Origin of the sequence: Nitrospira sp., assembly GCA_030653545.1 — a bacterium.
Classification (GTDB): domain Bacteria; phylum Nitrospirota; class Nitrospiria; order Nitrospirales; family Nitrospiraceae; genus Nitrospira_D.
The window spans coordinates 1-57,671 of sequence record JAURZE010000028.1 but is presented as its reverse complement, the minus strand read 5'-3'; the positions used below and the strand labels follow the sequence as shown (position 1 = coordinate 57,671).

Annotated in this window: 51 protein-coding genes (1 of these 51 running past the window's edge); 38 read left to right on the top strand and 13 right to left on the bottom strand. The window is 59.4% G+C overall.

Going from position 1 to position 57,671, the window contains the following annotated elements; genetic code table 11:
- Positions 1–741, bottom strand: partial view of a cytochrome c peroxidase gene (locus Q7U39_15140; protein ID MDO9119295.1) — the 5' portion only. Its footprint begins 333 nt before the window's first position; the window shows 741 of its 1,074 coding nt (coding positions 1–741); the start codon lies at positions 739–741; its stop codon lies beyond the left edge, outside the window.
- 117 nt (positions 742–858) lie between these two features.
- Between Q7U39_15140 and Q7U39_15135 the strand changes: the two genes are divergently transcribed.
- From Q7U39_15135 to xth, 3 genes are all read left to right on the top strand, one after another.
- A complete protein-coding gene (locus Q7U39_15135) occupies positions 859–1,776 on the top strand; it encodes a LysR substrate-binding domain-containing protein (GenBank protein MDO9119294.1) in 918 nt (305 codons plus the stop codon).
- A gap of 127 nt (positions 1,777–1,903) precedes the next feature.
- Complete coding sequence (locus Q7U39_15130) at positions 1,904–2,317, top strand: hypothetical protein (protein MDO9119293.1); 414 nt, start codon at positions 1,904–1,906, stop codon at positions 2,315–2,317.
- Positions 2,318–2,509: 192 nt separating this feature from the next.
- Positions 2,510–3,283: an exodeoxyribonuclease III gene (gene xth, locus Q7U39_15125; protein ID MDO9119292.1), complete on the top strand. Its 774-nt coding sequence runs from the start codon at positions 2,510–2,512 to the stop codon at positions 3,281–3,283.
- 88 nt (positions 3,284–3,371) lie between these two features.
- Here the strand turns inward: xth and Q7U39_15120 are convergent, their stop codons facing one another.
- Entirely contained in the window at positions 3,372–3,542 is a 171-nt protein-coding gene (locus Q7U39_15120; GenBank protein MDO9119291.1) for a hypothetical protein, read from the bottom strand.
- A gap of 951 nt (positions 3,543–4,493) precedes the next feature.
- Here Q7U39_15120 and Q7U39_15115 point away from each other — a divergent pair.
- The 7 genes from Q7U39_15115 (at position 4,494) to Q7U39_15085 (ending at position 8,909) form a co-directional block, all read left to right on the top strand.
- Positions 4,494–4,829, top strand: a complete 336-nt coding sequence (locus Q7U39_15115) for a YtxH domain-containing protein (protein ID MDO9119290.1) — start codon at positions 4,494–4,496, stop codon at positions 4,827–4,829.
- Between the two features lie 56 nt (positions 4,830–4,885).
- Positions 4,886–5,209 (top strand): BON domain-containing protein, encoded by a 324-nt coding sequence (locus tag Q7U39_15110; protein MDO9119289.1) that lies wholly within the window; start codon positions 4,886–4,888, stop codon positions 5,207–5,209.
- 275 nt (positions 5,210–5,484) lie between these two features.
- The gene (locus tag Q7U39_15105) at positions 5,485–5,907 is read left to right on the top strand and encodes a phage holin family protein (protein MDO9119288.1); all 423 of its coding nucleotides are present in this window, start codon (positions 5,485–5,487) and stop codon (positions 5,905–5,907) included.
- A 388-nt stretch (positions 5,908–6,295) separates the two neighbouring features.
- Positions 6,296–7,123 (top strand): AI-2E family transporter, encoded by an 828-nt coding sequence (locus Q7U39_15100; protein ID MDO9119287.1) that lies wholly within the window; start codon positions 6,296–6,298, stop codon positions 7,121–7,123.
- Between the two features lie 136 nt (positions 7,124–7,259).
- Positions 7,260–7,814, top strand: a complete 555-nt coding sequence (locus Q7U39_15095) for a hemerythrin domain-containing protein (GenBank protein MDO9119286.1) — start codon at positions 7,260–7,262, stop codon at positions 7,812–7,814.
- A 39-nt stretch (positions 7,815–7,853) separates the two neighbouring features.
- Positions 7,854–8,198, top strand: a complete 345-nt coding sequence (locus tag Q7U39_15090; GenBank protein MDO9119285.1) for a hypothetical protein — start codon at positions 7,854–7,856, stop codon at positions 8,196–8,198.
- A gap of 81 nt (positions 8,199–8,279) precedes the next feature.
- Entirely contained in the window at positions 8,280–8,909 is a 630-nt protein-coding gene (locus Q7U39_15085; GenBank protein MDO9119284.1) for a hypothetical protein, read from the top strand.
- A 72-nt stretch (positions 8,910–8,981) separates the two neighbouring features.
- On the opposite strand, the gene Q7U39_15080 is transcribed toward Q7U39_15085, so the two are convergent.
- A complete protein-coding gene (locus Q7U39_15080; protein ID MDO9119283.1) occupies positions 8,982–9,710 on the bottom strand; it encodes a Crp/Fnr family transcriptional regulator in 729 nt (242 codons plus the stop codon).
- An 80-nt stretch (positions 9,711–9,790) separates the two neighbouring features.
- Complete coding sequence (locus tag Q7U39_15075) at positions 9,791–10,021, bottom strand: hypothetical protein (protein ID MDO9119282.1); 231 nt, start codon at positions 10,019–10,021, stop codon at positions 9,791–9,793.
- 1,123 nt (positions 10,022–11,144) lie between these two features.
- Between Q7U39_15075 and Q7U39_15070 the strand changes: the two genes are divergently transcribed.
- Both Q7U39_15070 and Q7U39_15065 read left to right on the top strand, forming a co-directional pair.
- Entirely contained in the window at positions 11,145–11,483 is a 339-nt protein-coding gene (locus Q7U39_15070) for a hypothetical protein (protein MDO9119281.1), read from the top strand.
- Between the two features lie 7 nt (positions 11,484–11,490).
- Positions 11,491–12,159, top strand: a complete 669-nt coding sequence (locus Q7U39_15065; GenBank protein MDO9119280.1) for a DUF2238 domain-containing protein — start codon at positions 11,491–11,493, stop codon at positions 12,157–12,159.
- Between the two features lie 5 nt (positions 12,160–12,164).
- Here Q7U39_15065 and Q7U39_15060 read toward each other — a convergent pair whose 3' ends face one another.
- Positions 12,165–13,268, bottom strand: coding sequence for a glycosyltransferase (locus Q7U39_15060; GenBank protein ID MDO9119279.1), 1,104 nt, complete (start codon positions 13,266–13,268; stop codon positions 12,165–12,167).
- 300 nt (positions 13,269–13,568) lie between these two features.
- Here Q7U39_15060 and Q7U39_15055 point away from each other — a divergent pair, with 300 nt between their 5' ends.
- From Q7U39_15055 to Q7U39_15020, 8 genes are all read left to right on the top strand, one after another.
- Complete coding sequence (locus Q7U39_15055; GenBank protein MDO9119278.1) at positions 13,569–18,773, top strand: CheR family methyltransferase; 5,205 nt, start codon at positions 13,569–13,571, stop codon at positions 18,771–18,773.
- Positions 18,774–18,967: 194 nt separating this feature from the next.
- A complete protein-coding gene (gene kaiC, locus Q7U39_15050) occupies positions 18,968–20,716 on the top strand; it encodes a circadian clock protein KaiC (GenBank protein MDO9119277.1) in 1,749 nt (582 codons plus the stop codon).
- Positions 20,713–21,009, top strand: a complete 297-nt coding sequence (locus Q7U39_15045) for a circadian clock KaiB family protein (GenBank protein ID MDO9119276.1) — start codon at positions 20,713–20,715, stop codon at positions 21,007–21,009. The genes kaiC and Q7U39_15045 overlap by 4 nt, the downstream gene beginning before the upstream one ends.
- A 4-nt stretch (positions 21,010–21,013) precedes the next feature.
- Positions 21,014–21,379, top strand: coding sequence for a circadian clock KaiB family protein (locus Q7U39_15040; protein ID MDO9119275.1), 366 nt, complete (start codon positions 21,014–21,016; stop codon positions 21,377–21,379).
- Between the two features lie 14 nt (positions 21,380–21,393).
- Complete coding sequence (locus Q7U39_15035) at positions 21,394–23,976, top strand: PAS domain-containing protein (GenBank protein ID MDO9119274.1); 2,583 nt, start codon at positions 21,394–21,396, stop codon at positions 23,974–23,976.
- A 299-nt stretch (positions 23,977–24,275) separates the two neighbouring features.
- Complete coding sequence (locus Q7U39_15030) at positions 24,276–26,891, top strand: PAS domain S-box protein (GenBank protein MDO9119273.1); 2,616 nt, start codon at positions 24,276–24,278, stop codon at positions 26,889–26,891.
- Complete coding sequence (locus Q7U39_15025) at positions 26,888–27,358, top strand: response regulator (protein ID MDO9119272.1); 471 nt, start codon at positions 26,888–26,890, stop codon at positions 27,356–27,358. Before Q7U39_15030 ends, Q7U39_15025 begins: the two co-directional genes overlap by 4 nt.
- A complete protein-coding gene (locus tag Q7U39_15020) occupies positions 27,355–29,109 on the top strand; it encodes a response regulator (GenBank protein MDO9119271.1) in 1,755 nt (584 codons plus the stop codon). The genes Q7U39_15025 and Q7U39_15020 overlap by 4 nt, the downstream gene beginning before the upstream one ends.
- A gap of 193 nt (positions 29,110–29,302) precedes the next feature.
- Here the strand turns inward: Q7U39_15020 and Q7U39_15015 are convergent, their stop codons facing one another.
- The 7 genes from Q7U39_15015 to Q7U39_14985 all read right to left on the bottom strand — a co-directional run bounded on the left by Q7U39_15015 (position 29,303) and on the right by Q7U39_14985 (position 37,711).
- Positions 29,303–29,890 carry a porin family protein gene (locus tag Q7U39_15015; GenBank protein ID MDO9119270.1) on the bottom strand — a complete coding sequence of 196 codons (588 nt, stop codon included), beginning with the start codon at positions 29,888–29,890 and terminating at the stop codon, positions 29,303–29,305.
- Between the two features lie 253 nt (positions 29,891–30,143).
- Entirely contained in the window at positions 30,144–30,398 is a 255-nt protein-coding gene (locus tag Q7U39_15010) for a CsbD family protein (GenBank protein ID MDO9119269.1), read from the bottom strand.
- Positions 30,399–31,473: 1,075 nt separating this feature from the next.
- Entirely contained in the window at positions 31,474–33,633 is a 2,160-nt protein-coding gene (locus tag Q7U39_15005) for a catalase (GenBank protein MDO9119268.1), read from the bottom strand.
- Between the two features lie 318 nt (positions 33,634–33,951).
- The gene (locus Q7U39_15000) at positions 33,952–34,851 is read right to left on the bottom strand and encodes a YihY/virulence factor BrkB family protein (GenBank protein MDO9119267.1); all 900 of its coding nucleotides are present in this window, start codon (positions 34,849–34,851) and stop codon (positions 33,952–33,954) included.
- 94 nt (positions 34,852–34,945) lie between these two features.
- Positions 34,946–35,455: a hemerythrin domain-containing protein gene (locus Q7U39_14995; protein ID MDO9119266.1), complete on the bottom strand. Its 510-nt coding sequence runs from the start codon at positions 35,453–35,455 to the stop codon at positions 34,946–34,948.
- A gap of 298 nt (positions 35,456–35,753) precedes the next feature.
- Complete coding sequence (locus tag Q7U39_14990; GenBank protein ID MDO9119265.1) at positions 35,754–36,785, bottom strand: zinc-dependent alcohol dehydrogenase; 1,032 nt, start codon at positions 36,783–36,785, stop codon at positions 35,754–35,756.
- Between the two features lie 398 nt (positions 36,786–37,183).
- Entirely contained in the window at positions 37,184–37,711 is a 528-nt protein-coding gene (locus tag Q7U39_14985; GenBank protein MDO9119264.1) for a hypothetical protein, read from the bottom strand.
- 373 nt (positions 37,712–38,084) lie between these two features.
- Here Q7U39_14985 and Q7U39_14980 point away from each other — a divergent pair, with 373 nt between their 5' ends.
- Positions 38,085–38,726: a response regulator transcription factor gene (locus Q7U39_14980; GenBank protein ID MDO9119263.1), complete on the top strand. Its 642-nt coding sequence runs from the start codon at positions 38,085–38,087 to the stop codon at positions 38,724–38,726.
- Between the two features lie 50 nt (positions 38,727–38,776).
- On the opposite strand, the gene Q7U39_14975 is transcribed toward Q7U39_14980, so the two are convergent.
- Positions 38,777–39,469: a response regulator transcription factor gene (locus Q7U39_14975; GenBank protein ID MDO9119262.1), complete on the bottom strand. Its 693-nt coding sequence runs from the start codon at positions 39,467–39,469 to the stop codon at positions 38,777–38,779.
- Positions 39,470–40,026: 557 nt separating this feature from the next.
- Here Q7U39_14975 and Q7U39_14970 point away from each other — a divergent pair.
- The 17 genes from Q7U39_14970 to Q7U39_14890 all read left to right on the top strand — a co-directional run.
- Positions 40,027–41,478 carry a tetratricopeptide repeat-containing serine protease family protein gene (locus tag Q7U39_14970; protein MDO9119261.1) on the top strand — a complete coding sequence of 484 codons (1,452 nt, stop codon included), beginning with the start codon at positions 40,027–40,029 and terminating at the stop codon, positions 41,476–41,478.
- Between the two features lie 187 nt (positions 41,479–41,665).
- Positions 41,666–42,127, top strand: a complete 462-nt coding sequence (locus Q7U39_14965; protein MDO9119260.1) for a hypothetical protein — start codon at positions 41,666–41,668, stop codon at positions 42,125–42,127.
- A gap of 131 nt (positions 42,128–42,258) precedes the next feature.
- The gene (locus Q7U39_14960) at positions 42,259–44,004 is read left to right on the top strand and encodes a DUF748 domain-containing protein (protein MDO9119259.1); all 1,746 of its coding nucleotides are present in this window, start codon (positions 42,259–42,261) and stop codon (positions 44,002–44,004) included.
- Between the two features lie 56 nt (positions 44,005–44,060).
- Entirely contained in the window at positions 44,061–44,345 is a 285-nt protein-coding gene (locus Q7U39_14955; GenBank protein ID MDO9119258.1) for a PepSY domain-containing protein, read from the top strand.
- Positions 44,346–44,529: 184 nt separating this feature from the next.
- On the top strand, positions 44,530–44,952 hold the full coding sequence (locus Q7U39_14950) for a BON domain-containing protein (protein ID MDO9119257.1): 423 nt from the start codon (positions 44,530–44,532) through the stop codon (positions 44,950–44,952).
- 39 nt (positions 44,953–44,991) lie between these two features.
- A complete protein-coding gene (locus Q7U39_14945; GenBank protein ID MDO9119256.1) occupies positions 44,992–45,525 on the top strand; it encodes a hypothetical protein in 534 nt (177 codons plus the stop codon).
- 964 nt (positions 45,526–46,489) lie between these two features.
- A complete protein-coding gene (locus Q7U39_14940; protein ID MDO9119255.1) occupies positions 46,490–48,139 on the top strand; it encodes a hypothetical protein in 1,650 nt (549 codons plus the stop codon).
- Positions 48,140–48,338: 199 nt separating this feature from the next.
- Complete coding sequence (locus Q7U39_14935; GenBank protein MDO9119254.1) at positions 48,339–49,022, top strand: S16 family serine protease; 684 nt, start codon at positions 48,339–48,341, stop codon at positions 49,020–49,022.
- 239 nt (positions 49,023–49,261) lie between these two features.
- Entirely contained in the window at positions 49,262–49,516 is a 255-nt protein-coding gene (locus Q7U39_14930; GenBank protein ID MDO9119253.1) for a GlsB/YeaQ/YmgE family stress response membrane protein, read from the top strand.
- A gap of 49 nt (positions 49,517–49,565) precedes the next feature.
- A complete protein-coding gene (locus Q7U39_14925; protein MDO9119252.1) occupies positions 49,566–50,039 on the top strand; it encodes a PRC-barrel domain-containing protein in 474 nt (157 codons plus the stop codon).
- Positions 50,040–50,204: 165 nt separating this feature from the next.
- Positions 50,205–50,660, top strand: a complete 456-nt coding sequence (locus Q7U39_14920) for a (2Fe-2S)-binding protein (protein ID MDO9119251.1) — start codon at positions 50,205–50,207, stop codon at positions 50,658–50,660.
- Positions 50,661–50,683: 23 nt separating this feature from the next.
- Positions 50,684–52,870 carry a xanthine dehydrogenase family protein molybdopterin-binding subunit gene (locus Q7U39_14915; protein MDO9119250.1) on the top strand — a complete coding sequence of 729 codons (2,187 nt, stop codon included), beginning with the start codon at positions 50,684–50,686 and terminating at the stop codon, positions 52,868–52,870.
- A gap of 26 nt (positions 52,871–52,896) precedes the next feature.
- Positions 52,897–54,261, top strand: a complete 1,365-nt coding sequence (locus Q7U39_14910; protein MDO9119249.1) for a cytochrome c — start codon at positions 52,897–52,899, stop codon at positions 54,259–54,261.
- A gap of 81 nt (positions 54,262–54,342) precedes the next feature.
- Positions 54,343–55,536, top strand: a complete 1,194-nt coding sequence (locus tag Q7U39_14905) for an XdhC family protein (GenBank protein MDO9119248.1) — start codon at positions 54,343–54,345, stop codon at positions 55,534–55,536.
- A complete protein-coding gene (locus Q7U39_14900) occupies positions 55,526–56,224 on the top strand; it encodes a nucleotidyltransferase family protein (protein MDO9119247.1) in 699 nt (232 codons plus the stop codon). The genes Q7U39_14905 and Q7U39_14900 overlap by 11 nt, the downstream gene beginning before the upstream one ends.
- Positions 56,225–56,257: 33 nt before the next feature.
- Positions 56,258–56,803 carry a thioredoxin domain-containing protein gene (locus Q7U39_14895; protein MDO9119246.1) on the top strand — a complete coding sequence of 182 codons (546 nt, stop codon included), beginning with the start codon at positions 56,258–56,260 and terminating at the stop codon, positions 56,801–56,803.
- A 242-nt stretch (positions 56,804–57,045) separates the two neighbouring features.
- Positions 57,046–57,671: PRC-barrel domain-containing protein (locus Q7U39_14890; GenBank protein ID MDO9119245.1), on the top strand; the 626-nt coding region annotated here is incomplete at its 3' end.

Below are 57,671 nucleotides of genomic sequence, written 5' to 3'. Positions count from 1 at the left end.
TTTCTCGTCCGTGAAGTTGAAGCCAGAATGGCAGCGAGTGCAACGGGCTTTGCCGCGGAACAGTTCTAATCCGCGCTTCGCCGATTCCGACAAGGCCTTCTCGTCTCCGCCGACATCGAACTTATCCAGGGCGCTGTTGCCGGACAGTTTGGTCCGTTGGAAACTCGCGATGGCCTTACCCACATCCTCGATCACGATCTCGCGGCCGAATACTTCTTGAAAGAGTTTTCGGTATCCCGGGATCTTCTTCATCTTTACGATCATTTCGTCATGGTTGTTGAACCCATGCTCGACCGGGCTGACGAACGGCCCGATGGATTGCTCCTCAAGTGTTTCGGCACGGCCATCCCAGAATTGTGCCTTGCTAAATACCCGGTTGAAGGAAGAGGGTGCGCTACGCCCGCCTTTCAATCCGTTGATGCCGGTCGAAACGGCTTTGCCGTCGGTGAAGCCGTTGCCTGGCAGGTGGCAGCTGGCGCAGGCGATCGTGTCGTTTTTCGAAAGGCGCTTGTCGAAAAACAGTAGGCGGCCCAATTCGACTTTCTTAGCGGTCAGAGGGTTGTCCGCCGGTACAAAGGTGTTGGGATCCTCCAAGCCTTGGATCTGAGGGAGTTTGTAATCCGTGCCAGAACCGGGTCCGGCTTCAGCGTGGGCGAACTGCGACACCCCCGACCCTCCGACCCCGCTGAGTGCCAGGAACGAAACAACGAACAAAGAGAAATACGATGTGTGTTTGTTCATGAGGAGACTCCTTTCGTGAATGAGCGACTACTTGAATCCTAGGTCATGGCTATAAATTAGTCCAATTGATTATATTGAGGGTATCGATTTATAATTCTTATCGATCGAAGGAAGGCTATGACGTTCACGGAACTTCGCTATCTTGTCGCGCTGGCTCAGGATCGGCATTTTGGCCGCGCTTCCGAACGATGCTGCGTGAGCCAACCTGCTCTGAGCTTGGCGATCCAGAAGCTGGAGGACGAGCTCGGGACGATGATCTTTGAGCGGCGCAAGCATCACATCACGTTGACTGTCTTGGGTGAGCGAATTGTTCAGCAAGCCCAGCGCGTGTTGGAAGAAGCCGATCAGATTCGAGTGATTGCCGCTCAGGGGAAAGATCAGCTGGTCGGCCCGCTCCGTTTCGGTGCCATTGCGACGGTCGGACCCTACGTCCTGCCGGATCTTGTCCCTCTGCTGAACAAGCGTGCCCCACTGATGCCGCTGGAGATCGAAGAAAATTTGACACTTCATCTGGTGGCCATGCTGAAGAGCGGGAAGCTCGATGTGATTATGATCGCGCTGCCGTTGGAGGAGTCCGGAATCGTCACGCGGGCCTTGTATGATGAACCGTTTAAAGCCCTCGTCCCTGTCGGCCATCCGTGGCAGAAAAAGAAGTCAATCGATTCGCGCCAACTGGGGGCGGAGAAAGTCATCTTGCCGCATGCCGGGCATTGCTTCCGGCAGCAAGTGCTGGATGCTTGTCCCGAGCTGAGCCGATCCGATGCTGAGGGATGGCAAGGGAACTCTCTGGAGACGATTCGCCAAATGGTTGCCTCAGGACTGGGGATTACCGTGTTGCCGTGCAGCGCGTTGACAACGAAACACGAGAACAAGCGGCTGGTTGCGATCGATTTGGCGAAGCCGGTCCCAGGCCGGCGGATCGGATTGGCCTGGCGGAGAGGATTTACTCGTCCTCAAGTGGTTGATGCGGTTTCAGATGCCGTGCGGGCACTGAAGATACCAGGCCTGAAGCATGTGGCGTCGGAGGGACGATGATCAAGCGGTCTGAGAAGCGTTCGTGCTGGACGTATTTGACGCCAGTCTCGTTTCGGGGCAGGATGCGAGAAACCGCGCCTAGGGAATTTCTGTTTGTCCACTTATTCGTATATAGAGGAGAAGCATTATGCAAAAGATAGTATTGGCTGCAATCGCGGCAGTGTATCTGGTCGGTGCCGGTTCATTGGCGCTGGCTGACGATGCGATGATGAGTGAAATGGGAGCGATGAAGGGCCAGATAAAGGCCGATGTGAAAGCGGCTCCCGAGAAGATGAAGGCCGACAAGGATCAGATGAAAGCTGATATGAAGGCCAAAAAAGAGGAAATGAAGAACAAGATGAAGGCCCATCGCGAAGAGGCCAAGGCCAAGCGGGCCGCTATGAAAGATAAGATGAAGGCGAAGAAGGAAGAAGTCAAAGGACAAGGCGATGCGGTGCAAACCCAAGCGCAAGATATGAAAGCGGCTGGTCAGCAGATGGGCAGCGATGCCAAAGCCGCCGGGCAGGAGATGAAGGATGCTGTCGGCGCGATGGGGAAATAACTCCTTCCTTGGAGCCTAGTTGGAACGGCCTCTGGCAGATTGCCAGAGGCCGTTGTGTTTATGCGACACGGCACGGTATGGCCTGCCGGAGAGCAAGTCTCCTTCATCTTCTGATAAACAAGTTTCGATCTGTCCAGCTTGTTCCCTCTTCGTGCTTCTGCTAGCATCCTCGCCGGTCAATTGACCCCTACTATGAAAATCGCAACGTTCAACGTCAACTCGCTCCGCAAACGGCTTCCGATCGTGTTGGATTGGCTTGCCCAGCAGAAGCCTGATGTCTTGTGCCTCCAAGAAACCAAAGTGCAGGACAGCGAGTTCCCGTTGTTGGGTCTGGCCCCCTCTGGTTATCACATCACGTTTCGTGGGATGAAATCGTACAACGGCGTGGCCATCTTGAGCCGGAAGCAGCCGGAGGCGGTGTTCCATGGATTCGACGATGGCGGTGAATCGGAGGATGCCCGGCTGCTCAGAGTCGTGATCGACGGAATTCCGATCGTCAATACGTACGTGCCTCAGGGCTTTGAAATCGATTCGCCCAAGTATCAATACAAGCTGGGGTGGTATGACCGGCTGAGAAAGTACTTCGAGAAACATCTGTCTCCCGGCGAGCCGGCCATCTGGTGCGGCGACATGAACGTGGCGCCTCGTCCCATGGATGTGCACAGTCCGGAGAAGCACCTCAAGCATGTCTGTTATCACGAGGATGCGCGGAAGGCCTACGAGCGAACACTGGCGTGGGGATTTCAGGACGTGTTTGTGAAGCTGTATCCGGACCGGCAGCAATATACGTTTTGGGATTATCGGGCGCCGAGTTCGTTAGAGGCGAATAAAGGCTGGCGCATCGATCATATCCTGGCGACGGCACCGCTGGTGGAGAAGTGCACGAGGGTTGACGTGGACGTCGAGCCGCGGCGAGCGAAAGACCCATCAGATCATACGTTTCTCTGGGCAGAGTTTTCGGTCTAACCACATGCGCGACGTCCACACCCGCCCGATCCGGTAGCAGGGCAAGTCCTCCCTACCTCCGGATGGGAGCAGATCAACAGCTTGAGTCTCACGCAGCCCGCATGAACGAGTCTTTTCTCGGTCGGCTGCTGAGGCGATTCTGCTGAATCAATGGATCCAAGACCAATCCGCAATTGATGCATCGATGTACGACCGATTTAGGTGCGAGTTCCGGTCGCTGTTCCTCGATCATCAACCCTTTGCACTTTTGACAATTCATCAATCTATCCTCCTCTTGATACCGACGAGTACGAGAGTGCGATCAATGCTCGGGAGGAAACTTAACATCCGCAGATTAATCCCATGTTAACCGGTAGTTAAAAGTGTCTAATCTTTGGTTGAATGTTCGTGATGATGAGGGACTGTGTCGGCGTATGGTCGCAGTAGAAATGTCTGAGATTCAGGAATAACGTTTGAAGCTTGGCAATAAGAGACGTGAATAACTCTATTCTGACCATCTGCGAGTCAAGGAAGTGGGAGAATGAATATGAAATAAGAAAGTCAGTTGAAACGCACGTAGTGCTCCCCTGAAATCAAGCCTCCTGGAGTGATTGCTAAGCCGGTATTGGGCCAGCCTCTTGTAGCCGAGGGCACTGTGAGTCTTCCTCGCGCTGTACCCATTGGATCCAGAGTCGCGATTGTCCGTCGCGCCTCCTCAAACGTCTGAAACCTATGTTGCCAGACACACTCTTCTTTGAGGCTTCGAAAGAACCGTTCGATCATCCCATTCTGCTCCGGCGTATACGGTGTGATGCATTCCTGCTGTAGCCGGTGTTCTCGACGGGCCTGCCGAAACAGCCGACTCTGGAAGATCAGACCATCGTTACTGCGGAGGCCCGGCGCACCTACCGGGCGCAGCCTTACGAACCGCTGGAGACAGGTCGTTTCGACGGCGCGTTCCCCCTCCTTCGCCCGCCTCCGCTATGAGGCCAAGGGTTCAATTGTTCAGGGGCTGGGGTGCTTCCTAGTCAAGATCCATGCAAGCGGCAGGTATAACCACAATACAAGAATGAGCGCTCGGGCGATCGCGGGTATTCGGAGACTAGCGTCGGTTTGAATGGCGCGACACCATCAAGGCTTCGGGCACGCAGGGGCAGTAGAAGGGGTTCAGTCATCGGCAACGGTCGGGGAGACACCCGCACAACCGGTATGTATGAAAGGGGTAGGAACCATGGGATCATCAGACGCGCAGGAATCAGGAACCTTATCGGTATTTATCGCCGGGACTCTACTGGGAGCAGGAATTGCGCTGCTTCTAGCACCCCGGTCAGGTGCAGAGATGCGAGGGCTTCTGCGCGATTATGCGTCGCGCGCCAAGGATCAGCTGGACGAGGCCATCGATCAAGGAACGGAAGCGTATGACGGCGCGATGGAGCGCGGTCACCAGGTCGTGGAGAAGGGAAAAGAATCGCTGCGTGAAGCCGGCCGCCAGGTGAAGAGCTATACCGAGGCTGGGACGAAGGCAGTCAGAGATACGCAGGACGAACTCGCGTCACAGCATAGGTAGCTGCGTGAGCGACTGTGTCATAGAACCTTGGCGCTTTCAACAGGAGGAGGTGTGTCATGTATCACGCTGTAATAGGGACGATTGTCGGTCTCAGTCTCATGGTTCTCACGGGCTGCGAGTCCATGACCGGGAAAACGGCCGGCCAGAATATTGACGATGCTGGGATTACTGCGGCTGTGCAGGGAAAGTTAACCGGCGATAAATTATCTAATTTTTCGCGTATCAATGTGGACACTGAGCGGAGCGTGGTCACGTTGACCGGGACCGTCCGTTCCGTCGAGGAGAAGTCGCGCGTGGATGACCTCGCGCGCCAAGTCAACGGAGTCAGGAATGTAAACAATAATTTGTCAATTCAGTCTTTGTCTATGAGCAATCCTTAATAGGAGGATCGTGAGCGGGCGCCGGCGATAGTATCGCCGGCGCCTGACCCGCAGGACATCACGCCGGATAAGTATTCCCTACCCGATGAGTAATCTGAGGCGGAAAGGCGGAACCAATCCGATGACTGCAAAGGGACGCGGGAGAAAGGTCCTGACTCATACCAAAGATTGAAGCGTTTCCCCCAGATGCACATGAGACGGCGGCCGATACCTGCTCGCGCATCTTTGCCGGGGTTTATGGGGAGTGGTTCCTGTCGAAACAAGGCGAAATAACGATGGCACAAGCACAGGACAGAGGTCGATCGTGGGTTGAAACAGCGGTGGTGGGACTCTTCGGAGATCTTCGTACTCTCGTGCGGCAGGAAATGGTCTTGGCGCAACACGAGGTGCAGTACGAGATCGGAAAAATCCTCAAGGCGGTTGTGTGGTTCGGGATGGCCGCAGGACTCGCTCTGACCGGATCGGTCGTGGTGGCCGCGGCCGCGGTGCTGATGCTTGTGGAGTTTACGGGCCTGCCTGCATGGGCCTGTGCCGGAATTGTGAGCGTCGTGGCCTTAGGAGGGGCGTGGGGACTGATGGCCGCGGGGCTGCGTGTCGCCAAGTCCGTTCGCCTCGTTCCCTTCCGGGCCGTGCGAACAGTCGTGGACGATCTGAAGGGGATGGCAGAGCGGGTGTGTATGCGCTGGACCTCAATTTAGAACCTGGGACCCGTTACCGTAGTCTGACGAAGTGAGTCCGCTTCCTCGATTGGCTTACCGGTTTTGAGCCCCATGTCTAAACGACAGCTGTTCACAGGGACTTTTCTGCTGCTGTTTCTCCTGCTCCTGTGGGAGCTGGGATTCATTCTGCGTCCGTTCTTCTCACCGATTTTCTGGGCTCTGATCCTGGCAACTACGACCTATCCCGTATACGTCCGGCTATTGGGACGCACCGGCCGGCGCGAAAATATTGCCGCGGGAATCATGACCGCGGGGGTCTTCCTTATGGCGGTCCTGCCAGCCGTGTACGGGATGATCCTCGCCGGCCAGCAAGGCAGAGGCGTATCAGCTGGCTTCAGAATGGCTGAAAGAAGGGCATCTCAAAGACGTGGGGGCTGTGTTGGCCAGAATCCCCGGGGTGGGCGGGGTGAGCCAGGAGCTGGTGGGCCATCTCGTCGTGACCGGCAGCGGCCAGATCGAGTCGTCCCTCCTGGAGGGCGGGAAGGCAGTCAGCGCGTTTCTGCTTTCCCAAGGGGTGGATTTTGCCAAAAATGCGCTGCTCCTGGGCACGGACTTTCTCGTCATGCTCTTCACGCTTTTCTTCGTATTTCGCGACGGCCCTCAATTGTCCGACACGATTGTCCGTGCGCTTCCCATGGAACGTGAGCACAAAGTGAAGATCTTCGAGCGGCTCAATACGACGATCAAGGCCGTCGTAAGAGGGACTCTGTTGACCGCCGTTGCCCAGGGTGTGACGGCTGGGGCGGCCTACGCTCTATTGGACGTGCCTTTCGCCGTATTTTTGGGCGCCTTGTCCGGCCTCCTCTCGTTGTTGCCTGTCGGGGGGACGGCCCTGGTCTGGGGGCCGGTCTCACTGTATCTCTTACTCAGCGGCGCCGTGACCAAAGGCCTCATCCTGATCGGCGTCGGAGTCGGCCTGGTCGGCCTCATGGACAACCTGCTGCAGCCGCTCCTGGTGGGTGGACACGCTCGCCTTCCGGTGCTCCCCCTGTTCTTAGCATCGTTCGGGGGGCTCGCCTATTTTGGATTCCTTGGTCTGTTTCTCGGCCCTCTGATTCTCGCCCTTGTGCTCGAAACGTTTACGATCTATCGGGACGACTATCAGCTGCAAGAGGACATTGTGATCATCGACGGCGTGACGAATCCCCGCGACGATCCTCGAGTGCTTCATGAATTGACCGGAAAAACTTTGTGAACGCGGTTCGATCGTTTCGCGCGGATTCCTGGGACTCGGGGAATTCCTAGTAGCCGATGGCGCGGAGTCATGCGAGGCTCCGCGGTAAGTAGTCTTGCACCGATTGTCGATTCCGTAACCGGACAGGAGGAGGCCTATGGCTAATCATACTGATGCGGATGCCAAGGTGACCATTATCACGTTGATGCTCCGCGAAGATCACCAGAAAATCGCGCAGCTGTTCCATCAGTTCAATGAAACACCGAGTGCCAATGAGAAGCGCACCATCGTGACGGAAGCGATCGCAGCACTAGAGGTCCATGCAACCCTCGAAGAGGAGCTGATTTACCCTGCGTGGCAGCAATATATAGACACTCGCGATCTTATGAACGAAGCCTTCGAGGAACATCATCTCCTTGGTGTATTGATCAAAGAGATCAAGTATATGGACCCGGAGAACGAGCGGTACAATGCCAAGTTTCGGGTCCTCAGCGAGCATGTCACACGACATATCAATGAGGAAGAGGCGAAAATATTTCCCCGAGCAGAACGGGCTCAACTGGACTGGGACCATCTGGCGCAGCATGTGTTACGGCGGCGTCAAATGTTAGAGCAAAAGGACCCTTGGATCTTGGGAGTGCCCGTGTCTTTCAGCTCCCGCGCAACACGCGGTGCAGCCCGTGCGGCCTTGCCCGGTAGATCGGGGGGCTGAAGAGTGCATTCGTAACCGGTCGAGAATAAGGAGGCTCATATGGTGCGGGGAAAAGAATACGAAACAAAACCAGGCGGAGGGTTGATCGGGCAGGCAGTGGCGGGGGCAACGGAACAGGCTGAGGAAGTATCCGAGTCTATCGATCAGACGATGGACTCGGCGGCGCAAGCCGTACAAGACACGATCCGCCGTACCAAGAAAACCGCCGCCGCGGCGGTGCAGTCGGTTGCGGACGGGGTCGAGACCTCCACGGAGTATCTCAGCGAGCGTGGAGTGGCCGGGGTGGTCGAAGATTTGGAGACACTGATCCGTCGCTATCCCTTGCAGGCCCTCTTGATCGGGCTCTCGCTGGGATACCTGTTCACTCGATCGCGCCACCGGTAGGGCGCGCAGGCGGGTCGGAAGGTGTCGGACTTGAGCGCTCCTCAACCAATGCCCTGACCTCAGGGGAAAGAGAGCAACATCATGGACACAAGTGCGGATCGCATTGCCCGAGATATCAAAGCTATCGCTCAGACCAGAGCAGCGATTGCAGAAAAATTCGGTGACATCGAGCAACACGTCGGACAGACGATGCAACATGCGAGGGTGACAATGACTCGGTTGGCGGATCAGACGGTCTCGACAATGCGTCACACAATGCAAGCGACCAAAGATGCCCTCGATCCCAGCGTGCATGCCGCACGCCACCCATGGACGTTTCTGGGCGGGGCGCTGCTCCTCGGCTGTGCGGCCGGCGTCGCCTCCCGCCGTGGATGGCGGCTTACCGCTGGAGTGGTTCCTTATTATCCGCCTGCAGCGGAGGGTGCGGCAGTGATGCCGGCGAGTGCGTCGGTTTTCTCCGGACACGAGCAGTCCGGGGTGTATCCCTTTTATCCCTCCAAACCAGCCCGGTTCGACCTCCCAACCCTGCGGGCCGAATTGGAGCAAGCTATTCAAGACGAACTCGGCCGGGTACACCATAGTGTCATCCGATTCGGACGCGGCCTTGTTCGTAAGATGGCTCATCAGGTTGTTGCAGTCTTCGTGCATCTGGTCGGCGGCAGCAACTCAGACCGGCGTGGGGGTTCCGCTCACGCCTCAAGGCGCGATTAGCTCTTAGCTCTCCAGCCGGTGTCTTGTCGATTCGCCAAATCAATGAGCGTCTGGAGAGACCTGCAGGTTGGATTAAGAAGCAAGGACGACATTGAGAAGCGCCCCATGCACATGCAGGCCGGCATTGTGCCGGTATTCAATGAAGCCGAGCTTCTTGAATCGATTGAGGAAAAAACTGACTCGGGATCGTGTTGTGCCGATCATTTCGGCAAGCGTTTCCTGGCTGATAGGGGGAATCACGGGCTTCTGCTTCTTGTCGCTCCCAAAGTGAGCGAGCAACAGGAGCCGCCGCGCCAGCCGCCTCTCGGCTGTATTAAAGTGATGATCGATCAAGTCTTCCTGGAGGCGAAGATTGCGGGTCACGAGATGAGCCATGAACATTTCGGAGAATGCCGGCTCGTTGCGGAGGGCCCGGCTCATGGCGGTCCGGTCGATACGCACAATAGTCGAGGCGCCCAGGGAAGTGGCGGTCGACGGGTATGTCCTCTGCCCGGTGAGGCAGGTTTCGCCAAAGAAGTCTCCGCCTTCCAATATGGTGACGACCGCCTCTTTGCCTTGCGTGGACAGGACCGTGAGCTTGACTAGCCCATCCTGAATGTAGAACACCTCATTGGCCATATCTCCTTCCGCAAACAGAACCTGCTGCTTGTGACACCGTAGAATGGTTCTTCCCTCCCCGCCTTGCGTCAGAAAGACGTGGGGATTGAAGGGCATGGAACCGGACTGCGCCAGAGGGCTCTTTCTGTAGGGTCGCTCCTTCGCCTGGTCGCTGGTTTGTGCTTGTGCAAATCCGTTGGTCATCGCGGAAACTCCTTTGATGAGAAGATAGCCTAAGTTATCCCGACTGTTCGATGGACATGTCCGAACGCGGACTCTTCGGGTCACTCCGTGACGGCATAAACGGACGCAGGATTCGAGCGATGCCGCAGGATCACCTCGTCAATCACGTCGCCGCATTGGATGCAACGGAACGCCCATAAGGCGCTCGAGGGAATGTCGCTCGGACGATCGGTCCATACGTCATGCACCATGTGTCCGTGACATCGCGCGCAGCTCGTATGAACCGACTTGCCGGTAATCGCCTCTGTGGTTTCATACATCATCGTGTTCATCTGGATCTCCTCTCGATGTGTAGTGCAGGTGGATTGAATGACTGAGCCCGTTTGAATATGCGTACTCTACTGGCGCCGGCGCTCTGAGAGTCCTCGCAACTTCCCTAGTTCAAGCACTCGATTGCCCTGGTCGTGGGGGAAATATAAAAGGACGATCACCCCCCTCCCTGCCTCATCAAGGCATTGGCAATGTTGATGAGAACTAGCAATTCAGAACGCCGGGAAGGCTGAATGACAGGGCTTTAGATTACGTGGAGCAGACCTGGCAGTCTCAGATACGAGACCGTGCGTGAGATGGCGTGAATCAGGGATGAGCGGAAGAGTCGTGTAGAGGAATATCGAGCACCAGAGCGGTTTTTGTCCGGTCGAAGATTCCACCAGCCCACCGATGCCCAATAGCGTGCCGCAACTCTGCATGCCGGCGAGCGGCGGCGAGCAGTCGAGTGTAATGGTTCTTCAGCTGAGGATGAGCAGGGGTAAAGCCTTTTTGAGAAGCCTGGGTGCCGTTCAGGTGTCCTCCCGACGATCCGCGCATTGATAGTGGTGGGCGACAGAAATTTTGGAGCCTAGGAGGAGGGAACCATCCTCGCCTCATAGGGTCACACGTATCAGAGGCCGGACAGAACTAGGGGCCTTACCAGTGAGAGGAGGAACGCCGATCGCGATAGAATCATCCGGAGAACGCGGTCGCAGCGCGAGAGATCAGATCGGCGAGAGATTGAGGCTGGGTAGTTTACAGCGCGAGAGGGAAGTATGAACAGGATGAACCAGGCAGCATGGATTACGATGTGTTGCGTCTGCCTACAGGTCAGGAACGATCGAGAGGAGAGCGATGTGCCCACTCGCGCGGTTCGCGAGCAGTGGATGTCATTGAGATCCCTATTGCGTATCCACCGCATTGACGGAAATGAATGCCGGTTGACTCATACCTACTGCCCGCGATGTTTTGATCACTTTATGGCGCAATTAGCGCTCAAACGCCAGAGACAAGATAGTGAATCGTCGCTTTCCCGAGAGGTCTTGAGCGCTGAGCCCATCACGACCCTCACGCATTACGGCTAGTCTGAGCCGATTGTTTTTCAGTCAGCTGAACCCGTACGCGAATTCAACAAGTGAGCCAGCCATGGGAAATATACCCTTCAGTGGATCTTTCGCAGTTCTGTGCCTGGTCGCTGCCATGTCGATGGTGGTTGTACCGGTGCAGGGGGCTGATCTTTCCAATGGGGAACAAGGAGAGGTTGTCACAGGTGTTCTGACAGAATATGACAAGACCGAAATGCACGCTTCAGTTCAAACAGACGTGGAGCGCGTGGAGCGCGTGGTGCGCGTCAAGGTGATCAACCAGGAGCTCTTTCAACGGTTGTCCATCGGCACAAGAATCAGCGTTCGCATCAATGACCGTGGGGAAGCGCTCAAGGTGATAGAAGTGCCGCTTCCGGAACTGCAAACACCTGTTCACTGATCAGGCCATGACGGAGAATCAGAATGGGCCGGCGGACAGGCAGAACGGCCGAATACTGGTGGCGAACTCCTCGATCCTCGCAGGCATGCTCTCCGTGTATGCCGGCTTATGGATCGCAATGGCGATCGATCCGATCGATCGCGCAGACTGGCTCGTGGAAAATATTCTCAGTCTCGCCCTGATCGCCCTGCTGACGGCGACCTACCGGCGTTTCGAACTATCTCTTTGGTCGTACCTACTCATCACGGCATTTCTCGCGCTGCATACGGTGGGCGCGCACTACACCTATGCGAAGGTGCCGGCGGGATTCTGGGTGCAAGATCTCTTGCATCTGAGCCGCAACCCCTTCGACCGGATGGTGCATGGTGCCTACGGACTGTTGTTGGTCTATCCGATCCGTGAGGTGCTCGTGCGCCTCACGGGACTCAAGGGGTTTTGGGCCGACTACCTTCCAGTCAGCATGGTGCTGGCACAGAGCGGACTGTTCGAAGTCATCGAAGCCCTGGTGGCAAGCAGGGTCAGCCCGGAGTTGGGCGCGGCCTACTTGGGTACGCAAGGCGATGAATGGGATGCGCAAAAAGATATGGTCGCAGCCCTCCTCGGCGCCATCGCGACGACAAGCGTTACGCGAATGGTCCGTACTTTCTGTCCGCCCTCGGTCACTCGCGCCCGCTAAAGGCGTCAGTCCGCAACCGCCACAGGCCTCCGATCAGCCTGGGCCATCCGGCCGGCTGCCCCGTCCTCCCGGTGCGACGGGGCGGCGCCGGTCAGGCGCGCATACAGATCGAGGTATTGATCCGTCATCCGCTCCGCGCTCAACCGTTTCTCAAAGGCGCCCCGGCATTCTCTCCGATCGATATCCCCGATCAATGGTACCATCTCGATCATCTCCTCGAGACTCTCACAAGCGAATCCTGTGACATGGTCGTAAATCATCTCCGCTGCGGGGCTCCCGTGAAAGGCCAGGACCGGAGTGCCGCAGGCCAGCGCTTCCGCGACGCAGAGTCCGGAGGCGTGCGGTCCGTCCTGGGCGCAGACCAGGGCCAGGGCGTTTCCCAGAAAATCGTGAGTCTCTTCTTCGGTGAGCGCGCCGACCCATTCCACTCCGTTGCCGGCGCTCAACAACTCCATCGGTATCGAAAGCGGAAAGGCATCGGTGTGGTCTTGCCGGGAGGCGACGCGAAGCAGGAGGTGGGCGCGCCGCGCGATCTCGATCGCGAGGCCCAGTCCCCCGTCCATGGAAAGACTGCCGATAAAGGCCAAATACTGTCCGGGCCACGGGTGAAACCGGTACAGCTCGGCCGGCACGCCGGGATAAATGGTCTGTTCCCAGGGCGCCCACGCCAGGGGCCGCCGCTGGGCATGAGAGGTCGACACCAGCGGCAGGTCCTGAAACGGGGTGAATGCCGCACTGTACTCCGGTGCATCGAGCCGCTCCACAACCGTTGCCAGCGTCGGGGTGGCACAGGGCTGCGCCAGCGGGAAGCCGTCGACTCCAAAGTGCGAGTGGATGATGTCGAACTCGTGGGCGCGAGGTCCGAACACCTGTTCGAGGACCAGGACCGCCGCGCTTGCCCGGCCCCAGTTTGCCGGCCCCTGGGAGAACGGCGCCGCGCCGAAGGGTTCAAGCTTCGCGCTGGTGCGGGCATCGGCGCTCGCAAACAGCGTGACCGCGTGGCCCCGGCGAACGAGTTCGTCGATAAGATACGACACTGTCCGTTCAGCGTCCGAAAGGCCGTCGGAAGGCAAGCGGTTCCACAGAGGCGCGATCTGAGCGATTTTCATATGAGACCGTCCTTTCTTGTCGAATGATTTTGCCGCTGGATCCCTTGCGCGGCCGCCCTTGCAAGGACCTGTTCACCTGTATCGCACCCGGTGCGCGAGGAGCACTCTGAGATTCCCTAGTCCATCGGTCAGCGCAGGATCCCGCTCGGGAGGGCAAAGGCGGATCGAAAAACTAGGGATTTCCCTAGGGGACGCGATCTGCTGGTGTTGTATGGTGAAGAGCCGCGGAGACAACGTGGGGAGGCATTGCCTTCCCTTGGCGGCGGAGATAAAATCGCCCTTTTTCCAAGGTCTTCGAGTATGGCACCGCGCCGCACAACAACCGCTGCTCGCGCGACACAGCGCCGCCAGTCCGCTGCGGTTCGTTCATCTTCCCCTGCCGTCGAGCGCGGGAAGGAGGACGGGACGGACAATGGCCGCCGCATGCTCATTGTCGGCATCGGTGCATCCGCCGGCGGACTGGAAGCCTTTACGCAGTTGCTCACGCATTTGCCGCTGGATACCGGTATGGCGTTTGTGTTGGTGCAGCATCTCGATCCCGACCATGAGAGCGCGCTCACGCAACTCCTCTCACGTGCCACGCGGATGCCGGTGAGCGAAATCACTCACAATCAGGCGCTCCAGGCCAATCAGGTCTATATCATTCCGCGCGACACTCACCTGAGAATCGTGGATGGCCTGTTGAAGCTCGGGCCGCGCGCGCGGACGCGCACGCCGCATCGGCCGATCGATGCATTTTTTGAATCGCTGGCGCAAGACCAGCGAGACCGGGCCGTCGGCGTCGTGCTGTCCGGCACGGCCAGCGACGGCACGCTCGGGTTGGAGGCCATCAAGGCCGAAGGCGGCATCACCTTCGCGCAGGACGATTCGGCCAAGTACGATTCGATGCCCCGCAGCGCCGTGGCCGCGGGCTGCGTCGATCTGGTGCTGTCGCCGTCGGGCATCGCCGAAGAGCTGGCGCGGATCGCCAGGCATCCGTCTGTCGCCGCGGATCTGCGCGATTTGCCGACGCGCGCCGAACAGGATCGCGAGGAAGCGATTGCGCATCAGGATGACGACCAGCCGCTGCCGTCGGGCGGGCGCGCAACCGCGCCGACGGGCGGAAGGCAGGCGCGCGGCGAGGCCGAGCAGGAGGAGAAGCCTCCGGGGAAAGGCGCGGGAGACGGCTACCATACAATTCTGCTGCTCCTGCGCAATCATTGCGGCGTCGACTTCTCGCTCTATAAGTCCAACACTATCCAGCGGCGCATCGCCCGGCGTATAGTCCTTACCAGGCAGCAAGGGTTGGAGGGCTACTCCGCGTTTCTCCGGGGCAACGCCGAGGAACTCGACGCGCTCTTCTCCGATGTGCTCATCAGCGTCACGAGCTTCTTCCGCAACCCCGAGGCGTTCGAGGCGCTCCAGCGCGACATCCTGCCCCAGCTCATGGCGGCGCAGCGCGGCGACGAGCCGGTCCGCTTCTGGGTGCTCGGCTGCTCCACCGGCCAGGAGGCGTATTCCCTGGCCATGGCCTTCGTGGAAGTCGCGCGGAAGGCCACCCGCGCGCACCCACTCCAGATCTTCGCCACCGACCTCAACGAAAAGCTCCTGGAGAAAGCTCGGCAGGGCCTGTATGCGAAGACGCTCGCCCAGGACATCTCGCCCGAACGCCTGCGCGAGTTTTTCAGAGAGGAGGACGGCGGCTACCGCATCAACAAAGCGTTGCGCGAAATGGTGGTCTTCGCGCGGCAGAACCTCATCGCCGACCCGCCCTTCTCGCGCATGGACCTCATCAGCTGCCGGAATCTGCTGATTTATCTCGAGCCGAGCTTGCAACAAAAAGCGCTGCCGACGTTCCATTATGCGCTCAAACCCCATGGATACTTATTGCTGGGCGCCTCGGAATCCGTCGGCGAATTCACCGACCTCTTCGAGCCGGTGGACCGGAAACACAAAATCTTTTCCAAGAAGGCCGCGCCGACTCGGGGGTTTCCCCTTTTGGCGGGGAAAAAGCAGGCCGAACTGGATGCGCGCGGCCCGCGGCCGCGTCCGATCCAGAAGAGGGGCCTGCCGGTGGGAGTGGATCCGCCGGAGGATTTCCGCGGCGAACTCAACGCTCAGCGTGAGGCCGATCGGATCGCCGTCGTCCAGTTCGCTCCGCCGGGGGTGCTGATCAACGACGACCTGCAAGTGCTGCAGTTCCGCGGGCCGACGGGGGCCTATCTCGAACCCCCCGCTGGCAAGGCGAGCTTCGATGTATTGAAGATGGCGCGCGAAGGGCTGATGCTGCCGCTGCGCGCCGCCATCAACCAAGCCAAGCAAGGCAACAAGACCGTACGCACGGAGCGCGTCCGGGTCAAGCGCGACGGCGTGACCCGGACCATCGGCGTGGCGGTCATCCCGCTGAAAAACTTGCGGGAGCGCTGTTTTTTGGTCGTCTTCGAAGAAGCGGGCAAGGCCTCCCTCGCGCCGCCGCCCCCGACGCCGCCCGCGCGGCCGCTGACCGCGCGGCAGGAGTCGCACCGCGTCGCTGAACTCGAAGCCGATCTGTCCGAAACCCGCGAGTATCTCCAATCCGTTCAGGAGCAGCAGGAAGCCGCCCACGAGGAACTCCAAGCGTCCAATGAGGAAGTCCAGTCCGCCAACGAAGAGTTGCAAAGCATCAACGAGGAACTCGAGACGTCCAAAGAAGAGTTGGAATCGGCCAACGAAGAGCTGACCACGGTCAACGAGGAAATGACGAACCGGAACGTCGAGCTTTCCCGCCTCAACAACGACCTGGTCAACCTCCAGACCTCGGCCAAACTCGCCATCGTGTTGCTGGGGCGCGATCTGACCATTCGCCGGTTCAGCGCGCAGGCGGAAAAGCAGTTTGATTTGCTGGCGGCCGATATTGGAAGGCCGATCAATCACATCCGGCACAACCTCGTGGCGACCGGCAGCGGGGAATCGCCGCTCGATCTGGAGGTCCTGGCCGGCGGAGTCATCGCTGACCTGCGCGAGCAGGAATGCGAGGTGCGCGACAAAAGCGGCCACTGGCATGCTCTTCGCGTGCGCCCGTACCTGACGCTCGACGGCAAGGTGGACGGCGCGGTCCTCGTCCTGGTGGACATCGACGCTGCCAAACGCAACGAACAAAACGTCGCGGCCGCGCTGAAGCTCGCGGGGGACACGCTCGAGACGGTGCGCGAGCCGCTGCTCGTGCTCGATGAGCAGCTGCGCGTCGAACGCGCCAGCCGCGCCTTTTATCGCATCTTCCAGGTGGCGCCCGCCGAGACGATCGGCCGGCGCATCTACGACTTAGGCAACGGCCAGTGGGACATCCCGCGCTTGCACGAGCTGCTGGAGCAGATTCAGCCGTCTCACGGCAGTATCGAAGAGTTCCGCGTGGATCACGTCTTCAAACACCTGGGCCGCCGCATCATGCTGCTCTATGCCCGGCGCATCGAGCACAGCCAGAATGGGATGAACCGCATTCTCCTCGTCATCGAGGACATCACCGAACGTACACAGGCGGAAGCCTCGCGGGCCAGACTTGCCGCGATTGTGGAATCGTCGGATGACGCCATCCTCAGTAAAGACCTTCACGGCATCATCACCAGTTGGAATCAAGGGGCCCGGCGGCTGTTCGACTATACGGCTGAGGAAGCGGTGGGCGGGCCGTCCGCGAGGCTGCTTCCGCCGGACCGTAAGGACGAGGAGAAGCGTAATCTGGAGCGGGTCACACGTGGCCAAAGTACCGAGCATTACGACACCGTCCGCAGGCGCAAGGACGGAAGCCTCGTCGGCGTGTCGCTGACCGTTTCGCCTATCAAGGGCGCCGAGGGCCGAGTCATCGGGGCGGCGGAGATTGCACGCGATATTACGGAGCGGGAGCGAGTGGAAGCGGCGTTGCGTCAGAACGAGACATTGTTTTCCACCCTCATCGAACAGGCGCCGGTCGGCATGTATGTCGTCGACGGCCAATTCCGCGTGCAGCAAATCAATTCGAGAGCCCTCCCGGCGTTCGCCTCGGTGCAGCCGCTGATCGGCCGCGATTTTTCAGATGTCGTCAGGATTCTGTGGGGTTCGGAAGTCGGCGGACAAGTCGCGGACATTTTCCGGCACACCCTGGAGACCGGTGAGCGGTACATCTCACCTGAATTTTCCAGACGACGCTACGATCTGGGCGTGGAGCAATCGTACGATTGGGAAACGCAGCGGGTCACCTTGCCCGACGGTCAGGTCGGGGTGGTCTGCTATTTCACCGACACCACCGAACGCAGGCAGGCCGCAGCGGAGCTCGAGCAGCGTGTGGCGGATCGCACGCAGGAACTCACGCAGCTACACGAGCAATTGAGGGCCTTGACGACGGAGCTGACCCTCACCGAGCAGCGGGAACGCCGGCGCCTGGCGACCGAGCTGCACGATCATCTGGCGCAACTCTTGGTGCTCGGGAAAATGAAACTGGGCCAAAGCAAGCGCGTGACGCAGCCGCGGGAGAGACGCGACGAATTGGTCGAAGAAACGGACGAGGTGTTGTCCGAGGCGCTGGCCTACACGCGGACCTTGGTGATCGATCTCAGCCCTCCGATCCTCCATGAGTTTGGTTTGCCGGCGGCGCTGCGCTGGCTGGGCGAGCGGATGCAACGGCATGGGCTGGCCGTGACGGTCCGGATCGAGACCGAAGACCTGTCGTTGCCGGAGGATCGAGCCGTGCTGCTGTTCCAATCGGCTCGCGAGTTACTGATCAACACGGCCAAGCATGCGGGAGTGGGCGTAGCATGGGTTTCGCTCGAATATCGGCAGGAGACGTTGCAGATTGAGGTGCGCGACGAAGGCGTCGGTTTCGATCTTGCTGCTGCTGCTGCTGGCAGTTCTACTATGGCCATGTCCTCGAAGTTCGGTCTCTTCAGCATTCGGGAACGCATGCAGGCGCTGGGCGGGAGCTTCGAGGTGCAATCCGCGCCGGGTGCCGGGACAACGGCCACGCTGCGGTTGCCGCTGGCGGGGTCGCAGGCACGAATATCGAGGCGCGCCGCCCTCGGCGCGGTCCAAGAGGCCAGCGAAGTAACAAACGTAGCCTCTGTATCCCCGGCCTCCAGTCCCTCACTCCGCGCGGCCGCCAGCATTCGGGTCCTGCTGGTGGACGATCACGCCATGGTGCGGCAGGGCCTGCGCACGTTGCTGGACTCCTATCCCGATGTGGAGGTGGTGGGCGAGGCCTGCAACGGGGAAGAAGCGGTGGCCTTCGTCGAACGGGTGCAGCCGTCTATCGTCGTCATGGACATCAATATGCCGAAGATGAACGGCATCGATGCGACGGCCGCGATCGTCTCCCGTTACCCGGGCACCGTCGTCATTGGTTTGTCCGTGCAAGCGGGCGGCGAGAACGAGGAGTCTATGCGGAAGGCCGGCGCCGCGATGCTCCTCACCAAGGAGGCGGCAGTGGATGACCTCTATAAGGCGATCCGCGAATCGCTGGATGTGAGACTCAAGGAAAATGTGCCGGAGCAAGGTATAGAGCCGGCCCCGCCAAACTCCTGAAGCAGGAGAAGCAGGGGATGAATTATATCGAGCGATTCGGGAGACGAGGACCCCTGCCGGCACGAAGCGCCCACAACGTGTCGGGACAATCCCATGGAGTATGGCAGGGTGCCACGGTGCGTTGAAGAGTGACGGTTTCTCATGGGGGCCCTGTCCCAATAGGATCTTCCTCTTATTCCAAGGAGCGACCACTCATGGCAAAACTATCCCGACCGATGATCTCTCCTCCGCCACAGCTTTCCAAGGCGCCCACCGGCATCACCGGTCTCGATCAAATCACCGGCGGCGGGCTGCCGACCGGGCGGCCCACGCTCGTGTGCGGCTCGGCGGGGTGCGGGAAGACGATGCTCGCCTTGGAGTTCCTCGTGCGCGGGGCGACGCAGTTTGGGGAGCCGGGGGTGTTCATGATGTTCGAGGAAAATGCGCAGGAGCTGACTGACAATGTGCGCTCGCTCGGCTTCGACTTGGACAAGCTCGTGGCGAAGAAACAGATCGTGCTCGATCACGTCCGCGTTGAGCGCAGCGAGATCGAGGAGACAGGCGAGTATGATCTCGAGGGGCTCTTCATCCGGCTCGGGCACGCCATCGATGCCATCGGGGCGAAGCGCGTGGTGCTCGACACCGTCGAAGCGCTCTTCGCCGGGCTGCCGAATCATGCGATTCTCCGCGCTGAACTGCGGCGACTGTTTCGCTGGCTGAAGGACCGCGGCATGACGACCATCATCACCGGCGAGCAGGGCGAGGCCTCGATCACGCGCTACGGGCTGGAGGAATACGTGGCCGATTGCGTGATCACGCTCGACCACCGCGTGGCCGAGCAGATCTGCACGCGGCGGCTACGCGTGGTGAAGTATCGCGGCACGGCGCACGGCACGAACGAATACCCGTTCATCATCGGCGAGCGCGGCATGTCGGTACTGCCGATCACGTCGCTCCAGCTCGACCACCGGGCCTCCACGGAGCGCATCCCCTCCGGCATCGCGGCGCTCGATGCCATGTTAGGCGGCCAGGGCGTGTATCGCGGCAGCAGCGTGCTCTTCACCGGGGCGTCGGGCACGGGCAAAAGCAGCCTTGCCGCGAAGTTTGCCGAGACCGCGTGCCGCCGCGGCGAGCGCGCGCTCCTTTTCGCCTACGAGGAATCGTCCGAGCAACTGCTACGCAACATGCGCTCCATCGGCATCGCCCTTGCGCCGTGGGTGAAAAAAGGGCTGCTCCAGATTCAGTGCTCGCGCCCGTCGATGCACGGGCTGGAGCAGCATCTCGTGATGATGCACGAGATGGTACTGGCGTTCCGGCCCGGCGTCGTGGTCGTCGATCCTATCAGCAATTTGTCGCTCGCCGACAGCGAGGCGGAGGTGAAGCCCACGCTGATGCGGCTCATCGATTTAGTGAAGCAGTTGCAAATCACCTCGGTCTTCACCAGCCTCACGTCCGGCGGCACCTCGGCGACCGCGCCGGAGGATAGCCAGGTCGGCGTGTCCTCGCTCATGGATACGTGGCTGCTGCTACGCAATGTGGAATTCAACGGCGAGCGCAACCGCTTGATTCACGTGATGAAATCGCGGGGCATGGCGCACTCGAATCAGGTGCGAGAATTCGTGCTGAGCGACGCGGGCATCGACCTCCGGGCCGTGTATCTCGGCGGGGACCGCGTGCTCACCGGCACCGCGCGCGTGGCGCAGGAAGCGCAGGAACGCGCCGCCGCCGGGCTGCGCCAGGAGGAACACGCGCGCAAGCTCCGGCAGCTCGCCGCCAAACGAAAAGCCCTCGAAGCGCAGATCGCCGCGCTCCGGACCGAGGGCGAGGCCGCGGAGGAAGATGTGAACTTTGCCATCGCCCAGGAGACCTTGCAAACCATGAACACGCAGCAAAACGCCGGCGCCATGGCGGCCCTGCGCGGCGGCATCAAAAGCGGCAACAGCCGGACGAAAGGAAGCCGATGAAAAAGGAGCCACCTGCAAAATTTGAACTCCGGCTCTACGTCGCGGGCCAGACGCCGAAATCGCGCGCGGCCCTGGCGAATCTCCAGCACATCTGTGAGACGCACCTCGCCGGACAATACCGCATTGAGATCATTGATCTGATGATTACGCCGCAGCTGGCCGCCGGGGACCAAATCTTCGCGGTGCCCACGCTCGTCCGCCGCGTACCCGAGCCGATCAGAAAAATCATCGGCGACCTGTCGAACGAAGCGCGCGTGCTCGTCGGCCTTGACGTGCAGCCGGTGAAAGAGTAACCGCATGAAGAAAAAGATTCCCGCCACAGACCGTTTCGCCGAATTTGAACAAGCGACTGTCGGGAGCGCGACGGCCCGTTATGTCCTGCGGCTCTACATCACCGGCACCACGTCCCATTCCACCCGGGCGATCGTGAATATCCGGAAGATTTGCGAAGAACACCTGCAAGGACATTACGACCTTGAAGTCATCGATATCTCCCAACACCCGACGCTGGCCAAAGGCGAGCAGATCATCGCCGCGCCGACCTTGATCAAAAAAGTTCCGCTGCCCCTGCGCCGCTTCATCGGCGACATGTCGCAGACCGAGAAGATTCTCCTCGGGCTGGATCTTCGCAAGGCACGGGAGAAGGCAAGCCCTCTCACCTAACCTGGAAATTTCTCATGGCAAAGCCCCCCCCCACGGTTCAGACCCTCCTTCAGGAAAACCGGGAGTTGCGTGCGCGGCTGGAGGAGTCGGATTCTACGCTTCGCGCCATCCGTGAAGGTGAAGTCGATGCGCTCGTGGTGGAGGGTGCGGCCGGCCCGCGGCTCTTCACCTTGCAAGGCCTCGACGCCGAGCAGACCCGCTTCCGCAGCGAGATGCTCGCGCGGGTCAGCGATGCGGTGATCGCGGTGGACGCCGAGGAGCGCATCACTTTCCTGAACGCCGCCGCCGAGCGTCTATACGGCGTCCGCTCCGACGATGTGCTCGGTTGCACGTTCACCGAAATGTTCACCCCGCACTGGCCGAGCGCTGAGGCTGAAATCACGATGCGCACGGCGCTGCGCGAGCGCGGCGAGTGGCGCGGCGAGCTGATCCACCGCGCGCCCGACGGCCGTGAGCGGCACGTCGAGATGAGCACCACCGCCCTGCGCGACCCCGACGGCGCGGGCACCGGCTACATCAAGGTCATCCGCGACATCCTCGACCGCAAGAAGCTGGAGGAGGAGAAGGCGGACGCGCTGCGGCTGCTGGACACACTGCTCACCCGTGCGCCCGTCGGGTTTGCTTACTTCGACCGCGACCTGCGGTATGTGCGCATCAATGAACGGCTCGCCGAGATGGACGGCATCTCCGTCGCGGCGCACCTCGGGCGGACGGTGGGGGAGATTGTCCCCACGCTGGAGGGGGCAGTGCGGGAGGCGACCGAGCGCATCCTCGCGACCGGCGAGGCGGTGCTCCATCACGAGTTCAGCGGCGAGACGGCGCTCGCGCCGGGAGCCACCCGTTATTGGAACGAGAGCTGGTATCCGGTGCATGGCGAGGGCGGAGAGATTGTCGGGTTTGGCGCAGTGGTGGAGGAAATCACCGAGCGCAAGCAGGCGGAGGAAGCGCAGAGGCAGAGCCGGGAGCGCATCCTGCTGGCGAGCGAAGCCGCGCAGATGGGCTTCTGGTCGTGGCGGCCCGACGAAGATTCCGTCCTGTGGGAAACCCAGTATCCGTATCGGATACTGGGCGTGCCGCTAGGATCCCCGCCGGTCACTGCCGCCCGGTTCGTCGCAGAGTTCATTCATCCCGACGATAGGCCCATTTTCGAGCAGGCCGTGGCCCAGACGTTAGAGGCGCGGGAGCCGTTCGCCTTTGTGGGGCGCATCCGCCGGTCCGATGGCGAAGCGCGCTGGCTCGAGTTCACCAGCAAAAGGGACGCGGCGGAGAACGGACGCGCCACGCGCATCATCGGGACGGTGCAGGACATCACCGACCGCCTCCTGAAAGCGGAGGCTTTACGCGCGAGCGAGGAGCAGTTCCGCGCCTTGGCCGGCCAATTGGAGCATGTGGTGAAGGAGCGCACCGAGGAACTGGTCCAGTCGCAGGATCGCTTGCGGGCACTCGCGACGATGCTGAACCTTACCGAGCAGCGGGAACGCAAACGCCTGGCTGACGAACTGCACGACTATCTCACGCAATTGCTCGTGCTCGGTCTACTCAATCTCGGTCAGATGAAACGAATCGGTTTACCTCCGAAAGCAGTGGAGAAGGTCCAAGAAACCGAAGGGGTGCTGACCCAAGCGTTGACCTACAGTCGCACCTTGATGGCCGAACTGAGTCCGCCGGTCTTGCAGGAACATGGTCTTCCGGCCGGACTTAAGTGGCTCGGCGAACAAATGCAGCGCCAGGGGTTAATGGTGCTCGTCGAGATCGGCAATGCCTCGACGGGGTCCCTGTCGAATGACTGCGCGGTGCTCCTGTTTCAGTCGGTTCGTGAGCTGCTGATGAATGCGCTGAAACATGCGGGTTGTCAACACGTATACATCCGTCTGCAAGAGGGGGAGCGTCGGCTGTGCATTGAGGTGCGCGACGACGGCGTCGGCTTCGATCTTGCTGCTGCAGGCTGTTCTACTACCGCCATGTCCTCTAAGTTCGGACTCTTCAGCATTCGGGAACGGATGACCGCGCTGGGCGGGTGGTTCGATCTGCAATCGGCGCCGGGCGAAGGGACCACGGCCACTCTTATGCTGCCTGTAGACAGCACAAGTGAGCCGAGTTCTGAGTTGCAAGTTTTGAGTGCTGAGTTGTCCGATCAGGGACGAAACTCAGGACCCAGAACTCCAAACTCAAACCTGCACCAGCAGGACGCGAAGATTTGCGTCCTCCTGGTGGATGATCATGCCATGGTGCGGCAGGGCTTACGCACGGTGCTGGACGCCTATCCTGATGTGGAAGTGGTGGGCGAGGCCTGCAACGGGGAAGAAGCGGTGGCCTTCGTCGAACGGGTGCAGCCGTCTATCGTCGTCATGGACATCAATATGCCGAAGATGAACGGCATTGATGCGACGGCCGCAATCGTCTCCCGCTACCCGGGCACCGTCGTCATTGGTTTGTCCGTGCAAGCGGGTGGCGCGAACGAGGAGGCGATGAAACACGCCGGCGCTGCCCTGTTGCTCACCAAGGAGGCGGCGGTGGATGAACTCTATCGAGTGATTCGCGAGACGCTGGGCGCGAAGCTCAAAGGGACTGCTCTGGGCGCCGGGTTGGATAAGTGACGAGGCGGGGGGCGGAGCGGCAGGCTCACACCTGATGTGTCCGGTCACACGGTGAGGCCCAGACGGTGTTCAATGAGGGCAACTCGTTGTTCCAGGGTTTCCACTCGCAATCAATCTTGTGCCTAACGAGGGCCCGGGTGGCGAGAAACGCGAAAGGGGCCGCGCCGAGTCTTCGTCGAACAACCCACCGTTTATCCTCCGACTAGGGATTCCCCTAGGGGACTCGGAGAAGCGCCCTGCCTTATACTATGCCCCGGTCGGAATAAAGCTGTAGGAGTTCGCTGAATCGTGAGCGATCGATGACGGGTGACAGCTCGGGTTCCGCTATACTCGCGGAAAATCCTCCGCAGCCGGCTCGGGCGCGTTCCACGCTTCGGGCATACGGTGTCGGAGTGGCCTGCGCGGCCGGCGCGATACTCCTGCGGGCCTTGTTCGATCCCGTAATGGGTCCTCAGCTCCCGGTTACTACCCTGTTCGGTTTCGTAGCTCTAGCAACGTGGTACGGGGGATGGGGGCCGGGTCTCCTCGCTGCGCTCGTCAGCTACCTTGCCGCAAACTGGCTGTTTATCGAACCACGGTTTGCATTCAGCGCCGGCCCCGAAGAATTGTGGGGATTCGGGATCTATTTATCAACCATCGCCGTCATTATTGCGGTCATTGAAAATATGCGGCCGGCGCCTGGGGCCGGCTTCCGCGCGAATGTGAACGACGCGGGGGAGGAGGCAGGGGGTGTATGCGGCCCCGGGCCGAGCCGGACCGGACTCATCATGACGGTCGGGGTGCCGGTTGCCGGATTGCTCCTCATCGCCGGGTTTTTGTTATGGCAGATGAAGCAGTTATTGGACGCCAGCGGACGGGTGGCCCAGACCGATGAAGTGATTATGGCGGGAGAGAATCATCTTCTCCAGCTCGTCGAGATGGAATCGGGGTTGCGGGGATATCTGTTGACCGCAGACCGCCGGTTTTTGGAACCCTATGAGCAGGCGAGACAGAATATCGATCTCTCGGTCGCTCGCCTACACGTGCTGGTGTCCGATAACCGTCCCCAGGTCTTGGTGGTGGAGGAGCTGCAAGACCTGACGGCCCAGTGGAAAGCCCTTGCCGAAAGGATGATGACGGTCTCGAGGAGAGGTCAGGCTGATTTCGCGCTGCAGGACCAGGGGAAGCACCTCATAGACGGCATCCGCAATAAGATCGCCGCCTTTCTTGCCACCGAGCGGACATTGCGGGATGAACGGAGTCGTCAGGTGCAAGGGCGCGGGCAATTCTTCTACGGCATTACGCTGTCGCTGTTGCTGGGGGCCGGCACGTTAATCGCGCTGCTGATGATCCACCACCTGCGGGCGCTGGCGGGGACTTATGAAGCGGCCCTCCGCACCAGGGATGCGCAGGCGAAGGGCTTGCGCGAGAGCGAAGCGCGGCTCCGCTTTGCCCAACAAGCCGGTCGAGTCGGCACATTCGAGGTCGATCTGCAGGCGGAGGGCTTCATCTCGAGTCAGGGAATGGAGGCGCTGTATGGGCTGCCGCCGGGAGAATTCCCCACCACCCAGGCGGCGTGGGAGAGCCTGGTCCATCCCCAAGATCGGCCGAGAGTGTTCCAGCAGTTCCGGGAAGCCAATGAGACGGGCGAGCGGGATGGAGAGGAGTTTCGCGTGCTGTGGCCGGACGGGAGCGAGCATTGGCTGATGGGGCGTTGGCACACGATGATCCAGGGGACCTCCGGCTTTCCGACGCGGGTCCGCGGAGTCAATATTGACATTACCGACCGCAAGCAGGGAGAGCAGGCGGTCGCTAATTTAGCTTCCATCGTGACGTCGTCTGACGACTCGATCATCGGGATCGATCTGCGGGGCATCGTGACGAGTTGGAATCACGCAGCAGAACGCTTGTTCGGGCATACCGCAAAGGAAATGATCGGACACCCCGTGCTTCGGCTCATTTCTCCGGAGCGGCAGGACGAAGAGTCTCACATTCTCGAACGGATAGTGCGGGGTGAGGTGATCGAGCGTTATGAAACGGCTCGGCGTCGCAAGGATGGGACCGAATTAATTGTTTCTCTGACCGTGTCACCGGTAGTCAACTCCCAAGGAAAGATCATCGGCGCCTCGAAGATCGCGCGGGATATCACGGATCAGAAACGTGTGGAGGAGTCGCTGCTGCAACGCGACGCGGCGTTGACGACTGCCAACGACGCTTTGAAGAGACAGTCGGCGGCGCTGGCCGAATCGAACAAGGACCTGGAAAGCTTTTCCTACTCGGTGTCTCACGATTTGCGCGCCCCCCTGCGCACCATCGACGCCTTCAGCCGGATCGTCGAGGAAGATCACGGCCTTCTCTTGAACGCCGAAGCCCGTCGCTGCCTGACCATTATCCGCAAGGCCTCCGCGCAGGCCGGCGAGCTGATCGACGATCTGCTGGAGTTGTCCCGGTTGGGCCGCCAGGGCCTGGAGATCCGTTTAGTCACGATGACAGAGCTAGCGCGGGAGGCGGCGGACGAATTGAGGATCGTGCAGGAAAACCGCACCATAGAACTGACCCTGCAGGACTTGCCCTGCTGCCACGGCGACCGGCGCCTCTTGAAACTCGTCTGGAGCAATTTGGTGACGAACGCGTTCAAGTATACTCGGTATCGGGATGAGGCTCGGATCGAAGTCGGGTGGCTGCCGGACGAGATGAACGCAGATGCGGTCACGTACTACATCAAGGATAATGGCGTCGGGTTTGATATGAAATATGCGCACAAGTTATTCGGGGTATTTCAACGGTTGCATCGGAAAGAGGATTTCGAAGGCACCGGCGTAGGATTGGCGATCGTCCAGCGCATCGTCCACCGCCATGGCGGGCGGGTGTGGGCAGAGGGCAAGATAGACTGTGGCGCCACCTTCTTTTTTTCCTTGAGAAAGGCCACCGCATGAGGCAGGGGACGGAGATTTTATTGATCGAAGATAGTCCGGAGGATGTGGAAATCACCCTGCGGGCGTTTGAGAAATATCATTTGGCGAACAGGATTCATGTGGTGCGGGACGGCGAGGAGGCGTTGGAATGTCTCTTCAGTACCGGGCGATACGCCGGGAACCCCCTCAGCTCGACCACCCGGCTGATTCTGCTCGACCTGAAACTTCCCAAGGTCGACGGGATGGAAGTCTTGCATCAGTGCAAATCGGATCCGCGTACCAAGAACATTCCTGTCGTAATACTCACGTCCTCCAAAGAAGAGCGCGATCTGGTCGAGAGTTACAAGCTCGGGGTGAGCAGTTATGTGGTCAAGCCGGTCGACTTTACTCAATTCACCGAAGCGGTCCGGCAATTGGGACTCTATTGGATGATGCTGAATCAGGTGCCCTTGGAGCTTTGCCTCGGGGAGAAAGAGGTAAAAGCATGAGTGTTTTGCGCGTCTTATTCGTCGAAGACAATCCGATCGACGCCGAATTGGCCCTCCGGGAATTGCAGAAAAGCGGCTTCGCCATACAATGGCAGCGCGTCGATACGCTGGCGGACTTCACCTATCAGCTGTCCCATAAACAGCCGGATCTGATTATTTCAGACGATGCGATGCCGCAATTCAGTTCGGGCGAGGCCTTGGATTGTTTGCGGGAAAGGGGGCTGCAGATTCCCTTCATCGTCGTGTCGCATGCGATCGGCGAAGAGGAAGCGGTACAGTTGGTGCGCAACGGCGCGGATGATTATCTCCGTAAGGACCGGATGGGCCGTTTGGGCGAGGCGGCACGCCAAGCATTGGAGAAGCGGCGATTACGCGCGCAATACGCCGGAGCGCAGAAACAATTGGGGCTGTTGAATCGAGAATTGGAGAAGCGGGTCGTAGAGAGAACGGCCGAACTCGAGGCGGCCAATCGCGAGAAAGCTCACGAACTTCACGAGCGTCAACAGGCCGAAGCGCGGCTTCGCCAGCTGGCCGACACACTGGAGGAGCGGGTCAGTCAGCGAACGCAACAGCTTGCGGCCTCGTACGACCGGCTCCGGGCTCTCGCTACCGACTTAACAGTCGCGGAACAGTCGGAGCGGCGGAAGCTGGCGATAGAGTTGCACGACTTTCTGGCGCAGCTGCTGGTCGTGACTCGGATGAAGGTGGCACAGCTGCTGCGACAGGAGCCCGCGCCGGACGTGAGAACGGTACTGCAGGATGCCGATGGGCTACTCCATCAAGCTCTCGATTATACCCGGTCGTTGGTCTCCGAACTGACCCCGCAGGCTTTGTACGAGCGCGGTCTGGGCCCTGCTCTCCAGTGGCTGGGCGATCAAATGCGTCGACAGAAGCTCCTGAACGTCGAGGTGTCTGTTCGCGAAGCCGACCTGATACTTCCAGAGGCGGATGCGGTGTTGCTTTTCCACTCGGTTCGGGAATTATTGTTCAACGTGATCAAGCATGGACAGACCGATCAGGCGGCCATTTCAATGAGCTATGCCAAGGGTGAATTAATCCTCACTGTGTTGGATCACGGATGCGGCTTCGATCTCGAAAAATTGAACAACGATCATTCCGATCGGTTCGGCCTGTTGAGTATTCGAGAGCGGATGATGGACCTGGGTGGAAGATTCGACCTGCAATCGGAACCGGGCAAGGGAACGGTTGCGTCGCTCCATCTGTCCTGTACGTCGGTTGCCGTGGGCACCGAGGCCCCCACGGCCGACATGGAGCAGCCGGCTGCCTCAGAAGGCGCGATCCGTGGGGGGCACTGCCAGCCTAGCGCGTCAGGCGATAATCTTTCCGACGGAAAATTATCGACCGCGGTCCGGGTACTGATTGTCGACGATCACCAACTGGTGAGAGAGGGTCTGCACTGTCTTTTGAGAGAATACGCCGACCTGAGCGTGGTCGGGGAGGCATCTACCGGCCGTCAGGCGCTTCAATTGGCTGGTACGCTCATGCCGGACATCGTGATTATGGATATGCAAATGCCCGGTTGGAATGGAGCGGAAACTACGAAAAGGATGTTGAAAGAATACCCATTGATCACGGTGATCGGCCTTTCTGTTCAAGCCGATCCGCATATTGAGCAGGCCATGCTCGAGGCAGGGGCTACCACCTTCTTACCGAAGGAAGCGATCAACACGGACCTCTATGCCGCCATTCGTCAGGCCTCTGGCCGTTCATCCTCCCCCAAGCCCACCTAAGTAAGGTACCCTCCTGTGAGCTGACGGCAGGCAGATGTCTCTCCTGGAAGAGACTGGGAGCTCGTCTCGTCATGCCTATCTTGAACAGGTGGCCGTTCGTGAAGTGATCCTTGTCGTTGCAGACGATCGTGCTTTCCTGTTTGGGAAAGCCGCTTCACGAACGAGTCCACTCGTCGCTCTTTCGCCTCGGCGCTTAGAAGTGGAAGTTGAGGCCGACGGTCACCATGTGGCCATTGTCGTTGAAGCTTTTATCTTTGATGTTCTGGTCTTTCGATTGAATATCTTCCAGCCATAAGTACCGGTACGTGCTGTCGATCGATACGTGGTCATTGAAAAAGAATTGGAGCCCCCCGCCGGCGTGGAGGCCGAATCGATTTTGCGTATCGTCGAAGTTGCCCGGTCCTTTCACCGTGGTGTAGTACCATCCGCCGCCGCCGAGCAGAAATGGAGCCAAGCGGGTGTGCCCTAGCGGGTAGATGAGTGCAGAGACTTGCACCGGGTAGGTATGGATACGCGAGCCCGCCGTATCCTGGCGGCGATAATCGGCGGATCCTTCGAACGACAAATATTTGAACGGATTGATCCGGACCTGCGCGCCGCCGAACCACCGGGACTGCCCTTCTTTTGGGTCGGTATAGGTCGCGCGGCCGCCTAGGGAGAAGAAGCCGATATCCATTTGCTGAAACAGGTCGTTATCCGCGGCTGCGGCCGGTTGAGGAGCGAGTCCGGGCAATCCGGACAGCATGAGAGCCAGGAGTGGGACGGCGGAAAGAGTACGCATTATTGCCCCTCTTTTCGATGGTGATGTGCGTCCGATAAACGCCGGAGTTGTGTATGCCTGCTTCATAGGTGTTTCCTTTTCTTGGTTTTGCGCACGGTCGGTCAAAAGCGGTGCGTTGGGCGATAAAGCCCAACGCACCGGTCGTCGTCGATTCTTCCCTACAATAATGAAGCGCCTGATTCGGCGGTTTGGTTCTGAAGAAACCGTGCGGGAGAAGCGACTGACGGTCTTTCCCTGGTTCCGGTTCATCCGGTTATATTCGCCTCTTCTCTCTGACCGGCTTCGGCCCGCGCGAGGCCGAGTCGGGGGATTGCTCGGCGCGGTACCAGTCATCGACCCAGCGTGTAACCTCGTCCTTTCGGTCGGCATACCTCTCCTGCATCAGTCCTTTGAACTTGTCGTAATCCCCTTCGATGGTCATCAGGTCGTCGTCGGTGAATGCCCCCCACTGTTGTTTGAGCTCGCCTTTGAATTGACTCCACTTTCCTTTGAAATGATCGCTGTTCATCGTGTCTCCTTTTCGATGAGTAAGTATTGAATAATTGGAGCACCCGCGTGCGGCGCGACGGATGCCTCCGTCTGGTCTTCTCGCGCGGATGATCATTCCCCTTGCCATTGTGGGGTTATAGCTGGCCTCGGGGGAGAAAAGGACTGGGCGCACCCCTAGTTTATTCAGCAGTAAACCCTAATGCAGACAGGGGCATCGAACATGGCAAGTGAGGCAAGACTTCTTTTGCAAATCCGGAAAAGAGGTTCATAACCTACGCACATATACTTGGAGAAGTCGGACGAACCGCGCGAGGGCTCAGCGCAGCCTATTACTGAGCCAAGCCCTCGGGATTCTCGTTACTTTCCTCCGCTTCCGGACCCACTGGTCGGACCAGTGCTGCTACCACCCATTCCGGATGACCCGCTTCCGCTCGAAGGCCCGGGTGAGCCAATCCCTCCGGAACTCGATCTGCTCTTTCCGCCGATCGAACCCTTGCTCCCGCTTTCTCCGGTGTCCATTCCTGAACCAGCCCCTCCGCTACTCATTCCGCCTGGCAAGCTCCGATTCCCACCCATTCCGGAACCGGACTTTCCACTGCCCATTTCTGTCCCTGGAGATATGGTTCCCTGCTTGCCTGAGCCGGGGCGTCCTGTATCCATTCCGCTTCCTGCGCTGCTGCCCGAGCCGGGTCGTCCTGTGTCCATTCCACTGCCTGCGCTGCTGCCTTTTCCACCGCTCCCGCTGGCGCCCTCCGCAACGAGCAGTAAATCAGATGTCGAACCGCCATCGGCATGAACCGGGGTGGCGGCATAGTCTGAAACAGAGATAAGCCCCGCTGTTAATACGGCTGCTGAAAAGACCTGCATAGGTTTCATCGTGTTCTCCTTCCTTAAAGTTGGTAAAACCGGTCTACGAACGTTTTGCTGTCGCACACTGACAGTCACCCTCGTCAGGGTTCAGGCTAAGGGCATGCTGTACCCCCCTCTGTTCCGGACATCGAGCCGGGTCTTCCCGTTTTTGATCCATCCACTTACACCATCGTTCGCTACTTCTTCTCAGCCTCGTGATGCGGGCAGAAGTTCGCAGCAATGGTTCAGGTCGGGCGGGCCGCCGCCTCGCGCTCCCAATGGCGATGCCGGGCCATCGCGCCGATGAATTGGGATGCCGTTCCGCGGATATCGCCTTCCCGGCCGACGATAAGCCCCTTGTCCTCGGTCTGCCGGCCCGGTTCAGCATCGAGGCCCGCAGCGCTCAACAGCCCCTGTCCGGATCCGCTGGCTCCGATGGTTTTGCAATGTTTGTAGGCTTCTTTCGCAAATGCGACGGCCTCGTCTTCCTGTTGGAGCGCTTGGACGCTCTTATTCCCACCGGGGATATAGACGGCATCGAAGAGGACAGAGCTGGATGTCAGAAAACTGAAATCGATGTGAACCTGCGCGCCCTTGGCGCTGGTCAACATGCCCAGGCGTGGGGCCACGACCTTGGGTTGGGCTCCGGCATCGAGCAACGCTTTCTTCATGCCGTTGAGGTCGGCGTCATCGACTCCGTCGGCGGCGAGGATCGCGACCGTGCGCGTCGCGATGCCGCCTTTCAGGGAGTTGACCATCGCCAACGCGGGCGAGCGTTCCGCTGTTTTGTCTGCGGGTTTCGGCTGGTACTGCGCCGGATTTCCGTCCGCCGGGACGCTTTCGTTCAAGAAGGCGGGAGGCTTCGCGGGGACCGTCAGTCCCAGGCCTTGCGCGACGCGTTTGGCCAGAGACTGATCTACGCGGGTGAGCATGCCGATCATGCGTTCTCGAATGGCGGGCACTTCCAGCTTGCCGAGCTCAAATCGGAACGCGTTCACGATATGGTTTTGTTCCGGTTCCGACTGGCTGCGCCAGAAGAGCGCTGCCTGGCTGAAGTGATCGAAGAAGCTCCGGCTTCGCTGCCGCACTTTTACCCCATCCATTTTCTCCGCGTAGCTGACAAACCCGCCGAGGCCGGCTTTGGCTTGCATGGGGCAGCCTCCGCCGAGGGAATTCGGCTGGTAACTGGTCCGTCCCTCGTTGATGGTCTGGCGCATATGGCCGTCGCGCTGATTGTTGTGCAGGGGCGCGATCGGGCGGTTGATCGGGATCTCGTGCGAGTTGGGGCCGCCCAACCGGATCAGCTGGGTGTCGGTGTACGAAAACAGGCGGCCTTGCAGAAGAGGATCGTTGGAGAAATCGATGCCCGATACGAGATGGCCCGGGTGAAATGCGACCTGCTCGGTTTCCGCGAAAAAGTTGTCCGGGTTGCGGTTGAGGGTCATTTTGCCGATGCGTTGCACGGGGACCAGCTCTTCGGGAATGAGTTTTGTGGGGTCCAGCAGATCGAAATCGAAAGCATGCTCGTCTTTTTCTTCGACGACTTGTATCCCGAACTCCCATTCGGGATAGGCGCCGCTGTCGATCGCCTCCCACAGGTCGCGGCGGTGAAAGTCCGGGTCTTTCCCGGAAATCTTCTGCGCCTCATCCCACAATACCGAGTGGAGGCCGAGCAGCGGCTTCCAGTGGAACTTGACGAAGCGGGCCTGCCCCTTGTCGTTCACCAGGCGGAACGTGTGGACGCCGAAGCCTTCCATCATCCGGTAGCTCCGCGGAAGGGCGCGATCCGACATCACCCACATGACCATGTGCATGGACTCCGGCATCAGGGAGATGAAGTCCCAGAAGGTATCGTGCGCGGCCGCCGCCTGGGGCATCTCATGATGCGGCTCGGGCTTCACGGCATGCACGAGATCGGGAAATTTGAGCGCGTCCTGGATAAAGAACACCGGCATATTATTGCCGACCAGATCGTAGTTCCCTTCGTTCGTGTAAAACTTCACCGCGAACCCGCGGGCATCCCGGGCCAGGTCGGATGAGCCGCGCGAGCCCACGACCGTGGAGAACCGCACGAACACAGGCGTCTTGACCGACGGATCTTGCAGAAAAACGGCTTTGGTCAGCGGCGCCAGCGACTTGTACAGCTGGAAATACCCATGGGCGGCGGAGCCGCGCGCATGCACGACGCGCTCAGGGATCCGTTCATGGTCGAAGTGGGTGATCTTCTCGCGGAGATGGAAATCTTCCAGGAGCGAGGGTCCGCGCTCGCCCGCCTTGAGCGAGTTCTGGTCGTCGTTGATCCGCAAGCCCTGATTGGTCGTCAGGTACTCTCCCTCGCCGTCCTCACGAAAGGCGCTCAGGTCGCTACTCTTGGTATTCGGTGCGTCTCGTTTCTTCTTTGCCATCGATCACTCCTTTCCCTAGGAAGTCCGCGTCCTCGTTATCTCGATACTATTTTGGGCAGTATGTCTCGGAGGCCGACAGTGGTCTGATCTAGATTGCTCAGTTGGGAGATATCGCTGAGGCAGGTGCGGGCGGGTGACATGTCAGCAGTCTGACGGCGGACTGCCACCCGCGGTTGCGCCGGGTTTGCTCCCTCAGCGTAGAGGTCTTCGTTCACGCCTCGCAAGGCCATAGGCGTCGCTTCTTCTTGAGTGAACGGTTCCTGCCGATGGGCGATGCTCTTCGGACTCGCGCGCCTATTCGCCTGGTGTGGGGATGGGCTAGCGCGGAACGGCCGCCGCCCCTGCGCGCGCCGGCATCGCGTTCTTGGTCGGCATGATCTGCGACCCGTGCGAGGCCGCATAGACGGCCGTAAACTCTGCCCCGAAGAGAAAGATCTGCGAGGCGTAGTACACCCATAGCAAGATGACAATGAGCGAGCCGGCTGCGCCATACGCCAACCCCACGTCGCTCTTGCCCAGATAGAGGCCGATGAGCAACTTGCCGAGCGTGAAGAGGAACGCGGTCATGGCCGCTCCGACCCAGACATCTTTCCAGCGGATCGACACGTCTGGGATCAATTTGTAGATCATTGCGAACAAGAGCGTAATCACCACGAATGACACGAGGACATTAATCGCCTGAAGTACGGCCTCCGGGGCGGGGAGAAGGGCTTGCAGCGTGTTTCCCACGGCGGCCAACCCGGCGCTCAGCACCAGCGAGACCAGCAGTAAAAATCCGCTTCCTAATACAGCGACGAAAGAAGTGAAGCGGGCTTTCAGATCTTGGAAAATCCCGAGTCCCGGTTTGGTCTCTACTCCCCAAATGATGTTAAGGGCGTCTTGGAGTTGCGCGAAGACGCCGCTCGCGCCGAAGAACAGCGTGACGAGCGCCACACCCGTGGCGAGGATACCGGTGGACGGTGTACGGGCATGCTCCAGCATGCCTTGAATCGCTTGGGCGCTTTTCTCACCGACGAAGCCTTGAATTTGTCCGATGATTTGGCCTTCCGCCGCTTCTTGTCCGAACACCACCCCGGCAATCGCGATCACGATCAGCAGGAGGGGCGCCAGGGAAAAGACGGTATAAAAGGCCAAAGCGGCGCCGAGGCCTTGGGCGTGATCGTCAGTCCATTTGATATAGGTTACGCCCAGTAGTTTCCATAGCTCCTTCGGCTTCACACGACCCTCCTGCCGCTACACCGGACGTGGGGTAAACCGGGAGCTGCTATCAGTTCTCCCGATTTCCCCCGCTTTGCCCGGGGCCCGCCTCGCGCTATTTCTTCTTGGCGGCCTTGTCCTGGCCGTTCTTGGAGGTCGCGCCGTTCTTGGCCATCAACTGCTCCTTTCGTTTCTCCACCTGGGAACCGAGGGCTTCCCAATCGATCTCGCAGTCTTCGGCCTTCGGAAACATCTCCGACTCTTCTTCTTTGATGTGATGTTTGACGTTCTCGGCGAGCACCGTAAACTTGGCATCGTACCGGTCGTCGCTCGGCTTCATCTTTTTCAGTTCGGCGATGAGGACATGGACGACATGGTGCTCCTCAAGCGCTTCATTCATGAGATCTTCATCGTCGATTTCCGCCCCGATCGCCGGATAGATGAGTTCCTCTTCCAGTTTGGCATGCACGTCGAGTTCCGCCAGCGCTTCTTCGACGATCCGTTGCTTGGCCTTGGCATCGCCCGCCTGTTCGAACTCTTCAAAGAGACCCTTTACTTTCGTATGGTCTTCCCGAAGCATGTCGGTGATCACTGACGCGCCGGCTTCCTGAGATTTTGTCGACATAAGCATTCTCCTCGTATGAATTAAAATGGTTTACGCGTGCCGGTCCCTAAGAGAGGGGCACTTCGCTCTACACTATTATCGGTGTAACCTGTCTAGGGAAGGCGCAAAACTCGGTCGTGCCCTAGTCCATTCTGAATCCGACCCTAGCAGGCGCAACAGGCTCCGGGAGGGAAATGTGGCTGCCGCTGGAACTCATTCATCAAACTGCCCACGAGTTAGGGAACTTGAACCCGTATTTGCTTTAGATTCAGGTTGAAGCATGCGTATGCAGCCTGAGCCCTCTGGCGGGTGGATGATCTCAAGGCGTCATCACAACTTTAATACAACCGTCTTTCTTATCCCGGAAGGTTTGGTAGGCGACGGGAGCGTCGGTAAGTTTAAGCCGGTGTGTGATAACGAATGACGGGTCTATGTCCCCTTTTTCGATCCGCTCAAGGAGTGGACGCATATATTTGTGCATGTGAGTTTGGCCCATTTTCAGGGTGAGTCCCTTATTCATTGCGGCTCCAAACGGAATCTTATCAACCATTCCCACGTACACCCCGGGAATCGAAGTGGTGCCTCCCTTGCGGCAGCACATGATCGCTTCACGGAGGACATGCGGCCGGTCGGTCCCAAGGTAGACGGCGACCTTGGCCTTGTCGATCACGGCATCGAAGCTGCCGCCTGCATGGGCCTCAGTCCCGACAGCGTCGATGCAGCGGTCCGGTCCGCGTCCCTTCGTCATCTCCATAAGGCGGTCATAGACCCCTTCGTTCTCAAAGTTGATCGTCTCGGCGTTACCGTCCTTCTCTGCCATGCGCAGGCGTTCCGGCACGCGGTCAATGGCAATGACCCGGCCCGCCCCGAGCATCCAGGCGCTCTGAATGGCGAATTGTCCGACGGGTCCACAGCCCCACACCGCAACGGTGTCGCCCCGTTCCATCCCGCAGTTTTCGGCGCCCATGTACCCGGTAGGAAAGATGTCGGAAAGGAACAGCACCTGCTCGTCCCTGAGACCGGAGGGAATTTTAATCGGACCGACATCGGCAAAAGGAACGCGTACATATTCCGCTTGCCCGCCGGCGAAGCCGCCCAGCATGTGGGAGAAACCAAACAAGCCAGCGGGAGAATGTCCCATGGCCTTGCGCGCCACCTCTGCGTTCGGGTTCGATGTGGCACAGAGGGAGAACAGACCCTTCTGGCAGAAGAAGCAAGACCCGCAGGAAATGGTAAAGGGAACCACTACTCGATCTCCGGGCTTCAGCTTGTTGGCCGCCGCACGACCGACCTCCATCACTTCGCCCATGAATTCATGGCCGAGTACGTCGCCTGATTCCATAGTCGGCATCAGCCCCCATACAGGTGCAGATCGGAGCCACAAATTGCTGTAGCGGTGACTTTGACGATCGCGTCGCGCGAATCAATAATCTTCGGATCGGGAACAGTATCAATTCGGACGTCGCCTGTGCCGTGCCAACAGAGCGCTTTCATAATGCACCTCTCGTATTACCTGGAACGTTTGAAAGAGATAACCCTGGTAGACCCCAGCGTCCTCTCAGCACCGCCTTTTCAAAAGACCGGAAGCGCCGTGCAAGGCTGCGGCTTCTGCGAGTGTTTCTGATGTTGATACCGCTTGGTTGAATGTAGAGATAGGTCACCTTGGTGCTCGGCGAGCTACCACGCGTGAGAAGACATGTTTTCGGCATCGTTCACCTTTTCGTGCACAGAGGCGTGAAATGTGGTCCGTTAGACTTGCGCTTTGAGTTGTTCCTTGCTTGGGGCCGGGATCGCGCTATTCTTTCTTGGCGGCCTTGTCCTGGCGTTTTTAGATGTCGCGCCGCTCTTGGCCATCAACTGCTCCTTCCGTTTCTCCACCCGGGAAGAGAGGGCTTCCCAATCGATCTTCCAGACTTCGTCCTTCGGAAACATCTCCGGCTTTTCTGCTTTCATGTTGTGTGTGACGTTGTCGGCCACCCCCGTAAACTGGGCGCCGTAGCGGTCGTCGCTGGTCTTCATCTTTTTCAGCTCGCCGATGAGGATGTGGACGACATGGTAATCATCGAGCGCCTGTTCAATGAGATCATCCTCTTGGATTTCCTCCTCCCGTTTGGCCTGCACGTCGAGTTCCGCCAGCGCTTCTCCGACGATCCGTTGCTTGGCTGTGGCATCGCGCGCCTGTTCGAATGCTTCAAGGAGGCTCTTTACTTTCTTATGGTCTTCCCGAAGCAGGTCGGTCACCCATGGCGCACTGGCTTCCTGAGATGTGGTCAACATAGGCATTCTCCACTCGTAAATAAAGATTGACGTCCCTGAGATGGGCGCACTTCGCTATACGCTTTTCATTTGGTATAACCGGTTTTGGGGATGGGCAAGAGTCGGTCGTTCCCTAGTCTATGCAGAATCCGACCCTAGCAGGCGATCATCATCTCATTTCGTGAAATGAGCAGGCTTCCCCGCACGCCGGGCTGTGTTGCGAGCAGGCTCTGGCGGAAGATGGGGCCGCCCCTAGCTCTGAGTTGAACCGCGCCTAGGGTTCATCGCAGGTGGCAAGGCGCCCCGCTGTGATATGATCATGACGGTTGGCGCCTGCCCCGCTCACATCTCTTAACGCCGCGGTCGCCTGTAGTTGGCCGCCGTCGGAGTTATTATGCATAAGCCCAGGGTTTTCATTGCGGACGATCATCTCTTAGTGGTCGAAGGGCTCTGCCAATTACTGGCGGAGGATGCGCTGGTCGTCGGCTGCGCGCATGGCGGGAGTGAGTTGCTGGAGAAGGTGGCGGCGTCGGCCCCGGACATAGTGTTGCTGGACGTGTCCATGCCCGGCGCGAGCGGTTTCGATCTCGTTCAATCGCTCAAAGCGCAATTGCCGCGTGTGAAAATTATTCTTGTCACGATGCTGAGCGAGCCGTTCTATGTCAGCGAAGGTTTTCGGCAAGGCGCCGACGGATATGTGCTGAAACAGTCTGCTTCGCAAGAGCTTATGGCCGCCATCCGCATGGTGCTGAGCCACCGCCGGTATGTCTCTCCCGACGTCGCGGCGGACATACGCGAATCGATCGAGCATCCCTGGATGCATCCCGAAGGGTACACTGTCCGGTTGACGCCGCGGCAAGACGAAGTGTTGCGCATGCTGGCCAACGGTATCCCGACGAAAGCGATCGCTGCCGCGATGAATGTCTCTTCGAAAACGGTCGAGTTTCATAAAACGGGGATTATGAAAAAGCTCGGTGTAAAGACCGCTTCCGATCTCACCAAATTTGCGCTGGCACGGGGGTTGACTGAACTCTGAGGCGCCGCCATCGAACCTGGCCCTCAGGCAAGTTCGGCCGAACGCACCGATTAGGTAGACGAGGCGTTGTGTGAGGCCGACGGCGTTTCAGGAGGGGCGATGAGCCCGAGGGTGATGGCGTGTTTGGTGAGTTCGGCGGTGGTGCGCACGCCGAGTTCTTTCGAGATTTTGCTCTTGTGAAACTCAATGGTCTTAACCGTTACGTTGATCGCGGAGGCGATCTCTTTGTTGGATTTACCTTCTGCGACTAACTGCAGGACCTCTCGCTGGCGTGAACTTAACATCACGGCCGGGGCGTTGGTGGTCGGTTTTGTCGGTTCCTCCGCCGCGTGCAGCGCCTGATCGACGAGACCTTGCGCAACAACCGGAGAAATGTACGTGCGGCCGTTCAGGACTTCCTTCACGGCAAAGAGCAGCTCATCCGCAACAGAGGTTTTCAACACGTAGCCCCCCACTCCGACCCGGAAGGCTTCGTTCACATAGTGCGGCTCCGCATGCATGGTGAGAATGACAATCTTGACTTCCGGGCAGGATTTCTTCACGTGCCGGCAGGCATCCAGCCCATTCAAGAGAGGCAGAGAAATATCCACGAGGGCCAGGGCAGGGCGAAGCCGTTCCACCGCTTCGATAAAGCTGCGTCCGTCTGACGGGGTCGCGGCTACACTGTATTCTTTCTCCAAGATCTTGACGACACCTTCGGCCACCAGACGGTGATCGTCAGCCACGATGATTTGCGGTTTCATGGTCGTTCAGCCTTTTTGTTCGGGCGTGCACCGCAATGCTGAAAGGGCGCTCCGTGAAAGGGGTGTAAGCGGCTGCTCATGGAGCGTTCAGCGAGTGCGATACTATACAAGGAGGTTTATGCCCCTGTCATCACCTGAATCGCAAGGGGTGCATGGATGGATTCCTTACGAAATGGTGGCATAAACAGCATCGCGCCTTCAAGTTTTTGCTGGCCCCCTAGGGGGTGCCTAGCGCGGTCGGGATAAATTCCAAAATATAAGACCCTGTTCAGTCAGAGAAATTCCGCGGGGCTTCGCCGGGCGGCGGTCGTTCGCGCATCGTCCTCTGCCGATTCAACCTTCTCGGTCTTGCACCGTACCTGTCGCACTTGTGCGTGCCTGTATCAGGCTTCAGGGGGCCCGTATGTGCTGTAGGGCGGCGCGCTCCCGAATCAATGAAAACAATGGACGGGTATCTGTCGCTCTGTTAATGTGCGCAACTAATGGCGCTTGTTATTTCTGCAGCGCACCCCGCGGACCCTTTTTCTTACACACGTCCGGCTCTCCCTCGCCGAGCCATGGCGCTCCTCACTCCTGTGCCGTTCTTGATCGCATTTCTGATTCTGCTCGTGGTCCTTCCCGGCCGGGCGCATTCGTTTACCCAGGGAGAGCTCTATCGCGAGGCGAAAGCCGCGACGGTGCTGATCGTAGGAATCAACGATGAATCCAATGCCCTCTCGTTCGGCAGCGGGGTGTTCATCTCGGAGGAAGGGCTGGTCCTGACCAATGCCCACGTGGTGGAACATTCCACCCGGCTCTTTGTCTATATCCACAATGAATCCGTCGATCCTTCCGCGACCGTGGTGGCGATCGATACCGACCTCGATGTCGCGGCGCTCCGCATCCATACGAGCGATCCGGTTCCCTTCCTCCCGTTGGCGGCTGAAACGCCCGATGAAGGCACGCCGGCGATTGCGGTCGGGTACCCGCGTGTGCCGGACGTTTTGCAAATGGGCTTGACGCTGCATGCCTCGGTCATTCCGATGACGATCAGCGGGGCAGCCATGGGACGGTCCCGAACGGCCGGGCTGCTGATTCCCTTCGTGCAAACCGTGGGGCTGGTGAATGCCGGCAGCAGTGGAGGGCCGCTGGTGCATGGTGAGACCGGTGAGATCGCGGGGCTTGTCGTTCATACCGTGCCCTATTTAGAGCAGGTCAAGAATGCAGGCGGCGAGCGGCTGGGCTCAGTTATGATGCGCGCCGGTATGAGTTATTCTCTCCCCGTGTCTCGGCTGCGGGACTGGTTACAGCAGAATCATATTCCGTTTTCGACGAAGCAGAGGCACAACGTTCCGCTGTCCACGCGCGCGCTTCCCACTCGTTCGTTCATCGCCACCGCGCATCTTCTGCATTTAATGGCGACGGTTCTGCATCAAGATCGCGATCTCCTGGATCTAGCCATTCACCACTATGAATCGGCACTGCAACTCGAACCGAACCGGCCTGACGTCTTACGGAATCTCGGACTGGCCTTCACGGCAAAAGGAGAGCTGGACCGGGCGCGCACGACATACGAGCGGGCTTTTGCGCTGGCTCCGGGCGATCCCGTCCTCTTAAGAAATATGGGCGAGCTCCGAGATCGCCTGCGCGATCCGGAAGGCGCGGCGGACCTGTATCGAGCGGCGCTGCGGCACGACGCCTGCTTGGTGAGCGCGTCATTGGGGCTCGGGACGGTGCTGCAAGCACAAGGACATAAGGAAGAGGCGAGGCAAGTGCTGAGGCGCGCGGCGGCCTGCACCTCGTCTTCGTCGGATGCCGCCTATCACGTGGGCCTTGCGTTGGAGCAACAGGGGCTCGGTCGAGATGCGTTGCAGATATGGGAAGAGTTTCTTGGTCACGTCCCCAGTCCGGCCGCGGTCAATGAGCGGCCCATCCTCGATAAGATTCGCCAGCGAGTCGCTCAGCTTCATGTCCAGCTCAGGCTGCAAGATCGCGAGCCCGACAGCGTGCAGATTCCCGCCCGCCCGTAGTCATTTCTTCATCCACTCCAAGACATACTTGCACAGTTTCCGCTTCACCGTCCCTCCCTCTTCGGCCTTCTCCGACTAGGCGGCGTCGCGTTAAAAACTAGGCGCTTTCCGAGGTTCGCTGAATCGTTGGGAGACGTAGAGTGACGCATGTGGAAAGTGTGTTCACCTTAACCTCAGGAGGCATCCAATGGTATCAATTCCAAAATTCGTCGGTCTTTTGTCGTGCGGCGCCGTGTTGTGCATGGGCTTGTCCCATAACGCATTGGCGGCCAATGAAATGTCCGGCGCCGCCGACCCCAAGGGCGGGTCGGCAGATCATCAGAAGAATGATCAGATGAAGGGCGCGCATTCGGACGCGGGCAAAACGATTAAGGGAGAAGTGGTCCGCGTTGAAGGCGACAATTATTTTGTGAAGGGGCAGGATGGGAAAGAAGTGCATTTGCAGATCGACGGCAACACGCAAAAGACTGGGACTTTCAACCAGGGTGATCGCATTGAAGCGACCGTGAACGACCAGAATCGCGCATTGTCGATCCGGTCGGCCCGTGGCACTGAGGCCGGGCAGAGCAAAGAATCCGGACGCAAGTCCGACTCAATGAATGATTCCGGGAAGACCGGCTCCTCCGGCTCTACCGATATCGGTCGGTAGAAGAATCTGTTTCCTTGGAGGGGCGGCGGGGGTGATCCTCCCGGCGCCCCTTTCACTGGTCGAAACTAGACAGAATCGCACACCCTTCGACGAGCATCTGGCGGACAATCACGAGGGAAATACAGGGCAGCATGGCTACCGCAGATACCCTGCATGCATGGCGGCTCTCAGCCATCCGGGTAACGATGGCGCCGGCCTTCAAGTGGTCGGCGCTGACGGTCATCGTTGTCTGTCTGTTGGCCGCCGCCGCCCTGCTGATGGTGAATAGAGCATTGCCCTCATTCATTGAGCGGCAACTCAACGAGCATGTGCAGGGCTATAAATTTACGGTGGCCGAAGCGGCCCTCTCTCCTACCCTGGCTCTCGAGATCCGGCAATTGACCATGACGCAAATCGAGCATCCTGATCCACCGGTTGCGGTCATTCCCAGATGGCGTCTCAGCATTCAATGGAGCCGGATTTTCTCCGGGGTGGTGGTGAGTGACTATCTCATCACCCGCCCGACCCTTCACATCACTCTCCCGCAGGCCACCAGCGGCTTGCAGGAAGGAGAAGCAAGCCGCGAGCAGGGGTGGCGAGAGGGAATCTATTCGTTTTATCCCATCAAGATCAACGAGTTTAAAATCGCCGACGCCGACGTGACGTACTTGGATCAGGATCCGTCTAAACCCCTGCGAATGACACATCTGAATCTTCTCGCGGGAAATATTCGGAACATCCGGTCCCCCGATGACACCTATCCTTCCGAGCTCGCCCTTGACGGCAATCTCTTCGGCGCAGGACGGGTGGAGATGACAGGCCGCGCCAATTTCCTGGCCGAGCCGCATGTAGGCATCAAGGTCGATTTGGCCTTGCGGGAGGTCGCGCTCGAGCCCCTGCTTTCCGTCACAGGGCGTTACAATGTTCAGATAAGCGGCGGGGTACTCTCGGCTGACGGGCACCTGGAATACACCGCCGAAGGCGAGACAAAGGCGAACTTGAAGGCGCTGACGATTGAGAATGTCCGCCTGGATTACGTACACACCTCCGAGACGAAGGGCAAAGAACCCCGGGTGGGTCAGGCTGCCGTGACGACCGCCAGGAAGCTCCAGAATAAGCCGGAGACACTGATCCTGATCGATCACGCGGAAATCAAGAACAGCGAATTCGGCTTTGTCGACGAAGCGGCCAAGCCACCGTACCGCGTGTTTTTAAGCCAAGGCGAACTCCACCTCGATCACATCAGCAATCATCTCACCGAAGGCAGCGGCACCGTTACTCTTACGGGGAAGTTCATGGGCACCGGCAATACCCTAGTCAGCGGGACCTTTCGGCCTGAGACGAAATCTCCGGACTTCTCTCTGAACACGAAGATTGAGAAGACTCAGATGCGGGCGATGAACGATTTGCTCCGCGCCTATGGCAACTTCGATGTTACCGCCGGCCAGTTTTCGCTGTATTCGGAGCTCACCGTCAAGAACGGCTGGGTCGAGGGGTACCTCAAGCCGCTCTTCAAAGACATCAAGGTCTTCGATGCGCGGCAAGACAAAGAGAAAAATCTGTTTCACCAACTCTATGAGGGCCTGGTCGGAGGCGTGGCCAAGCTGCTTGAAAACACACCACGGGAGGAAGTCGCAACCAAGACGGATCTATCGGGCACCCTGGAAAACCCCCGGATCACGACGTGGCAAACCGTCGTCAATTTGGTGAAAAACGCGTTCTTCAAGGCGGTGCTTCCCGGCTTTGAAAAAGCGATCGGGCCGCACTCGGCTTCCGGGCCCGGCGCACTTTTGCCGACGGCGGCTGGGACCAACCTGGCGGGGCTCCCCTGTCGGCGCCAAGACGGTGAGCAATGGAGACCAGACTGCGGCCGGTGCTCTCCTCATAATTGCGCGTAGGCGATTGAGTCCTATCAGTGCAGTCAACTTCCACATCCGAACAAAGGAGGAACGGTATGAAGAAGGAAATGATCTCGGTTGGATTGGCGCTTCTGCTCGGTGCCGGCACGGCCCCGGCATGGGCGCTGTTCGAATCTGACAGGGCGCTCAGTGAAAAGGCGACCGTCAGTATGGTCGAGGCGATTAAGACCGCGGAGCAGGCACGCCCTGGCAAAACGGTTGAAGCCGATATGGGGAAGGAAGACGGCCGCATCGTCTACAAGATTGAGATCGTGGACGGGAGTAAGACCCACAAAGTCTACGTTGATGCCATGACCGGGAAGGTGCACGAAATCAAATAGCGCTGGCGCTGCGGCACATGGGGCGCCCAGCTAGATTCACTAGATGGGTGCCCCTCGTCGCAGCAAGGAAGGAAGGGGAGTGTAGGCTATAAGACGCTTCTTGTCGAAGGCCGGAATATCTGTGCAGGCCACGGGACGCGTCGCGACCTTCCGTTCCATAACACATCACAGTAATGGGAATATTATGAAGACATTTACCCTCAGCCTCATCGTTTCCAGAGGCCTTGCCACCGCCGGGTTTCTCGGTTGCGTCTTCGTCTCCAGTTACACTCTTACCGCCGCCGAAACGGTCTCGCCGCCGTCCGTTTCCGCCGATAATACAGAAAAGAACGTTCGTGATAATGACGACGCGACGCTCACTCCCGCTGATCAGGCTCAAGGTAGCCAGCATGACGTGGATGTGACCCGGCAGATTCGCAAGGCGCTTATGGCAGACAAGACGTTGTCGATGAATGCCCAGAATATCAAGATCGTGACGCTGGGCGGCAAGACGACCTTGCGAGGACCGGTGAAAAATGTTCATGAGCGCGAGCGCATTCTAACAATGGCCGGCAAGGTGGTCGGGCTCAAGAATGTAGACAATAAACTTGAAACGACCGGTCCGTAGCATCGATCCCACACCCCTTCATCGAACAAGGAGCACAAGATGGCTAAAACATCAGTGTTTTGTATCGCGACAACCTATACGCAGGCGGAGCAAATCGTGGACCGTCTCAAAAATTCCGGATTCTCGAACACCGACATCTCTGCTCTCTTTCCCGACAATCAGGGGACCAAAGATTTCGCCCACGAAAAGAACACCAAGGCTCCTGAAGGGGCTGCGACCGGCGCCGGCGCGGGGGGTGTCATGGGCGGTGCCTTGGGCTGGCTGGCGGGCATCGGCGCTCTGGCGATCCCGGGCATCGGCCCGTTTGTCGCGGCCGGCCCGATCATGGCGATGTTGGGGGGCGCGGCAGTCGGAGCCACCCTGGGAGGGATTACGGGAGCGCTTGTGGGAATGGGCATTCCTGAGTATGAGGCCAAGCGTTACGAGGGCAAGCTGAAAGAGGGGAACATTCTGATCTCGGTGCATTCGGAAAATTCGGCAGAGACCAGTCGTGCCGAGGCTATTTTCAAGCAGGCCGGCGCGCAGGATATTGCGACGTCCGGTGAAGCCGCTGTCGCAACGCCGAAGGTCTGAACCGCGGGTAAACCCGGTCCCGAGCGCCGCCGAAATCTTTCGGCCGCGCTCGGGCGTCAGCCCGCGGAATCACCGGCTTGAGCGGCGAGCCGTCCAAATGGTGCTCCACACCCCCTGCTCACGCTTCACAAGACTGAGCAAGGGCCGAACGTGCTCTATATACACAACAGCCGTTACCTCGTCATTCCGTACCACTATGACGGGGTAACGATCAGATTGTTGCCCCGCGACTATCGATTGGTGCCCGTTGAACAATGCAGCGTACCCGATGGCGATACGAAGGCTGAACGGGCTTGCGTCAGGATTGCCGGCTGATCCTCTGGCGCCCCGGACATCATTCTGTTGGCCGACCGATCGAAAAATTGACCTATCTCAACAAGCGGGATGGGCAGGTTCTTGAGAGACTCGATGTGGCGAAGCATCGGCATTTTCATTCCGATCATGGGCAACTCAACGCATCGGACTCGCTGGTGCCGATCTTTTGCATATTCTCGCGCGTTCCCGTCGCTTCATGCGGCTCTGGAGCATCGCCCCGAGGAGGCGAAGAGACACTCGCTCAAACCTGTCCTCGACCGCATTTTGACCGACATTCACCCGACGGATCGTAAGAACGTTTGCGCGTCACCCGTCAATGTCTGCCGTAAACACCTATTCGAGTCCGGGACGTCCACCCAGCTTAATTCGACGAAGTGCGCCGGGCGATCATCGAACGTGAGGCGGCCGACTGCATGGCGACGTCCACCTGCGCTGCTCCCTGTGCACGACCGTGGTTCTCGGATCTCAGAATTTCTTGTGTGACAGCCATCACGATTTAGAGGACACGGAGGGAAGCCATATGTTACGGCGAAGCCGGCGAAGAGCAAAAGTGAGCAGCGTGAGTCCCGTTCGGCCTGCATAGTGAACCCTCCATGATACAAATGGTTCGCTCAATCAACGAGCAGTAAAAATATACGGAGGAGTCGAAATGAATTCGCACAGTCTTTGGAAACATCGAGTTTTGGGATGTCTGGCCATTGTGGGGATTCTCGCCAGCTGCAATAGCTCCAACAATGACAGCGCGCCGCCCCCGTCGGCGAGCGGGCCCTCGGCGGGTCCGGCCAACCCCGGATCACCGCCTGCGCATACACTGGGAAACGTGGCGAACGGCCGGACCGTGTTTCGCTCTGAAACATTCGGCAACGAGCGGTTCTGGACCGATGCGATTCGGTTGCCGGCCGGCATTGTGGCGGCGGGAGTGACGCCCCTCCAGGCTTTGGCCCTCGGCCTTCACGTCGATATCGACGCGCTCGATGCCGGGACAGTTGCTGCCTTGACCGCAGAACTGCAAGCCGATCCGAGCGGTCAGACCTCGACGATTCTCAACGATCCGGCGACAACCGTCGCGCTGATCAATGCGAACGCGGTGATCGGCTTGCCGGCCAAGGACACCAGCGGCAACGGCGTGATCAACATTTTGCAAGGCGACAAGGTGGGGGCGAGTTGCGCGCTCTGTCACACCGTGACCGACGGTTCGGCCTTGAATATCCCCAACGGAGGATCGATCGGACACCGGCTGGACGGGCTCGCGCCGCATACTCTCGACTTCGGCACGCTGGTCTCGGTGGGCATGAATTCGCGGGCCTATTACCCGGCGCTTCAATTGGCCCTGGCCGCGAACGGCGGCGCCACGCTGGGGCGCGCTCCCACGGGTCTCACCGAAAACTCGACCGAAGCTGAAGTCGATGCCTACTTGAGCAACAAAGCGTTTTACCCGATCGGCATGTTCGACGACTCGATCGACGGCAACGGCGACCCGATGCACAATATGCCGCTGTTCAGGCAGGACCTCGCGCATCCCTACGGCAGTGAAGGCGCAATCGCCAAGCTGGATAACTTCAGCAATCTGGTCTACACGGCGCTTCTCGACCCCACCACGATCTTGACGCCCGGAGGTCTCGCATTCTTGCAAAAACTGGGCGGGAGCGCCGCGGGCAGCGAGATCGCAGCCGATTACGCGCTTGTGCTGGCGGCCACCGGCGTGACCGGACCATTTCCCTTTGTCCAGGCGGCCGCGCCGGGGAATCCCGCCCTAGCCGGGACGGAAGAATTTCCACTGGGAATCCGCGTCGACGAGACCAAGCTCAACGACATGAATGCGTTTCTGTTTGCGCTTGCCGCGCCCGCCGGCAAGGCAGGCGATCCCGTCGTGATCGCGCGCGGGCGCACGGCGTTCCAGTCCAACAGTTGCACGAACTGCCACAATGTCGATCAGGGTAAGTTTGTCCCCACATTTATTGTGCCGATGAAAACTATTTTCCCGGGAGATAATCCCGTCGTGTTATTGCCTCAACGCACGCCGCCCTTGAACCCGATCCTCGATACGCCGGGCGTGTTCTTTGACGATAAGATGGCTGTCGTCAATGCCAGCATCAGAGGCCTTGAGCGCGGGACCGCGTTGCCCTTGTTGCTCGACCTCGATCGCAAGCCGGTGTTCTTGCATGATAACACCGTACCGTCATTGGAGGCGTTGCTCGACCCCAGCCGCGGTGCCACGGCTCCGCATCCGTTCTATCTGTCGGACGCCGCCCAACGCGCCGACATCGTGCTCTTCCTTCGCAGCCTCGGCACAAACTGACCGGGCCGGCCAGCCCCTCTTCGGAATAGAGGGGCTGGCAGAAGAGCGCGAAGCGAATGAAGGCCGTTCGGTCTCAGCCCTATGAGGGCACGGTCACTATAGCAAGCACAGAAAGCGGACGAGATTCTCCGGGTTGTGAAGGACATTGCAGTTCTACCAGAGGACCGGTCTATTCAGCGACGGCGGGCGAGAAGGTCAGATGAGCGATCGTCATACACAGAAGCGCAATAAACAGGGGTGCCGCCTCCTTGGGAGCTGTCTGGCGCTGTGCTGCCTGATCGCGGCTCAGGTGATGGAAGCGGGGGCATGGACCGGGCAAAGAGAGTTGCTCATTCCTATCCTGTGTATGACGATGGATCGGGAACCGGGCGGGACGGTTGCGTATCTGGTGTTGTCGTTTGAAGACCGCAACGATCGGGGCGGTCTGGCGGTTCACTTCAGGACAAAATCCGGCCGCTTTTCACCGATGGCTCAAACCTCGGTGGAGCAGGCCATCCGCCGCGCGGCTCACGCGCTCCGGCTATCCACCGATTCTTGGACAGTCATGTTGTCCCTTCCCTACAACGGCGTCACGATTTACGGAAACAGCCTCTCGGCCATGGTCGGCTTGAGTGTGATCGCGCTGGCCGAAGGCAAATTCATCCCCACCGACCGAACCATTACCGGGACCATTACGCCGGACGGCCATATCGGACCAGTCGGCTCCGTGGGGCGGAAGGTATTCGCGGCATACGAAGCGCATCTGCGGCGTGTGATCGTATCGGAAGAACATGATCCGACCGACGACGAGTGGGAGACGCCGTTTCTCATGCATGTCTATCCTGCCGGATCGGTGGCGAAAGCGTACGCCGCCCTTATAGAAGAAACAGTCCTCGCTCGATGAGACAGGGTCGATGCGGGCAGGCCGGGCGCCGCCGCCTCTCGCTTCATTCTCTCACCGATGAGCAATTGTGATCAGATCGCCTGGAGGTTCCCGGGCACAGTGGATACAGTCTTTTAGCGCAGGGAGTTCCGTCACGCGGGCGCGTGCCATAGCGATGGTTCGATCTGGCATCCACGCGTTCATCGATACGCAATCGACGTATGCCGCCATTCATGCGAGATAACTGAGGAGGTGACGTTATGACGATCGTGGGCTGGATTGTGTTCGGACTCATCGTCGGAGTAGCGGCCAAGTTTGTGACACCGGGGCCGGATCCGGGAGGGGTGATTCTGACGATTCTATTAGGCATCGCGGGCGCGCTCCTCGGTGGATTCATCGGGCGCGGCTTAGGATGGTATGGAGAAGACGATCCGGCAGGCTTTTTCATGGCCCTGCTCGGTGCCATTCTGATTCTGGTGGTTCGCCGGAAATTTGCGGGACCGGTGCGAGCCTAGTCATCCAAGGATGCCGTTGTGGAAGAACACTTTCTGCAAGGAGGCCAAGATGAAACTGTTAGGGATAGCGCTCGCGGTGCTTGTTCTTTGGACGACCGTCGCGCTCGATCCGGCCTATGCCGCGCGCGATAAGAGCGGCGTTCTGAAGGCCAGCAACCTGATCGGCGCACCCGTGCAAGATATTGAAGGCAAAGGGCTGGGAGATATTAAAGACCTCGTCATCGATCCGCTCGGAGGAGACATTGTATATGCCGTGCTGGACTTCGGGGGGTTTCTCGGAATCGGAGACAAGTATTTTGCCGTTCCGTGGGACGCGCTGAGCGTGAGTGAAAACCAGAAGTATCTCGTCCTCGACGTGAGCCAGAAAGTCCTCAAAGATGCCCCGGGTTTCCCCAAAGACCAGTGGCCGGATATGTCGAACCAGGAGTGGATAGGGACGGTATACCGATTCTATGACCTGGCGGGTCCTGAAGAAGGAAGAGAGGCCACGCGCAAAACCAAGAGCATGATCCAGTCGAAATAGCAGGCTGCGCAAGGCTTCCGACGGGCTCGGCGGTGGAATCGATGCCATGGCAGGCCGAAGTTGCGGTCGGCCGTCCCCTATGCTTCTCGGCGACCTCGAGCGAGATTTACGTGCAGGTCAGTAGGCACTCCGGCTGTCGGTACTTGCCTGGGAAGAGGGACCGCGATGTTCGCACTAAATATTAACGGCGAGGATCATGACGTCAATGTCCCGGAGGACATGCCATTGCTCTGGGTCTTGCGGGATGTGCTTGGCATGACCGGCACGAAGTTCGGCTGCGGGATTGCCCAGTGCGGCATCTGCACCGTGCATGTGGATGGTCAGCCGATGCGATCGTGCGTTTTGCCTGTGGGGTCTGTCAGAGGAAGGAAGGTCGTGACCATTGAGGCGATCGGCCGGACACCGATCGGGGCGAGGGTACAGAAAGCCTGGCTGGATCTGGAGGTGGTGCAGTGCGGATATTGTCAGCCGGGCCAGATCATGTGCGCGGCAGCGTTGCTGGCTGCCACACCTCAGCCCGACGATGCCGACATCAACGCGGCCATGTCCAGTGCGATTTGCCGTTGTGGAACCTATGTGCGAATCCGCGCCGCGATTAAGCGAGCGGCGCAGCTTTCCTAGGTACATGTGCAAGGCCACTCAGTATGGATGTTGAACGCCCAGTGAATGAACCGAAGCGCGATCCCGGAGCCGTGGCCGGGGGGAGTATTTCCCGTCGTACGTTTCTGAAGGTGAGCGCGGTCGCCGGCGGAGGCCTTCTCTTGAGCTTTCTGCTCCCTGGGATGGCCGGGGCGACGACCGCAGAGCAGTTCATGCCCAACGCATTCATCCGTATAGGTCGTGACGGCCGCGTCACCCTGATCATGCCTTATGTCGAAATGGGGCAGGGCACCTACACGTCGATTCCGATGCTGATTGCCGAAGAGTTGGAGGTGGACCTTGCGCACGTCTCTCTCGAGGCAGCTCCTCCCGACGAACGGCATTATGCCAACTCGATTTTTCACATTCAGGCCACGGGCGGCTCGACCTCCGTGCGCGCCTCATGGGAACCGCTCCGCCAGGCCGGAGCCACCGCGCGCCTCATGCTCCTGTCCGCTGCGGCAAAAACCTGGAAGGTGGACCCTTCATCTTGCCGCGCGAGGAAGGGGGAGGTGATCCATGTCACGAGCGGCCGCAGGCTCGCCTATGGAGCCTTAGTCGATAGGGCGGCGAAGGTGCCCATGCCTAGTCACGTTGTGCTCAAGGACTCCAAGGACTTCACGCTCATTGGTACCTCCGCCAAGCGTCTCGACAGTCCCGACAAGGTCAACGGCAAGGCGCAATTCAGCATCGACATCAAGGTTCCCGGCATGAAAATCGCCACCGTCGCAGCTTGCCCGGTGTTCGGCGGCAGACTTGTCTCTGTTGACGAGAGCAAAGCCAAGAAGATCGAGGGTGTCCATCAGGTGGTGCGGCTCGACCATGCCGTGGCGGTGATTGCCGACCATATGTGGGCGGCCAAGCAGGGGCTGGCCGCGCTCGACATCGAGTGGGACGAAGGCCCCAACGCCGGGCTCAGCACCTCCGACATCGTGCAGCAGCTCGAAGCCGCCCTATTGAGGCCAGGCGTGATCGCACGCAAGGACGGTGATGTGGCCAGGGCCATGGCCGACGCGGCGCAGAAGGTCGAGGTGGTGTACCAAATGCCGTTCCTCGCACATGCGACGATGGAGCCGGTGAATTGCACGGTGCACGTCCGCAAGGACGGCTGCGATGTGTGGGTTGGCTCGCAGGTTCTCGCGCGCGCACAGGCGACCGTCGCCGAAGTGACCGGCCTGCCTGTAGAGAAGATCCGGGTGCACAATCAACTCTTGGGTGGCGGGTTCGGCCGGCGGCTGGAGGTGGACTTCATTACCTTGGCCGCGCAGATTGCGAAGCAAGTCGAGGGTCCCGTGAAGGTGGTGTGGACGCGGGAAGAAGATATTCAGCACGACGTGTATCGGCCCTACTACTACGACCGGATGGCTGCCGGTCTCGACGACGAGGGGATGCCGGTCGCATGGAGCCATCGCAGTACGGGGTCATCGATCTACGCGCGATGGCACCCGCCGGCATTCAAGGATGGACTCGATCCCGATGTACTGGAAGGCGCCGCGAAGCCTCCGCCGCCCTATGCCCTGCCCCACATGCTGATGGAATATGTGAGGCAAGAGCCTCCCGGCATTCCCACTGGGTTTTGGCGCGGTGTCGGGCCGACCCACAACGTCTTCGTGGTCGAGAGTTTTATCGACGAGTTGGCGGCGGCGGCGAAGAAAGATCCCGTGGAATACCGGCGCGCCCTGCTCGGCCCATCTCCACGTGCCCAGGCGGTGCTCGATCTGGCTGCGGAGAAGGCGGGTTGGGGGCGGTCTCTGCCGGAAGGCCATGGCCGCGGCGTGTCGGTTCAGTTTGTATTCGGCAGTTATGTGGCCCAGGTCGCCGAAGTCCGGGTTGCCAAGAACGGCGAAGTGCGCGTGATACGTGTCGTGTGCGCCGTGGACTGCGGTGTGGTGGTCAACCCGGACACGGTGAGGGCGCAGATGGAAGGTGGCATTATCTTCGGCCTCACCGCCGCACTCTTCAGCGAGATCACGTTGAAGAATGGCCGCGTCGAGCAGAGCAATTTCAACGACTACCGTATCATGCGGATCAACGAGGCACCGGCGATCGAGGTGTACCTGGTGGAGAGCGCCGAAGCGCCGGGCGGCATCGGTGAGCCCGGTACCTCGGCAGTGGCGCCGGCATTGACCAACGCGATTTTCGCGGCGACCAGAAAGCGGATACGGAAGTTGCCGGTCACCCGCGTGGAATGACGTGTCGCATGGCGGAGGAGGGTGCTGTGACGGGCTTTAGTCGTACGCATCGGTTCGTCCTTCTCGGACTGTCGCTCATTACAGCCGTCAGCGGGTGTATGTTGCGCCCGGATGGGCCCACGGACTTTGCCGGCGGGACGCGGGTCGCGTTGGCAGATTATCGGGAAAGCGATCCTACCGGCGCGCCGCCAGGCGTTGCAGGAGCCGATTGGGCGGCTCGCGGCGAGTATCTCGCACGCGCCGCCGACTGCATCGGCTGCCATACGACTCCGTTCGGCAAGCCGTTTGCCGGGGGACGGGCGTTCACGTTGCCGGTCGGCACGCTCTATTCGACGAACATTACGCCGGACAAGGAAACCGGGATCGGCGAGTGGACCGATGACGAGTTTGTCCACGCGATGCACGAGGGCATCGGACGAAACGGCAAGCGTCTCTATCCCGCGTTCCCGTATCCCGCGTATACCCTGCTCGCACGCGAGGATGTCCTATCGATCAAGGCCTATCTCTTCAGTCTCAAGCCGGTCCGGCACGTGCCACCGGACAATGCCCTGTGGTTTCCGTTCAACCAGCGATATCTGATGTGGTTCTGGGATGTGCTCTACAACCCCGCGCAGCGTTTTCAGCCGAACATCGATCGCGCGCCGGCGTGGAATCGAGGAGCCTATCTGGTCGAAGCGCTCGGACATTGCGGAGAATGCCATACGCCGAGAACATTGCTCCAGGGGCTGGATGCCCGCAAAAAGTTCGGGGGCGAGATGATCGAGGGATGGAAGGCCTACAACATGACGTCCGACCGACAGTCCGGGATCGGCGCCTGGTCCGACGATGAGCTCGCAGACTATCTCTCACGTGGGCACGCCGATGGACGCAGTACGGCGGGGGGACCGATGGGCCTTGTTCTGAATAACAGCCTCCGTTTCCTGACAGGCGACGATATCCGCGCGATGGTGGTGTATCTGAAAACCGTTCCACCCATTCATGAGCCGGGCGATCTTGCGGTTGTGCAAGGACGCCCCGGTGCAATAGGACCACAGGTTGGCATGAAGGGCCCGCAGCATTCCGCTACCACCGATGGGGATCTGGGCCTCCGGGTGTTCGAAGGCGCCTGTGCGAGCTGCCATCATTGGAACGGCAGCGGCGCCCAGTCGCCCTATGCCGATCTCCTCGGCAATCGAACCGTCAACGATCCAACTGGGGTCAATCTGACGCAGGTCATCCTGCATGGATCCAGCCTCGAGTCTCCACAAGGCAACATGTTCATGCCCGCGTTCGGCAGAGCCTATTCCGACGCGGAAATTGCCGCCGTGGTGAACTATGTGACCGGTCGATTCGGCGCCCGCGCTTCGACCTTGACGCCGGATCAGGTCGCCAAACGGCGCAAGGAGAAGTAACGACAGCTTCGCGCGGGAAGGAACGCCGTCCGCGCAGGCTCCGCGATGCTGGACCGGAGGACGTATGTGGCAAGGAGGAATGTGAACGAGCTGCAGTCGATCATAGAGGCCCATGGGGCCATGGCACAGCGAGGTCTGCGGATGGCACTTGCGACCGTTGTCAACGTCGCGGGATCCGCCTACCGGCGGCCCGGCGCGCGGATGCTGATCGCAGCCGACGGCCGAACGGTCGGTTCGGTAAGCGGCGGCTGCCTTGAGCGCGATGTGCTCAATCATGCTCAGCGGGTGCTGCAATCGAACGAACCCAGGGTGGTCACCTACGATGCGATGTCTGGCGATGACATCGTCTGGGAATTCAATCTCGGCTGCAATGGGATTATAGACGTGCTCATTGAGCCTCTTCCCACCAGGGGAAACGTAGACGTGCTGGCCTTCCTTGCCGACTGTCTCTCTCTGAGGCACAGAGGAATTATCGCAACCCTGTTTGCTGTGGAAGGCCCTATGAAGGCGACGATCGGCAATCGGTTGCTGCTGAGCGGACAGAAGCCTGCGATCCATGACATCGGGAATGATGCTCTGGCGGAGGCGATCGGGAACGACTCCCGGCAGGCGCTTGCAGACGGTCGTTCGACAATCAAGAGGTATGAGCTGGCCGCAGGGTGCGCTCAGGTGTTCATCGAGATTGTTCAGCCACCGGTCCCCCTCATTGTGTTGGGTGCGGGATACGATGCGGTACCTGTTGTCCGGCTTGCGAAGGAATTGGGGTGGCACGTGACCGTGGTCGATCCTCGCCCAGGTCACGCGATCCGGACGCGGTTTCCCTTAGCGGATGCGCTGATCGTCTGCCGGCCGGAGGAGGTCTGTAAGCGCATTCCGTTAGATCGAGGCACAGTCGCGGTGGTGATGACCCATAACTTTCTTCATGACGCCGAACTGCTGATGGCGTTGATCCCGTCGCCGCTGCTATACCTCGGTCTGCTCGGGCCCAAGCAGAGGGCTCAGAGATTGTTGGACGGAATTCAGAACCTAGGCGTCGTCCTGAGCCAAAGCCGACTGGGCCAGATCTATGGTCCCATGGGTCTCGATATCGGAGCGGACACTCCTGATGAGATCGCGCTCGCGGTGATCGCCGAGATTCAGGCCGTTCTCACAGGCCGGCTGGGCGGGATGCTGAGGACCCGGGAAAGGCCTCTGCATGAGGAGCGCCACGGCGTTGAGGTGATTCCCGTATCAGGTACCATACAAGGAGCGCTGTCTTGTGGCTATGCGTATTGACGAAGCCAGCAATGCGCCGGGTATCAGAGGGCAACGACGTGGTCCGTCCACGGCCATCATTGTCCTTGCTGCGGGGGCGTCGACACGTATGGGGAGACCCAAGCAGCTGCTCATCTATGGCAGCCATTCCTTGTTGCGGCATGCCGCATCGGTGGCCATCGAGTCTCGCTGCGGACCTATCTTCGTGGTGCTGGGGGCGTATGCGAGCCGGCTCCATCGCGAAATCGACGATCTGCAGGTACGATCTGTCTTGAACGAACGGTGGGCCGATGGCCTGGGGTCGTCGATCCAGGCTGGATTGGCAGCACTCACTACCTCAGATGGTTCAACGGGAGACACCGGGGCTGTGATCTTGATGCTGTGCGACCAGCCCTATGTGACGGCTGCCGTCATCAACAACCTTGTCACGGCCTATCATACGGCCGGCAAAGGGATAATCGCTTCGGAGTATGACGGAACCTTGGGCGTGCCGGCGTTGTTCGGGCGCGAGTATTTTATGGAACTCGCGACAATGAGCGGCGCAGCCGGGGCGAAACGCCTCATTGCCGCTCACGCGTCTGAGGTTGTGCCTGTCCCATTTCCCAAGGGCATGACGGATATTGATACAGCTGAAGACTACGGGCAGCTACGCGTGCCATGGCGCAGGAGTCTCTCTAGCCACAGGCCGGCGAAGGGTTCTATTCGTTGAGGCCTGCACGATGACGGTAAGGAACGCACTCGCATGAGCCCATCCCCTGACCGCGCGGACCAGACCCTTCCCATCCGGGACGACGATCATATCGTCGGGCCTGACACGGCGGCGGTCACCGTGGTGGTGTATTGCGATTTTGAATGTCCGTACTGTCGGCACGCCTCTCCCATCGTGACCCGTCTCCAAGATCGACTCAGAGATCGACTGCGGGTGGTCTTCCGCCATTTCCCGCTCATACATAAACATCCCTTGGCTCAACAGGCTGCAGAAGCGAGTGAAGCGGCCGGCGCCCAGGGGCAGTTTTGGGCGATGCACGATCTGCTCTTCGAACATCAGGATGCGTTGGCGCAAGACGATCTCCGCCGGTACGCGGAGATGCTTCGTCTCGACCTCGCTCGATTTGAGCGGGAGCTCACCGGCCGTGTGCATGCGAAGCGAGTGGAGCGGGATCGTGAGGGCGGCCGCCGGTTCGGCGTGAAAGGCACGCCGACCTTTTGCCTCAACGGCGTGGTCCATACAGATGAGGACACTCTTGAGCAACTCGTGTTGCGCCTGTGTGGCGAAGCGCCGGGATGACGCGATCGGTGGAGGGTTCGCGCAAATCACTGATCGAGGGGGCGGACGCACATTCGTCGCTGGCCCATTGCGAGGGAAAGACGACCATTCGGTCTAGGTCCGGCTGCGCGAGTTCTTACCGGATCGATCGGTCTCAACTGAGCAATAGTGATCAGACGACAGGCGATCCGGCAGTTTAGCCTGGCAATCTAGTCATTGTGTTCAACAACCAGTGCTTGCGCACCCACAAAGGAAATCGGATTATGAAAAAGATAGCTATCGTACTCATCGGGATGGGATTGGTGAGCCTCCCATTCGGCATGCCTGCTCATGCCGAAATGAAGCCGGACAATCCTACCGCTTCGAGCGAGAGCGGGTCACCGAAGCCTCGGGGAGCGACGAAGGTCGGCGAGACGGATATGACCAACACCAAAGGCGAGGCCGGGGGTATTCCCAGCAACTATACGATCATGCCGGTGGTCCGGGGGAAGAAGGTGGAAGTCAATAGTGAGATGATCGGCGACACGGTTAAGAATCCCAAAGGTGAGGAGCTGGGGAAGTTGGAACAACTCATCATGGATTCGGAGACCAAGCGTATTGAGTACGCGATGATCTCAATCGGCGATACCGGCCAAATGAAGGCCTATCCCTGGAGTTCGTTCAAGGTGAACAAGGAGCAAGGCAACGTGGTGCTCAACGTGACCAAGGAACAGCTCGGCATGAAGGCGACCGATCTCTCTCCGGATATTTCATCATTGCAGGAGCAATTACAAACGTTGCGAGACAGCGAGGCGCGGAAGGGAGTGCGCGAGGGACAGAATTTCGGTGACCGCGGCGCCACCGGCCCGCAGGGCGAAACCTCCAAGGGCGGGGGCGGGGCGGAACGATC

Excerpts from the sequence above, each read along its gene's own strand:
- Q7U39_15135 (MDO9119294.1), top strand. The coding sequence starts at position 859 with ATGACGTTCACGGAACTTCGCTATCTTGTCGCGCTGGCTCAGGATCGG.
- Q7U39_15130 (MDO9119293.1), top strand. The coding sequence starts at position 1,904 with ATGCAAAAGATAGTATTGGCTGCAATCGCGGCAGTGTATCTGGTCGGT.
- xth (MDO9119292.1), top strand. The coding sequence starts at position 2,510 with ATGAAAATCGCAACGTTCAACGTCAACTCGCTCCGCAAACGGCTTCCG.
- Q7U39_15120 (MDO9119291.1), bottom strand. The coding sequence starts at position 3,542 with ATGAATTGTCAAAAGTGCAAAGGGTTGATGATCGAGGAACAGCGACCG.
- Q7U39_15115 (MDO9119290.1), top strand. The coding sequence starts at position 4,494 with ATGGGATCATCAGACGCGCAGGAATCAGGAACCTTATCGGTATTTATC.
- Q7U39_15110 (MDO9119289.1), top strand. The coding sequence starts at position 4,886 with ATGTATCACGCTGTAATAGGGACGATTGTCGGTCTCAGTCTCATGGTT.
- Q7U39_15105 (MDO9119288.1), top strand. The coding sequence starts at position 5,485 with ATGGCACAAGCACAGGACAGAGGTCGATCGTGGGTTGAAACAGCGGTG.
- Q7U39_15095 (MDO9119286.1), top strand. The coding sequence starts at position 7,260 with ATGGCTAATCATACTGATGCGGATGCCAAGGTGACCATTATCACGTTG.
- Q7U39_15090 (MDO9119285.1), top strand. The coding sequence starts at position 7,854 with ATGGTGCGGGGAAAAGAATACGAAACAAAACCAGGCGGAGGGTTGATC.
- Q7U39_15085 (MDO9119284.1), top strand. The coding sequence starts at position 8,280 with ATGGACACAAGTGCGGATCGCATTGCCCGAGATATCAAAGCTATCGCT.
- Q7U39_15080 (MDO9119283.1), bottom strand. The coding sequence starts at position 9,710 with ATGACCAACGGATTTGCACAAGCACAAACCAGCGACCAGGCGAAGGAG.
- Q7U39_15075 (MDO9119282.1), bottom strand. The coding sequence starts at position 10,021 with ATGAACACGATGATGTATGAAACCACAGAGGCGATTACCGGCAAGTCG.
- Q7U39_15070 (MDO9119281.1), top strand. The coding sequence starts at position 11,145 with ATGGGAAATATACCCTTCAGTGGATCTTTCGCAGTTCTGTGCCTGGTC.
- Q7U39_15065 (MDO9119280.1), top strand. The coding sequence starts at position 11,491 with ATGACGGAGAATCAGAATGGGCCGGCGGACAGGCAGAACGGCCGAATA.
- Q7U39_15060 (MDO9119279.1), bottom strand. The coding sequence starts at position 13,268 with ATGAAAATCGCTCAGATCGCGCCTCTGTGGAACCGCTTGCCTTCCGAC.
- Q7U39_15055 (MDO9119278.1), top strand. The coding sequence starts at position 13,569 with ATGGCACCGCGCCGCACAACAACCGCTGCTCGCGCGACACAGCGCCGC.
- kaiC (MDO9119277.1), top strand. The coding sequence starts at position 18,968 with ATGGCAAAACTATCCCGACCGATGATCTCTCCTCCGCCACAGCTTTCC.
- Q7U39_15045 (MDO9119276.1), top strand. The coding sequence starts at position 20,713 with ATGAAAAAGGAGCCACCTGCAAAATTTGAACTCCGGCTCTACGTCGCG.
- Q7U39_15040 (MDO9119275.1), top strand. The coding sequence starts at position 21,014 with ATGAAGAAAAAGATTCCCGCCACAGACCGTTTCGCCGAATTTGAACAA.
- Q7U39_15035 (MDO9119274.1), top strand. The coding sequence starts at position 21,394 with ATGGCAAAGCCCCCCCCCACGGTTCAGACCCTCCTTCAGGAAAACCGG.
- Q7U39_15030 (MDO9119273.1), top strand. The coding sequence starts at position 24,276 with ATGACGGGTGACAGCTCGGGTTCCGCTATACTCGCGGAAAATCCTCCG.
- Q7U39_15025 (MDO9119272.1), top strand. The coding sequence starts at position 26,888 with ATGAGGCAGGGGACGGAGATTTTATTGATCGAAGATAGTCCGGAGGAT.
- Q7U39_15020 (MDO9119271.1), top strand. The coding sequence starts at position 27,355 with ATGAGTGTTTTGCGCGTCTTATTCGTCGAAGACAATCCGATCGACGCC.
- Q7U39_15015 (MDO9119270.1), bottom strand. The coding sequence starts at position 29,890 with ATGCGTACTCTTTCCGCCGTCCCACTCCTGGCTCTCATGCTGTCCGGA.
- Q7U39_15010 (MDO9119269.1), bottom strand. The coding sequence starts at position 30,398 with ATGAACAGCGATCATTTCAAAGGAAAGTGGAGTCAATTCAAAGGCGAG.
- Q7U39_15005 (MDO9119268.1), bottom strand. The coding sequence starts at position 33,633 with ATGGCAAAGAAGAAACGAGACGCACCGAATACCAAGAGTAGCGACCTG.
- Q7U39_14995 (MDO9119266.1), bottom strand. The coding sequence starts at position 35,455 with ATGTCGACAAAATCTCAGGAAGCCGGCGCGTCAGTGATCACCGACATG.
- Q7U39_14990 (MDO9119265.1), bottom strand. The coding sequence starts at position 36,785 with ATGCCGACTATGGAATCAGGCGACGTACTCGGCCATGAATTCATGGGC.
- Q7U39_14985 (MDO9119264.1), bottom strand. The coding sequence starts at position 37,711 with ATGTTGACCACATCTCAGGAAGCCAGTGCGCCATGGGTGACCGACCTG.
- Q7U39_14980 (MDO9119263.1), top strand. The coding sequence starts at position 38,085 with ATGCATAAGCCCAGGGTTTTCATTGCGGACGATCATCTCTTAGTGGTC.
- Q7U39_14975 (MDO9119262.1), bottom strand. The coding sequence starts at position 39,469 with ATGAAACCGCAAATCATCGTGGCTGACGATCACCGTCTGGTGGCCGAA.
- Q7U39_14970 (MDO9119261.1), top strand. The coding sequence starts at position 40,027 with ATGGCGCTCCTCACTCCTGTGCCGTTCTTGATCGCATTTCTGATTCTG.
- Q7U39_14965 (MDO9119260.1), top strand. The coding sequence starts at position 41,666 with ATGGTATCAATTCCAAAATTCGTCGGTCTTTTGTCGTGCGGCGCCGTG.
- Q7U39_14960 (MDO9119259.1), top strand. The coding sequence starts at position 42,259 with ATGGCTACCGCAGATACCCTGCATGCATGGCGGCTCTCAGCCATCCGG.
- Q7U39_14955 (MDO9119258.1), top strand. The coding sequence starts at position 44,061 with ATGAAGAAGGAAATGATCTCGGTTGGATTGGCGCTTCTGCTCGGTGCC.
- Q7U39_14950 (MDO9119257.1), top strand. The coding sequence starts at position 44,530 with ATGAAGACATTTACCCTCAGCCTCATCGTTTCCAGAGGCCTTGCCACC.
- Q7U39_14945 (MDO9119256.1), top strand. The coding sequence starts at position 44,992 with ATGGCTAAAACATCAGTGTTTTGTATCGCGACAACCTATACGCAGGCG.
- Q7U39_14940 (MDO9119255.1), top strand. The coding sequence starts at position 46,490 with ATGAATTCGCACAGTCTTTGGAAACATCGAGTTTTGGGATGTCTGGCC.
- Q7U39_14935 (MDO9119254.1), top strand. The coding sequence starts at position 48,339 with ATGAGCGATCGTCATACACAGAAGCGCAATAAACAGGGGTGCCGCCTC.
- Q7U39_14930 (MDO9119253.1), top strand. The coding sequence starts at position 49,262 with ATGACGATCGTGGGCTGGATTGTGTTCGGACTCATCGTCGGAGTAGCG.
- Q7U39_14925 (MDO9119252.1), top strand. The coding sequence starts at position 49,566 with ATGAAACTGTTAGGGATAGCGCTCGCGGTGCTTGTTCTTTGGACGACC.
- Q7U39_14920 (MDO9119251.1), top strand. The coding sequence starts at position 50,205 with ATGTTCGCACTAAATATTAACGGCGAGGATCATGACGTCAATGTCCCG.
- Q7U39_14915 (MDO9119250.1), top strand. The coding sequence starts at position 50,684 with ATGGATGTTGAACGCCCAGTGAATGAACCGAAGCGCGATCCCGGAGCC.
- Q7U39_14900 (MDO9119247.1), top strand. The coding sequence starts at position 55,526 with ATGCGTATTGACGAAGCCAGCAATGCGCCGGGTATCAGAGGGCAACGA.
- Q7U39_14895 (MDO9119246.1), top strand. The coding sequence starts at position 56,258 with ATGAGCCCATCCCCTGACCGCGCGGACCAGACCCTTCCCATCCGGGAC.